At 60.7% G+C, this 57,671-nt stretch carries 49 protein-coding genes (2 of these 49 cut by a window edge); 42 read left to right on the forward strand and 7 right to left on the reverse strand.

What is annotated here, in order from left to right:
• A protein-coding gene (gene mtnA, locus VFB05_RS24190; RefSeq protein ID WP_325017009.1) for an S-methyl-5-thioribose-1-phosphate isomerase crosses the window boundary here: on the forward strand, positions 1-221 show its 3' portion. 862 nt of this gene lie to the left of the window's left edge; the window shows 221 of its 1,083 coding nt (coding positions 863-1,083); the start codon falls outside the window, past its left edge; its stop codon occupies positions 219-221.
• 6 nt (positions 222-227) lie between these two features.
• On the opposite strand, the gene VFB05_RS24195 is transcribed toward mtnA, so the two are convergent.
• The 5 genes from VFB05_RS24195 to VFB05_RS24215 all read right to left on the reverse strand — a co-directional run bounded on the left by VFB05_RS24195 (position 228) and on the right by VFB05_RS24215 (position 6,340).
• Positions 228-1,850 (reverse strand): hypothetical protein, encoded by a 1,623-nt coding sequence (locus VFB05_RS24195; RefSeq protein WP_325017011.1) that lies wholly within the window; start codon positions 1,848-1,850, stop codon positions 228-230.
• A gap of 57 nt (positions 1,851-1,907) precedes the next feature.
• Positions 1,908-2,618 carry a class I SAM-dependent methyltransferase gene (locus VFB05_RS24200; RefSeq protein WP_325017013.1) on the reverse strand — a complete coding sequence of 237 codons (711 nt, stop codon included), beginning with the start codon at positions 2,616-2,618 and terminating at the stop codon, positions 1,908-1,910.
• A gap of 22 nt (positions 2,619-2,640) precedes the next feature.
• Complete coding sequence (locus VFB05_RS24205; protein WP_325017015.1) at positions 2,641-3,642, reverse strand: glycosyltransferase family 2 protein; 1,002 nt, start codon at positions 3,640-3,642, stop codon at positions 2,641-2,643.
• Positions 3,643-3,834: 192 nt separating this feature from the next.
• Positions 3,835-5,025: a CoA transferase gene (locus VFB05_RS24210; RefSeq protein ID WP_325017017.1), complete on the reverse strand. Its 1,191-nt coding sequence runs from the start codon at positions 5,023-5,025 to the stop codon at positions 3,835-3,837.
• A gap of 160 nt (positions 5,026-5,185) precedes the next feature.
• Positions 5,186-6,340, reverse strand: coding sequence for a glycosyltransferase family 4 protein (locus VFB05_RS24215; RefSeq protein ID WP_325017019.1), 1,155 nt, complete (start codon positions 6,338-6,340; stop codon positions 5,186-5,188).
• 435 nt (positions 6,341-6,775) lie between these two features.
• On the opposite strand from VFB05_RS24215, the gene VFB05_RS24220 reads away from it, so the two are divergent.
• Together VFB05_RS24220 and VFB05_RS24225 are read left to right on the forward strand one after the other, a co-directional pair.
• Positions 6,776-10,600 carry an NF038122 family metalloprotease gene (locus tag VFB05_RS24220; RefSeq protein ID WP_325017021.1) on the forward strand — a complete coding sequence of 1,275 codons (3,825 nt, stop codon included), beginning with the start codon at positions 6,776-6,778 and terminating at the stop codon, positions 10,598-10,600.
• 357 nt (positions 10,601-10,957) lie between these two features.
• Positions 10,958-15,703 carry a S8 family serine peptidase gene (locus tag VFB05_RS24225; protein ID WP_325017023.1) on the forward strand — a complete coding sequence of 1,582 codons (4,746 nt, stop codon included), beginning with the start codon at positions 10,958-10,960 and terminating at the stop codon, positions 15,701-15,703.
• Between the two features lie 90 nt (positions 15,704-15,793).
• On the opposite strand, the gene VFB05_RS24230 is transcribed toward VFB05_RS24225, so the two are convergent.
• Positions 15,794-16,690 (reverse strand): class I SAM-dependent methyltransferase, encoded by an 897-nt coding sequence (locus VFB05_RS24230; protein ID WP_325017025.1) that lies wholly within the window; start codon positions 16,688-16,690, stop codon positions 15,794-15,796.
• A 431-nt stretch (positions 16,691-17,121) separates the two neighbouring features.
• Between VFB05_RS24230 and VFB05_RS24235 the strand changes: the two genes are divergently transcribed.
• The 27 genes from VFB05_RS24235 (at position 17,122) to VFB05_RS24365 (ending at position 45,749) form a co-directional block, all read left to right on the forward strand.
• Positions 17,122-17,772, forward strand: a complete 651-nt coding sequence (locus tag VFB05_RS24235) for a winged helix-turn-helix transcriptional regulator (protein WP_325017027.1) — start codon at positions 17,122-17,124, stop codon at positions 17,770-17,772.
• On the forward strand, positions 17,769-18,278 hold the full coding sequence (locus VFB05_RS24240) for a transcriptional activator RfaH (protein WP_325017029.1): 510 nt from the start codon (positions 17,769-17,771) through the stop codon (positions 18,276-18,278). Before VFB05_RS24235 ends, VFB05_RS24240 begins: the two co-directional genes overlap by 4 nt.
• Positions 18,279-18,455: 177 nt before the next feature.
• Positions 18,456-19,298, forward strand: coding sequence for an ABC transporter permease (locus VFB05_RS24245; RefSeq protein WP_325017031.1), 843 nt, complete (start codon positions 18,456-18,458; stop codon positions 19,296-19,298).
• 6 nt (positions 19,299-19,304) lie between these two features.
• On the forward strand, positions 19,305-20,693 hold the full coding sequence (locus VFB05_RS24250; RefSeq protein WP_325017033.1) for a polysaccharide ABC transporter ATP-binding protein: 1,389 nt from the start codon (positions 19,305-19,307) through the stop codon (positions 20,691-20,693).
• 94 nt (positions 20,694-20,787) lie between these two features.
• A complete protein-coding gene (gene asnB / locus VFB05_RS24255) occupies positions 20,788-22,647 on the forward strand; it encodes an asparagine synthase (glutamine-hydrolyzing) (RefSeq protein WP_325017035.1) in 1,860 nt (619 codons plus the stop codon).
• Complete coding sequence (locus tag VFB05_RS24260) at positions 22,631-23,329, forward strand: N-acetylneuraminate synthase family protein (RefSeq protein WP_325017037.1); 699 nt, start codon at positions 22,631-22,633, stop codon at positions 23,327-23,329. Before asnB ends, VFB05_RS24260 begins: the two co-directional genes overlap by 17 nt.
• Before the next feature lie 2 nt (positions 23,330-23,331).
• Positions 23,332-24,693 carry a glycosyltransferase family 2 protein gene (locus VFB05_RS24265; protein WP_325017039.1) on the forward strand — a complete coding sequence of 454 codons (1,362 nt, stop codon included), beginning with the start codon at positions 23,332-23,334 and terminating at the stop codon, positions 24,691-24,693.
• Positions 24,690-25,403: a cytidylyltransferase domain-containing protein gene (locus VFB05_RS24270; protein ID WP_325017041.1), complete on the forward strand. Its 714-nt coding sequence runs from the start codon at positions 24,690-24,692 to the stop codon at positions 25,401-25,403. The genes VFB05_RS24265 and VFB05_RS24270 overlap by 4 nt, the downstream gene beginning before the upstream one ends.
• A gap of 62 nt (positions 25,404-25,465) precedes the next feature.
• Entirely contained in the window at positions 25,466-26,191 is a 726-nt protein-coding gene (locus tag VFB05_RS24275; RefSeq protein ID WP_325017043.1) for a hypothetical protein, read from the forward strand.
• Positions 26,188-28,236, forward strand: a complete 2,049-nt coding sequence (locus VFB05_RS24280) for a hypothetical protein (RefSeq protein WP_325017045.1) — start codon at positions 26,188-26,190, stop codon at positions 28,234-28,236. The genes VFB05_RS24275 and VFB05_RS24280 overlap by 4 nt, the downstream gene beginning before the upstream one ends.
• Positions 28,233-29,054: a class I SAM-dependent methyltransferase gene (locus VFB05_RS24285; RefSeq protein WP_325017047.1), complete on the forward strand. Its 822-nt coding sequence runs from the start codon at positions 28,233-28,235 to the stop codon at positions 29,052-29,054. Before VFB05_RS24280 ends, VFB05_RS24285 begins: the two co-directional genes overlap by 4 nt.
• Complete coding sequence (locus tag VFB05_RS24290) at positions 29,017-30,384, forward strand: hypothetical protein (RefSeq protein WP_325017049.1); 1,368 nt, start codon at positions 29,017-29,019, stop codon at positions 30,382-30,384. Before VFB05_RS24285 ends, VFB05_RS24290 begins: the two co-directional genes overlap by 38 nt.
• Before the next feature lie 39 nt (positions 30,385-30,423).
• A complete protein-coding gene (locus tag VFB05_RS24295; protein ID WP_325017050.1) occupies positions 30,424-31,161 on the forward strand; it encodes a glycosyltransferase family protein in 738 nt (245 codons plus the stop codon).
• A gap of 2 nt (positions 31,162-31,163) precedes the next feature.
• Entirely contained in the window at positions 31,164-32,087 is a 924-nt protein-coding gene (locus VFB05_RS24300) for a Gfo/Idh/MocA family oxidoreductase (RefSeq protein WP_325017052.1), read from the forward strand.
• A complete protein-coding gene (locus tag VFB05_RS24305; RefSeq protein ID WP_325017054.1) occupies positions 32,084-32,980 on the forward strand; it encodes a hypothetical protein in 897 nt (298 codons plus the stop codon). Before VFB05_RS24300 ends, VFB05_RS24305 begins: the two co-directional genes overlap by 4 nt.
• A gap of 13 nt (positions 32,981-32,993) precedes the next feature.
• Positions 32,994-34,304, forward strand: coding sequence for a DUF4910 domain-containing protein (locus VFB05_RS24310; protein ID WP_325017056.1), 1,311 nt, complete (start codon positions 32,994-32,996; stop codon positions 34,302-34,304).
• Positions 34,301-35,119, forward strand: coding sequence for an AAC(3) family N-acetyltransferase (locus VFB05_RS24315; protein ID WP_325017058.1), 819 nt, complete (start codon positions 34,301-34,303; stop codon positions 35,117-35,119). The genes VFB05_RS24310 and VFB05_RS24315 overlap by 4 nt, the downstream gene beginning before the upstream one ends.
• 57 nt (positions 35,120-35,176) lie before the next feature.
• A complete protein-coding gene (locus VFB05_RS24320; protein ID WP_325017060.1) occupies positions 35,177-36,457 on the forward strand; it encodes a DegT/DnrJ/EryC1/StrS family aminotransferase in 1,281 nt (426 codons plus the stop codon).
• A 43-nt stretch (positions 36,458-36,500) separates the two neighbouring features.
• A complete protein-coding gene (locus VFB05_RS24325) occupies positions 36,501-37,574 on the forward strand; it encodes a hypothetical protein (protein WP_325017062.1) in 1,074 nt (357 codons plus the stop codon).
• A 39-nt stretch (positions 37,575-37,613) separates the two neighbouring features.
• Complete coding sequence (locus tag VFB05_RS24330; RefSeq protein ID WP_325017064.1) at positions 37,614-38,492, forward strand: hypothetical protein; 879 nt, start codon at positions 37,614-37,616, stop codon at positions 38,490-38,492.
• Positions 38,489-39,418 carry a sulfate adenylyltransferase subunit CysD gene (gene cysD, locus VFB05_RS24335; protein ID WP_325017357.1) on the forward strand — a complete coding sequence of 310 codons (930 nt, stop codon included), beginning with the start codon at positions 38,489-38,491 and terminating at the stop codon, positions 39,416-39,418. Before VFB05_RS24330 ends, cysD begins: the two co-directional genes overlap by 4 nt.
• Positions 39,418-41,304 carry a sulfate adenylyltransferase subunit CysN gene (gene cysN, locus VFB05_RS24340; protein WP_325017066.1) on the forward strand — a complete coding sequence of 629 codons (1,887 nt, stop codon included), beginning with the start codon at positions 39,418-39,420 and terminating at the stop codon, positions 41,302-41,304. The genes cysD and cysN overlap by 1 nt, the downstream gene beginning before the upstream one ends.
• Positions 41,305-41,321: 17 nt before the next feature.
• Positions 41,322-42,026: an FkbM family methyltransferase gene (locus VFB05_RS24345; protein WP_325017068.1), complete on the forward strand. Its 705-nt coding sequence runs from the start codon at positions 41,322-41,324 to the stop codon at positions 42,024-42,026.
• A 12-nt stretch (positions 42,027-42,038) separates the two neighbouring features.
• Positions 42,039-43,190 carry a glycosyltransferase family protein gene (locus VFB05_RS24350; protein ID WP_325017069.1) on the forward strand — a complete coding sequence of 384 codons (1,152 nt, stop codon included), beginning with the start codon at positions 42,039-42,041 and terminating at the stop codon, positions 43,188-43,190.
• Between the two features lie 33 nt (positions 43,191-43,223).
• Positions 43,224-44,183, forward strand: coding sequence for a hypothetical protein (locus tag VFB05_RS24355; protein WP_325017071.1), 960 nt, complete (start codon positions 43,224-43,226; stop codon positions 44,181-44,183).
• Between the two features lie 37 nt (positions 44,184-44,220).
• The gene (locus VFB05_RS24360) at positions 44,221-44,634 is read left to right on the forward strand and encodes a hypothetical protein (protein ID WP_325017073.1); all 414 of its coding nucleotides are present in this window, start codon (positions 44,221-44,223) and stop codon (positions 44,632-44,634) included.
• Positions 44,631-45,749 (forward strand): DegT/DnrJ/EryC1/StrS family aminotransferase, encoded by a 1,119-nt coding sequence (locus VFB05_RS24365; protein ID WP_325017075.1) that lies wholly within the window; start codon positions 44,631-44,633, stop codon positions 45,747-45,749. The genes VFB05_RS24360 and VFB05_RS24365 overlap by 4 nt, the downstream gene beginning before the upstream one ends.
• On the opposite strand, the gene VFB05_RS24370 is transcribed toward VFB05_RS24365, so the two are convergent.
• Positions 45,746-46,375 carry a hypothetical protein gene (locus VFB05_RS24370; protein ID WP_325017077.1) on the reverse strand — a complete coding sequence of 210 codons (630 nt, stop codon included), beginning with the start codon at positions 46,373-46,375 and terminating at the stop codon, positions 45,746-45,748. The genes VFB05_RS24365 and VFB05_RS24370 overlap by 4 nt on opposite strands.
• On the opposite strand from VFB05_RS24370, the gene VFB05_RS24375 reads away from it, so the two are divergent.
• The 12 genes from VFB05_RS24375 to VFB05_RS24430 form a co-directional block, all read left to right on the forward strand.
• Complete coding sequence (locus VFB05_RS24375) at positions 46,367-46,999, forward strand: glycosyltransferase (protein ID WP_325017079.1); 633 nt, start codon at positions 46,367-46,369, stop codon at positions 46,997-46,999. The two genes, VFB05_RS24370 and VFB05_RS24375, sit on opposite strands and share 9 nt — an antisense overlap.
• Complete coding sequence (locus VFB05_RS24380) at positions 46,999-47,934, forward strand: glycosyltransferase family 2 protein (protein ID WP_325017082.1); 936 nt, start codon at positions 46,999-47,001, stop codon at positions 47,932-47,934. Before VFB05_RS24375 ends, VFB05_RS24380 begins: the two co-directional genes overlap by 1 nt.
• 28 nt (positions 47,935-47,962) lie before the next feature.
• Positions 47,963-49,021: a radical SAM protein gene (locus VFB05_RS24385; protein ID WP_325017084.1), complete on the forward strand. Its 1,059-nt coding sequence runs from the start codon at positions 47,963-47,965 to the stop codon at positions 49,019-49,021.
• Positions 49,022-49,063: 42 nt separating this feature from the next.
• A complete protein-coding gene (locus VFB05_RS24390) occupies positions 49,064-49,936 on the forward strand; it encodes a class I SAM-dependent methyltransferase (protein ID WP_325017086.1) in 873 nt (290 codons plus the stop codon).
• Positions 49,937-49,962: 26 nt separating this feature from the next.
• Entirely contained in the window at positions 49,963-50,865 is a 903-nt protein-coding gene (locus VFB05_RS24395; RefSeq protein ID WP_325017088.1) for a DUF268 domain-containing protein, read from the forward strand.
• Positions 50,866-50,891: 26 nt separating this feature from the next.
• Positions 50,892-51,665, forward strand: coding sequence for a glucose-1-phosphate cytidylyltransferase (rfbF, locus tag VFB05_RS24400; protein WP_325017090.1), 774 nt, complete (start codon positions 50,892-50,894; stop codon positions 51,663-51,665).
• A gap of 45 nt (positions 51,666-51,710) precedes the next feature.
• A complete protein-coding gene (locus VFB05_RS24405; RefSeq protein WP_325017092.1) occupies positions 51,711-52,706 on the forward strand; it encodes a glycosyltransferase family 2 protein in 996 nt (331 codons plus the stop codon).
• The gene (locus VFB05_RS24410; protein WP_325017094.1) at positions 52,703-54,100 is read left to right on the forward strand and encodes a glycosyltransferase family 4 protein; all 1,398 of its coding nucleotides are present in this window, start codon (positions 52,703-52,705) and stop codon (positions 54,098-54,100) included. The genes VFB05_RS24405 and VFB05_RS24410 overlap by 4 nt, the downstream gene beginning before the upstream one ends.
• A 67-nt stretch (positions 54,101-54,167) precedes the next feature.
• Positions 54,168-55,265, forward strand: coding sequence for a CDP-glucose 4,6-dehydratase (gene rfbG, locus VFB05_RS24415; protein WP_325017096.1), 1,098 nt, complete (start codon positions 54,168-54,170; stop codon positions 55,263-55,265).
• Positions 55,252-56,181, forward strand: coding sequence for an NAD(P)-dependent oxidoreductase (locus VFB05_RS24420; protein ID WP_325017098.1), 930 nt, complete (start codon positions 55,252-55,254; stop codon positions 56,179-56,181). Before rfbG ends, VFB05_RS24420 begins: the two co-directional genes overlap by 14 nt.
• Positions 56,182-56,200: 19 nt before the next feature.
• On the forward strand, positions 56,201-57,124 hold the full coding sequence (locus VFB05_RS24425) for an alpha-1,2-fucosyltransferase (protein ID WP_325017100.1): 924 nt from the start codon (positions 56,201-56,203) through the stop codon (positions 57,122-57,124).
• A gap of 187 nt (positions 57,125-57,311) precedes the next feature.
• Positions 57,312-57,671 carry the 5' portion of a class I SAM-dependent methyltransferase gene (locus VFB05_RS24430; RefSeq protein WP_325017102.1) on the forward strand. It continues 222 nt past the right edge of the window, so 360 of the gene's 582 nt are visible here — the first part of the coding sequence; it begins with the start codon at positions 57,312-57,314; its stop codon lies beyond the right edge, outside the window.

The following is a 57,671-nucleotide window of genomic DNA, read 5'->3' on the forward strand; positions in this document are numbered from 1 at the left end:
GCAGGAAGATTCCGATCGAGCAGCGCAGCGCCGATGAAGTCGCGACCATGACCGGCCGCACCAGGGACGGCCGGATCGAGACGGTGCGCATCGTTCCTGACGGCTCAAACGTCGCCAACTACGCCTTCGACGTCACGCCGGCCCGGCTCGTCAGCGGACTGATCACCGAGCGCGGCGTGCTCGCAGCGGAGGGAAGCGCGCTGGCGCGGGCGTTTGCTTAGCTTCGGCTACTGGCAGCCATATTCCCAGGGGCCATCGACCTTGCTGAGGGTGCTCGCCGATGTCTTCCATATCCAGAGCTCCGAGGCTGAAGCGCTGTAGATGACAGTGCCGCTATCGCAAAACCCTTGCTCGAAAAGCTGTCCGTTCCAGCGATTGAACCAGCCGCTAGTCGCCGCGAACCATCGAGGCGCCGTATTACCGCCTTTCCAGAGATCGGACGTCAACGATCGGGTGTTCGTGATCATGTACGATGCCCAGGCGATCGCTCCCGTGATTTCCCAGGGCGCGGCTGCAGCCGCGATGGCAAGGGGCGGACCATCCTCGACGGCGACGTAAACGTGCTGGTCGGCGCCCGCAAGCTTGTCGCCGGACGTAACGGTTGCGGGCAGCCGCGACAGCCTCGCCAATTCGTACGACCAGTTTTCCGCCCATTCGCCGGTTCGCGCCCGCGCCGTCGCTTCGAGCGCAACAAGGCCTGTCGCTGCTGCAAGACAAAAGGCGATGGCTGTCAACGGCGACCGGTCGGCCGTGCTCCACGCGGCTGCCGCAAGCACGCCGGCGGCGATGCAGTAGTAAGTTGCGACCACGATACATGTCCGCGCCATGACCCCTTCGGCTACGAGGCCATAGCCGGCGGAAGCATAGAGCAGGCCTGAGGCAACGATTCCACCTGCCATCAGCAGGAACGTCAGACCCACGCGCGAGGCGCTGACGATTCGGGCTACACAGACGGCACCTGACGGACCCGCGACAAGCACTGTTCCGGCAATGAGGAGCCTGTGTTCGCGTGTGGCGTGACCCAGGGCGGCGAGAATATGCGAGTAGCTGCCGACGAAACTGTGAAAGAAGTCCCAGTGGAAGGACTTCTGGACGCCGCCAGGCGTCAGGCGGTTGAAAGCGAGACAGGCGACGTTGACGAGCAGCGCGCCGACGAGCGTGCGCCAGGGAATTTGCCTGATGGTGTTTCCACGAAGCGCCGCCGCGATCAGCAACAGGGGAATTTCTTGGAAATAGAATGCCTCGTACGACAAGTGAGACAGCAGCGCGAGCAAAAGGCCGAGCAAAAGCCGCCGCCAGCTGCCCTGGGAATGCAAGAGCAGACTCACCGCAAGACAGAACAGCGGTAAAGCGGGGATTACCGTCGAAACGCCGGTTGCCCACGCGAAGGTTCCGACGTTGCTGGGGAAAACGACAAACGTAGCGCCGGCGACGCAGGCAGCCACGAGGGCGCCGCCGCGCAAGCGATCGACGGCCGAGCTCAGAGCCGCGGCAAGCAGTCCCACGCTGGCGGCGCTGACGAGCAGCATTGCCGCGTTGAGGATTTGCGAGCGCGCCGGCGACCAATCGGCAATCGCCTGCGCCAGCCAAATGTAAGGTACCGAAACGGGACGTGTCGCGACCATTCTCAGGATATCGCGGAATGCTTCCGCCGTGCCGACGAAAGGATGCAACATCACGGTCCAGTCATCAGAATAGAAACCGAGCCGCGCTGGCCAATCCCGACATAGCCAGATCCAGAGGACGAGAGGAACGAGCACGATGCAAAGGCGGGCCGCGCGCGCGACGTCAAACGCCGCCTTGCTCATCCCTTCGGCCGGCACGCCAATATCTGAAGTCTTGTCGTGCATTTCAGCAAATCTCAACGTCGGAAAGAGTGACGCAAAGCGTGTTGGCGGTTGCCGCCGTCATCGGACGTGGCCGATGGCGCGATACTGGCTGCCGAACGGCAAGCGCGCGAACAGCCCGTCGAGCCTTTCGATGAACCCACCCATCGGCGGCAGGGTCAGTATCGACCTTGTCGCCACCTCAGCGCAACCCGCGCTCTCCAGCAGCGCGCGCGATTGCGCCATCGTCAGGAGAACGGCGTCGCGGTCGAATTCGCAATCATGGACGACCTTGCGGGTAAGCGGATGCATCGGGTTGTGCTCGTACACAACGATCAGGCCGCCTGCGCGCGTCACGCGACGCATCTCGTTGACGAATTGCTGCCAGCGATCCGGAGGAACGTGGTGAATCACGCAGATGCAAAACGCGACATCGAATTTCCCGTCGGGGTAAGGCAAGCGGTCGCCATCATAGACCGAGTAGGAGACCGCAGGGTTTCGCTCGCCGGCCTTTTCGATGCAGGCGCTTGACACGTCGACCCCGCTGACGGTGCCAACGACAGGCGTCAGGAACGGATGGTAGTTGCCGATGCCGCAGCCGACGTCGAGCACGTTCAGCCGCTTTGCAGAATCGAAGTGCGAGGCAATCGTTCTGAGCAGGTCATCCGCCTTGGCTCTGGTGAACGCTTCGACCTTTTGGCCGGAGAACGCTATCGCCCGGTTGACCGCTTGATCATACGATTCCTTGTAGCGGTCGAACTCTTCGGCAATCGCTCGCTGTTGCGGATCCATTCTATCCTCTGGAGGCCCGGCTTTATGCCTGACTGGCTTCGGTTGCGGATTGCGGACCCGGAGAGTCTTCCTCGTCGCGCGCCCGCAACGGTTCGATCCGCTGGTCGATGATGGGAGCCGGTATATGCCGGGTATTCTTGAAGATACGCCCGATGTACTCGCCGAGCAGGCCGATGAAGGCGGTCTGAACGCTGGTCGAGATCAAAATCAGGATGACCAGGGTTGCGAACCCCTGCGGCTTGCCGACCGCCAGAAGGGACCAGGCGAAGTAAAACAGCGCTCCGAGAAGTGAGAGAACACTAAACGTCGTTCCGAGAAGTGTGATCAGTTCAAGCGGCTTCGTGGATTGGCCACAAACGCCATCCACGCCGAGGCGGATCAGCGAGAGAAGTCGAAATTTGCTCTTTCCGCGCACACGCTCGGCGCGGTCATAGGGAATCCCGGTCTGCTGATATCCCAGATGCGCAATCACGCCTCTGATATACGGCGCCTCATCCTCTACCTTCCGCAGGTCCTCGATCACCGCCCGATCGATCAGACGGAAATCGCCGGCATCGACCGGCAAGTCGACGCTGCTGAGTTTTGCCAGGCCTCGATAGAACAGCTTCCGCGCAACGCTCAGCAGCGGATTTTCCGGCCGGCTTCGGCGGATGCCGTACACGACCTTGTAGCCTTGTTCCCAGGCCGCGAGAAACTCGCCGAAGAGTTCCGGGGGATCCTGGAGGTCCGCGTCGATCTGAATAGCGGCATCGCCTCTGGCATTCAGATAGTTGGTCAGGATCGACAGCTGAAAACCGAAATTCCGCGTGAAACGGATAACGCGGATCCTGTTATCGGCACGGGCTTCGCCGGCGAGCCGCTCAAACGTTGCGTCGGTGCTCGCATTGTCGGTGAATAAGAACTCGAAATCGTAGTGGTGATGGGTTTCGGCGACGGCGCGCAGCCGCTCCATGAGCGGCTTGATGTTGTCTGCTTCATTCAGGACCGGTACCGAAATCGTCACCAGTCGCTTCAAAACAGTCACGCTGCACGCACCCGATCGTTTCATCCAGGCTGACGAGCATCGCCATATCAGGCTTCGACAAGGCCCGGGCACCCCGGACGATGTTGCTCAGTCAGCAAACCGGCTATTCCATACAGGCTGGCGGCAAATGCGGCAAGGATGGCGGGCGCCGGCTACATCCTCAGATCGGGACGATCGCAGGCCAACACTGGCTCACACAATCTTTTTCTGCCGCAGGTTGCCGATCTCATCCTTGGTGAAGCCAAACTCCGTCAAAATCTCCTCGGTCTGTTCGCCGAACTCCGGCGGCCGCGCCGCCATCTTGCTCGGCGTGCGCGACAGCGTGAAGGGCTGGCCAACCAGGCGGATGTGACGGCCTTCCGCGTTTGGAACGTCCTGCGCCATGCCGAGATGCTCCACTTGCGCATCCGCGAACACCTGGTCGATGGAATAGATCGGGCCGCAGGGCACACCGGCGGCGTTGAATTCCTTCACCCAGGTCTCGCTCGATTTCTTTTCGGTGAACTTGCCGATCTCGGCGTTAAGGGCCTTCCGGTTCTTCGAGCGGTCAGGACCGGTGGCGTATTCCGGACGGTTGACGAGATCCGGCGCGCCGAGCGCTTCGCAAAAGCGCACCCAGATCCGACCGCCTGTGGTGGCGATGTTGATATAGCCGTCGGAGGTCTTGAACACGCCGGTCGGAATCGAGGTCGGATGGTCGTTGCCGGCCTGCTTGGCGACGTCCTTGTCCATCAGCCAGCGCGAGGCCTGGAAATCCAGCATGAAGATCTGCGCTTGAAGCAGCGATGTCTTCACCCACTGGCCTTCGCCGGACACGTCACGCTCGAGCAGGGCGGTCAAAATCCCCATAGCGCAGAAGAGACCCGCGGTGAGATCGGCGACGGGAATGCCGACCCGCATCGGGCCTTCGCCGGGCGCTCCGGTAATCGACATCAGCCCGCCCATGCCTTGGGCGATCTGATCGAAGCCGGGACGCTTGTGATAGGGGCCATCCTGCCCGAAGCCGGAAATCGAGCCATAGACGATGCGCGGATTGATCTTGCGCACGCTCTCATAGTCGACGCCGAGCTTGGCCTTCACGTCGGGGCGGAAATTCTCGACGATGACGTCGGCCTTCTCCACCAGCCGCTTGAAGACGGCGAGGCCTTCCGGATTTTTCAGGTTGAGCGCCATCGCGCGCTTGTTGCGGTGCAAATTCTGGAAGTCAGAGCCATGGCGCGGGCCGCCGAGCTGTTCGCCGGCATCCTCCAGAATCGCGTCGATCTTGATGACGTTGGCGCCCCAGTCCGCCAGTTGCCGCACGCAGGTCGGGCCGGCCCGGACGCGGGTGAGATCAAGCACGGTGAAGCGGGCGAGAGCCTGTGAGGCGCGCGGGGACGGCATTTTTGGGCTGCTCCGTCGGGATCAACGGGACGAATGGCCGTCCCTCTTATTGTTATACCGCAGGTATAGGAGACCGCTTCGCGCCCGACAATCCTGTTTGACCACCACTCCCTTGCGGCCACAGCATAACTAGGCTTTCCTGGGGCGGGGCGGCCCAGATTCAGAATTGCCGCGACGTTGCCATGAGGGCGTCGTAAAGTCCGACGATCTCTTCGCCGATGATTTTGGCCGAGAGTTTGCTGACGACCAGTTCCCGTGCGGCCCTCGCATATCTTGCGCGCAGATCGGCTGAGTTTGCGAGTTTCACGATCGCCCGCGCGAGCGCCTCTGGATCTTCAATGGGCACGAGAAGGCCGGTTTGATCGTCGATGACGATCTCCCGGCAGCCGGGCGCGTCGGTCGCGATCAGGGCGCGCGCACAGGCGGCGGCCTCCATCAGGCTTCCCGGCAGACCCTCGCGGTGCGACGGCAGGATCGCGAAATGACATCGCCTCCAAAGTGAAGAGATATCCTTGACCTGTCCGAGCCAGGTGATGCCCGGACGCTTGGTCCATTCGTTCACCTCTTGCAGCGAGACGGACGCGGGATTGGCCGGGTCCGGATTGCCGGCAATCAGCAGGTTGGTTTCAAGGCGCTGCCGCCGCACGATGTCGTGCGCGGCCACCAGCGCGCGGATGCCTTTGTCGGTCAAGAGCCGTCCCGCAAAGCCGTAGGTGATGGGTCCATCGGGTTCGGGCAAAGGCTGCAAGGCATCCGTATCGACGCCCGATCCCGGAATCAACACGATCCTTTTCTCGCCGATCCCGAGAGCTGTGAGTGCCGCGCGATCGTCGGGGTTCTGGACGAGCACGACATCGCCCGCCCGATCCAGCAGCACGGGCAGCAATCGCTTCAGGATGGCTCGCAACGCGCGCGTCCGCCACGTCGACGACGTAAAGACATAACCCATGCCGGTCAGCGCGCTGATATAGGGAAACTTCCTGCCGAAGGCCGCGATCGAGCCGAAGACGCAGCATTGCAGGCCGGAGTGGTGCGCAACATCCGGCTTGATGCCAGCCGTGATGCGACGAAGTGCGAGGATCGCTCGCAGCGCCGACAGCGGCGAGGTGCCGCCGCGTTGCAAGGGAATTGGATGCAGCGTGAATCCTTCCGCCTCGATCGCAGCTGCGCCGCTATCGACACGGGTGGCCACATGCACATCGAAGCCGGCTTTTTTTGCCGCCCGGGCCATCGGCAGGCGATTCAACAGGAAGGCCCAGTCCTCGTTGACGACGTAGAGCAGTCTTCGGGGTGGTGTGGCGCAAGGAATGGTCATATGGCTCAAAGTTTCGGTCAGGCAGAACGGCCCAAGCTCGGCAAGGCCCGGAATGATTAGCCGGGCATATACGCGCTAATCAAATGTTGATTGACCGGATTTCTACGGGTGAACAAGCGGGGCAGGGCGCTGCTATAAGCGGCCCGGCTTGGCAAAATCCCTCGGGCGGGGCTGCCACAAGCGGAAGGCGGTGGAGAAGGATCGCAGATTGGCCGATCGCACGCCTGTCACGGGTCATAACGCCACCAATTGTGCCGGCATACGAAACGTCAAATTAACGTTGGAAGAAGCACTATAGGGTGCAATTTTGCCCTGTGTTGTTGACGAGAGACTGCGATGATTCGTCGGCCTTGTGCGCCAGCCACGGCTGAGAATGCGGATCCAGGGTACAGCCGAAACGTGCTGAAATTCCTATTGAAACTCAAGGACTAAGTGATGAGGTCGCATTTCCTTCTCGACCCGCTGGACCCCAATGGCGACCTCGGCCTTGGGCTGGGCGATAGCGACTTTAATTTTGGTCCGGCTCTCCCCGGCCTTTCCAGTCACGGAACCTCGACAGCGCCTGCGGCGACGATGCCGGTCGCCCCGGTTCTCCCCGACGAATCCGTTGAAGCCATAGCCGCAAACGCAAGTTCCGGCAGTGGGGGTCCCGGTTCGGTCGTGGCCGAAACCTCCAGCAGCGGCTTTACGATCAACCTGATCTTTGATGCTGCAGCGATGGCGGCTCCGGCAAGTTTCCGGGCTGGCATCCAGCAGGCGGCGGCGATCCTGTCCTCGACCATCACCAACAAGATCACCGTCAATATTGACGTCGATTACAATGGGACCGGCGGCGGCGCGGCGGCGGGGCCCACCACGGGTCTGTATGAGAGCTATTCGAGCGTCAGGGCCGATCTGATCGCTGGAGCCGCCCCCGGCGACACCACGTTCAATGCCCTGCCCAACGCCAGTTCGATTGCGGGGCAATCGCAGGTCGCGGTCTGGAATGCACAATTGAAGCTGTTCGGGTTGCTGAGTGCGACCAACAGCGCCGCCGATGGCGCCGCCACCTTTGCCACCGATATCAATTCGAACCTCCTGGTCGGGGTCGCCCTGCATGAACTCACCCACGCGATGGGACGTGTGCCGTATGGTCCCTCGAATACGCAGCCAACGATCACACAGCCGGACATTTTCGATTTTTATCGTTTCACATCCGGCGCCATTCTCATTGACGGCAACAACAGCGCACCTGCCGCCTATTTTTCCCTCGACGGCGGCAATACGAAGCTCGCCGACTTCGGCATGTATTCGGACGCAAGTGATTTTCTCAATCCTGCAAATGGCGCTCTTCCGGGACCCTACAGCAACCTGACCCCGAACGATCCGTTCAACGAACTCTATGGAAGCGGCACGCTTCAGAGCCTGACTTCGGTCGATCTGAAAATGCTTGACGCCCTCGGGTTCAACGTCAATCCGCTCGGCGTTGCCGTCGTCGGCAATGCGGGCCAGGCGGTGCAGGGCGGTGCCAACCTCTTGCTGCTCAGCAGCCAGCCCGCCATCAACGATCCCAACAGTACGACGCTCACGAGCGCGACGATCAAGATTGCGAATGTGAGCGGCAATGCGGTTGCGGGCGACCAGCTCTACGACATCACCACCGGCGGCCTTGTCCAGAACGGCTCGGTCGGCAACGGTGTGACCGCGAGCTGGAATTCGACCACCAACACGCTGACGCTGAGCGGAACCGCCAGTCTTGCCGTCTACGATGCCTTGCTGAGCGAGGTCAGCTACACGGACACCGGCACCGATACGTCCAGCGGCAGCCATCCGGTTCGCACGGTCACATGGACGGTCAACGACGGCACCAATTCCTACAGCGCGGCGTCGCAGATGACGATCGACCGGGCGCCGGTGGGCGCGAACGATGCCGCGACCGATACGGTCGGAACGACGATCAGTGCCGGGGCGGGGGGCGGCGTGCTCTCGAACGATACCGACCTTGATCATGACACGCTGACCGTCACGGCTGTGTCTAACTATGCGAGCGCCGCGGGCACCGTAGGATCGTCCCTTGCGGGCCAATTTGGCCATCTGACCCTCAACGCCAACGGCTCGTACTCCTACGTCGCGGATAACACCACGGTCATCAACGCGGCAGCGAATGGCCTGCTTCACGACAGCTTCACCTACACGGTGAGTGACGGCAAGGGCGCCACATCGACCGCAACATTGAGCGTCGCCGTCGAGCGTGCGCCGGTGGTCACGACGGCGAATGTCACCTTGAATGCAGGTCAGACCGTGGCGGCCTCGAGCCTGTTCACGGCGAGCGATCCGAACAGCACGTTGAATGCTCCGAACGGCAACGCGATCACCGAGTACCAGTTCTGGGATCGCACCAGCGACTCCGCCAGCGGGCATTTCTATTTCAACGGCGTTCAGATCGCCGATCACACCTTGCTCGACGTCACGGCGGCGCAGTTGAGCCAGGTGACATTCGTCGCGGGCATCGATCAGACCGCGCTCGAAGTGCGTGCCTATGACGGCTTCAGCTGGAGCGCGGCGGACAGTGCGCTGTGGGCACCGTTCACCGTCAACGTCAACTTGCCGTCGCCGCCGGTGGTGACGACGGCGAATGTCACCTTGAATGCAGGTCAGTCGGTGCAAGCCTCGACCCTGTTCACGGTCAGCGACCCGAACAACCTCGCAATCACCGAATACCAGTTCTGGGACCGCACCAGCGATTCAGCGAGCGGGCATTTCTATTTCAACGGCGTCAAGGTGGCGGATCACACTCTGCTCGACGTCACGGCGGCGCAGTTGAGCCAGGTGACCTTCGTCAACGGCACCGATTCGACCGCACTCGAAGTGCGGGCCTATGACGGCGTGAGCTGGAGCGCGGCGGACAGTGCGCTGTGGGCGCCGTTCACGGTCAGTGTCGCGGCGGCACCACCGCCGGCATCGCCGGTGGTGACAACGGCGAATGTCACCTTGAATGCAGGTCAGGCGGTGCAGGCCTCGAGCCTGTTCACGGTCAGCGACCCGAACAACCTCGCAATCACCGAATACCAGTTCTGGGACCGCACCAGCGATTCCGCGAGCGGGCACTTCTATTTCAACGGCGTCAAGGTGGCGGATCACACTCTGCTCGACGTCACGGCGGCGCAGCTGAGCGAGGTGACCTTCGTCAACGGCACCGATTCGACCGCCCTCGAAGTGCGGGCCTATGACGGAGTGAGCTGGAGCGCCGCGGACAGTGCGCTGTGGGCGCCGTTCACCGTCAGCGTCACGGCGGCGCCGCCGCCGGCGCTGCCGGTGGTGACGACCGCTAATATCACCGAGAACGCCCATCAGACGGTGGCGGCCTCGAGCCTGTTCACGGTGAGCGACCCGAACAATCTTCCGATCACCGAATACCAGTTCTGGGATCGCACCAGCGATTCCGCGAGCGGGCATTTCTACTTCAACGGCGTTCAGATCGCCGATCATACTCTGCTCGATGTCACGGCGGCGCAGCTGAGCCAGGTGACCTTCGTCAACGGCACTGACCCGACCTCGCTGGAAGTGCGGGCCTATGACGGGGTGAGCTGGAGCGCATCCGATAGCCAGCTATGGGCTCCCTTCACCGTCAGCGTCACGCCGGCTCAGCCGCCGGTGGTGACGACGCAGAATCTCACCGAGCCGGCCAATCAAACCCTGGCGGCGTCGAGCCTGTTCACGGTGAGCGACCCGAACAACCTTCCGATCACCGAGTACCAGTTCTGGGACCGCACCAGCGATTCAGCGAGCGGCCATTTCTACTTCAACGGCGTTCAGATCGCCGATCATACTCTGCTCGATGTCACGGCGGCGCAACTGAGCCAAGTCACGTTCGTCACCGGTACCGATGGAAACGGGCTGGAGGTGAGGGCCTATGACGGGGTGAGCTGGAGCGCATCGGACAGTGCGCTGTGGGCTCCCTTCACCGTGACGATTACGCCGACGGCGCCGGCCACGGCGCCCGCCGAGGCCGTGACGTTATCCAGCGGCGCGACAGTCGCCGATAACTTCGTCTTCGCGCCGAATTTCGGCCAGGCCACCATCGCCAACTTCAACCCATCATCCGGGACGATGCAGATCGATCACACGATGTTTGCCACCGTCAGCGCGCTGCTCTCGGCAACGCATGACGATGTGAACGGCAACGCCGTGATTACGGATGCCCAGCACGACACCATCACCGTCAAAGGTGTCTCGACGGCCCAACTGCTGGCGCATCAGACGGACTTCCATATCGTGTGAATATCGTGTGAGTAGATTTGGGCCAGATTCCGTGACCGCGGCATTTCTCCGGCCATCCTGATATTTCCGGCCAAAATCAATTCCGTGTTACCCGCGCTAGTTGCAGTCTGACCACAGTTCTCCTGAAATTTGCCCGGTTGCCTCGGACTCCTGTTGTCGCAAGGGCGCCCGGCAGGCATCGCAGGCTGTCCACTTTTCGCGACCGCAATGGAGCTTCTGGCCTCCAAATCTGAATGCCGCACCACGTCGGAAGAAGCGTTGCACCGACACACGCTGTTCGCAAGTCTCTGCCATTGACTCAACCAGAGGTCATGGCGACAACGGCTATGCCGCAAAATTCGTAATCAAGGCCAAACGATGAAATCGCGTTTCGTCTCCGACCCGCAGGACACTTCTCCAAGTCTCGACACGAATGTCCTTCCCCCATCGCTCGACCTTGCATTCGATCCGGGCGGCCAGGCTCAGCATCATCAGGAGACGCTGTCGCCCGCGCCCGAAGCGATCTTGCCAGACCTGCCGCTGACGACGAGCGAAGAGGGACCTGCGAACACCGGCGAGACCGCATCTGCGGCTTCCTTCGCTTTGCTTGACATTCAGACAAATGCGGCGAGTCCGGAAACGGACTCCTCGATGGCGTCGACCGTGGACTACAGCTCGGGCGCCGGTAGTATGAATATTATCGGGACGCCAGTTCAGGAAACGAATTCTGGGCCGAACATCGGTCTCCATATCGCCCCGCCCGTCGACACTGATTTCACGACGTCGGCCGACGCCTTGTTCGCTCCGCAACAATCTGCGCTGCCGTCCGCCGTTTCAATAAACTTCGCGAGCCTGATGCCGACGCCCCTCGCAGGCCACGTCGCGGTCACCGTCGCCGATTCGAGTGGCGTCGAAGCAGCTCTTTTGCACCCGGCCTCGCAGGCGACCAGCGCCGACGCTGTCGCGCCGGTGACGGGTATCACCAGCCTCGCATCCCTGGACAACTCCGGCCCCGGCGCTGCTGTCACCAACTCAGCTGTCGGCTCGGGCGGCGCAAACGCAGCCCAGGTGCAGCAGGCGCTGGACGAAAGCGGACTAAGCGTCAACGGCAGTGGCATCAAGGTCGGCGTGTTGTCCGACAGCTTCAACGATCTCGGCGGCGCGGCAGCTGATGAAGCGGACGGCGCGCTGCCATCAGCCTCGAAGGTCCAGGTCCTCAGCGATCTTTCGTCGGGCGGCAGCGATGAAGGCCGCGCGATGATGCAAATCATCCACGATATCGCGCCTGGATCGAATCTTGCCTTCTATACCGCCGACAACAGCGAGCAGAATTTTGCCAACGGCATCCTGTCGCTCGCCGCCTCCGGTTGCAAGGTGATCTGCGACGACGTCACTTATTTCGATGAGCCGTTCTTCCAGAACGGCATTGTCGCGCAAGCCATCGAGAAAGTTGAATCCGAGGGCGTGACCTTTGTCACGTCGGCCGGTAACGATGCAGCAAATGCCTATCAGGCGGCCTGGACACATGGGTCAGGTACATTCGACAACGCATTTTATAACGATGTTGAACTCTTCAACGGCAGCCTCGCCCAGACCATCACGGTCACCGCAGGCTCAGCGCTGCTGCTCCAGTGGAGCGAGCCATACGGGCAGGCAAATCCCTTTACGAGCTTCGACGTCCCCAACATCGAGCTCAATATCTTCCAAAACGGACGCCTGGTCGACATAGAAACAGCCGGTAACCTGAACAATCCCTTCATCGGCGTTGGGTTCAACGTGTCTGGCACCTACCAGATTGTGATCGCCAACAATGGCGGACCCGATCCCGGCACGATCAAGGAAGTGCTATCGGGCGACGGCCTGCCCGATACGATCGACGGCGCGAATACCGGCACGGTTTTCGGCCATCACATGACGCCCGGCGCGATCACTGCGGGCGCCGTCAACGCCGGCGATACACTCCCATTCGGCATCTTTCCGACAAACGAAGTCTTTTCATCGTCGGGCTCCGGGACAGAGCTGTTGTTCGCTGACGACGGCACAACACTCTCATCGCCGGACTTCCTCGAGCCGGTCGCCGTCTCCGGTATCGACAATATCGCCACAACGGTTCCGGGTGGTCTGAAGGATTTCTTCGGCACCTCAGCGGCGTCGGCAAGCCTCGCCGGCGTTGCTGCGCTTATTCTGGCGGCCAACCCGGATCTCACGCCGACCCAGGTCGAGGCGATCATGGAGCAGACCGCGCTGAACATAGGAAACGCGGCAACGGCCGGTGCAGGCCTGGTCCAGGTCGACGCGGCGGTCGCTTTGGCCACGCCGCTGGCGGTGGCTGGCACCGCGTCGGAGGCCATGCAGGGTGGTGCTCCGGCTTTGCTCCTGAGCGGTGCGCCCATTATCCATGATCTTAACAGCACGATGCTCTCCAGTGCGACGATCACGATTGCGGATGCGAGCGGCAACCCGATCGCCGGCGATTTACTGTTCGTCGACACGAGCGAAGGCAACGTGCAGGCAGGTGTGCCAATAGACGGCGTCTCCCTAAGCTGGAATGCGGTGACTCATACGTTGACGCTGAGCGGGACCGCCACGATTTCGACCTACGAAGCGCTGCTCGGCGAAGTTACGTTCCAGGACACGAGCACGGATACGCTGAGCGGCAGCCATCCGGTCCGAACCGTCACGTGGATGATAAACGACGGCACCGATTCCTTTGATGCGGCCTCGCAAATCACTATCGATCGGTCGCCCGTGGTCAACAACAACGCCGCCACCGTTACGACTGGCGAGACCATCACCGCGACCGCGAAGACGGGCGTGCTGTCGAACGCTTCCGATCTCGATGGCGACAAGCTCACCGTGACGGGCGTCAGCGATACGGCGAATGGCGTCGGCACCATAGGATCGTCTTTGGCGGGGCAGTATGGCGTTCTGACGCTCAACGCTGATGGCTCGTACTCCTACGTCGCCAACACCATTTCGTCAGGTCTCCCCCCATCGGGGATTTATTTGTTCAGTGATCTTCAGGATGTCTTCACCTACACAGTGAGCGACGGCCACGGCGGCACCTCGACGGCAACATTGAACATCAAAGTCGACCTCTTGCCGGGGGTGGCGACATCGAACGTCAGCGAGATTCCGAATCAGACGCTACAGGCATCGAGCCTGTTCACGGCGTTCGACCCGAACGGCTTCGCGATCACCGAGTACCAGTTCTGGGACCGCACCAGCGATTCCGCAAGCGGCCATCTCTATTTCAATGGCGTCCAGGTCGCCGATCACACCGTGCTCGACGTCACCGCGGCACAGCTCAGCGAGGTGACCTTCGTCACCGGGACGGATCCGACTGCCCTCGAAGTGCGGGCCTATGACGGTATCAACTGGAGCGCATCGGAGAGCCAGCTGTGGGCGCCGTTCACCGTCAACGTCACGTTGCCTCAGCCGCCGGTGGTGACGACGTCGAATGTCACTTTGAATGCAGGTCAGTCGGTGCAGGCGGCGACCCTGTTCCAGGTGAGCGACCCGGGTAACCTTGCGATCACCGAGTACCAGTTCTGGGACCGCACCAGCGATTCCGCGAGCGGCCATTTCTACTTCAACGGCGTCAAGGTCGCCGATCACACCGTGCTCGACGTCACGGCGGCGCAGCTGAGCGAGGTGACCTTCGTCAGCGGCACCGATCCGACCTCGCTGGAAGTGCGGGCCTATGATGGCGTGAGCTGGAGCGCATCGGAGAATGCGCTGTGGGCGCCGTTCACCGTCAACGTCACGGCGGCGCCGCCGCCGGGGCTGCCCGTCGTGACGACCGCGAACGTCACCCTCAGTGCCGGTCAGTCGGTGCAGGCATCGACCCTGTTCCAGGTGAGCGACCCGAATAATCTGGCGATCACCGAATACCAGTTCTGGGATCGCACCAGCGATTCCGCGAGCGGGCACTTCTATTTCAATGGCGTCAAGGTGGCGGATCACACTCTGCTCGACGTCACGGCGGCGCAACTGAGCGAGGTGACCTTCGTCAGCGGCACCGATCCGACCTCGCTGGAGGTGCGGGCCTATGACGGCGTGAACTGGAGCGCAACGGAGAGCCAGCTGTGGGCGCCCTTCACGGTCAGCGTCGCAGCGGGGCCGGCGCCGGGACTGCCGGTGGTGACGACCGCGAACGTTACCGAGGCCGCAGGTCAGACGGTGCAGGCATCGACCCTGTTCCAGGTGAGCGACCCGAATAATTTTGCGATCACCGAGTACCAGTTCTGGGACCGCACCAGCGATTCGGCGAGCGGTCATTTCTATTACAACGGCGTGCTCGTGCCGGATCACACCGTGCTCGACGTCACGGCGGCGCAGTTAAGCCATGTGACCTTCGTCAACGGCACCGATCCGACCTCGCTGGAGGTGCGGGCCTATGATGGCGTGAACTGGAGCGCATCGGAGAATGCGCTGTGGGCGCCGTTCACCGTCGGCGTCACACCGGCTTCGCCGCCGGTGGTGACGACGCAGAATCTCACCGAGGCTGCCCATCAGACGCTCGCCGCATCAAGCCTGTTCCAGGTGAGCGACCCGAACAATCTGGCGATCACCGAATACCAGTTCTGGGACCGCACCAGCGACCCCGCGAGCGGCCACTTCTTCTTCAATGGCGCCCAGATCGCCGACCACACCGTGCTCGACGTCACGGCAGCGCAGCTCAGCGCGGTGACGTTCGTTACCGGTACGGATTCAAACGCCCTGGAAGTGCGGGCCTATGACGGGGTGAGCTGGAGCGCTTCGGAGAGCCAGCTGTGGGCGCCGTTCAACGTGACGATCTCGTCGACGTCGCCGCTATCGACGGTCGCAGCCAGCACGTCCCCCGCTGAAGCCGTGACGCTCTCCACCGGAGCGACAGTTGCCGACAACTTCGTCTTTGCGCCGAATTTCGGCCAGGCCACCGTCACCAACTTCAACTCCGTATCCGATACGCTCCCGATCGACCACACCATGTTCGCCACCGTCAGCGCGCTTTTGGCGGCAACGCATGACGACGTGAACGGCAACGCCGTCATCACCGATGCCCAGCACGACACCATCACCCTCAAGAACGTCACGACCGCCCAACTGCTGGCGCATCAGTCAGACTTCCATATCGTGTGAGGTGAGCCGTGGAGACTTGCGGCGTTCGCCTGGCGCGTTCGACGACAGGCGGGCGCTCCGTAATCAGTTTGCGCGGTTGGTTCGTCGCCCTCAGGCAAACCGGCTAGCGGGCTTTGAAAGTTCGAAGACCGATATCGCCACAACGCTCTCCGGCGGATCGGGGTCGTGGTGGATGAAGCTGCGGCGCACATGGCCTTCGAACAGTTTGAGGATCTGATCGCAATTCTTGACGTAGGTCGCTTCATTTCGAAAATGACGCTGGCGGCTTTCGCTTATGGCTTTATCCGTTTCGTCCTTATACTCATCGCCGATCGCGACAATTGCCTTGTCTTTCGCAACACGGATCATCTCGCGTGCAGCGAGATCCTGATCTCTGCTGTAGCTCAGTGCAAAGGAGTGGATAACAACGTCGAAGTTGTTATCTGGATATGGCAGTGCGTGCATGTCTCCGACGTCTATGAACGGTGAATAGGAGAACAGATCCAGACCCCGCGTGCTCTCTGGAGAGAAGCCGGCTGCGAACAATCCGAAAATCTCGTTCTCCGACCGAGGTCCAATCACCAGGACCGAAAAACGATGTCGATTGTGTAACAACTTGTCGATCGAGCAAACAGCTGCCACCAGAAGCATCGGTCGCTCCATCACGGCAGCGCTTCCCGGGTTGAACGCGGTCAGGTTGTAGTCCAGCGTATTGTGGGCGATCGCTTCGCCGGCGCCATTGAAGCGTTTCAGGTTCTTCATCAGATTACGGGCGCGATCGTCGGCGATAGCCTGTCGAGCGAAACTCATCTCAAGCAGCATCGAGGGATGATCCGCAAGGCGACGGCGAATGGTGGCGAAAGTCGAGATTTCGGCAAATGCGGTCGGATTCGTCGGATTGGTCCGCTCGCCCGGGCGGCCAACGATCGATAGGACGGCCCTTTTGAGCGGTGCCTTGAGAGAGACCGGCAGTCGGCGAACGATAGAACGGTAGGCCGCGTGCAACATCGACAAGTCCTTGTCTGGCGCGGAACTTTGCCATTCACGCCGCGCCCCGAAACAGGCCAATAGCCACCTTCAGGCGGCTTGGCAATTTCGGCTGAATGGGATTTGCGGAGACGCCGGAAGCCCTGATACTGGTTCTCATTTTCCTGATTGAGTTCGCGGCGTCGAGATTGCCCTCGCTGCTTCCGGCGTTTTTTTGCGCTTACCGGAAGGGACGGGGGTCGCCGGCAGGACATCAGGGTTCGGCCAGGCTTCGCTTTTCGCCTTTTGGATTTGCGGATCCACCGGCGACGGCGGCCACTTTACCTGCCGTGGTCTCGTCATTAAAGTAAAATATAGTAGAATCAATATGTTACAGTTGTTCAACACATGAACATGGTGCTTGACGTTCACAGCTTGAACACGCTATTAGATCGTGGGCCGGAGGGGGTAGCGTGGAACGACTGTTGGACACGGCGCACGAGAATGAGAACGAGCGTATCGTTCTCAGTCTCCTGAGCTCGGTGGAAACCGATGGTGCGCGTTCGCAGCGCCGGATCGCCGCCGAACTTGGCATCGCGCTTGGCCTCGTCAACGCCTACCTCAAACGCTGCGTCAAGAAGGGCCTGGTCAAGGTTGGGGATGCTCCGGCACGGCGCTACGCCTATTACCTGACGCCCCAGGGGTTTGCCGAGAAATCGCGCCTCACGGTGCAATATCTATCTGATTCGTTTTCGTTCTTCCGGCTGGCCAAGAGCGATTGTGCGCGCGTGCTCGAACGGGCCAAGGAAAACGGGTTTCGCCGGCTGGTCCTTGCCGGCAAGTCTGACCTTGCCGAGATCGCCACTCTCTGTGCCGTCGAAGCGGGCGTCGCGATCGTCGCAGTTGTCGATCTTCACAGCGACGTTGCGCACTTCGTCGGGGTCAACGTCTGCAAATCTTATGACGAGGTGCGGGAAGGCTTCGACGCCGTCATCGTCACCGATCTCGCCCGTGCAAGAGAATCGTACGACGCGGCTGCGGTGGCCTGCGGTGCCAACCGCGTCCTGGCGCCGGCGTTGCTCGGCTTGCGGGAGCAAAGCAAGGCGGCGGAGGCGTCGTCATGACCGAAGCTTCCCGCTGGTACGTTGTCCAGACTCAGGTCAATAGCGAACTGAAGGCCGCGCAAAATCTGCTGCGTCAGGGCTACGAGATCTATCTGCCGCGCTACCTGAAGCGCCGTCGTCACGCGCGCAAGGTCGATCTCGTCGCCAAGCCGCTGTTCCCGCGCTACCTGTTCGTCGCCGTCGACATCGCGGCGCAGCGCTGGCGCTCCATCCAGTCCACCTTCGGTGTCTCGCGTCTTGTCACCAACGGCAACGATCCGGCCCTAGTGCCGCAGGGCGTGGTCTCGGCGCTAAGAGCGCGCGAGGACGCGAAGGGTTTTGTCACGATGGATTCGAGGCCCAAATTCGCGCCCGGCGACAAGGTGCGAGTGCTCGCGGGCGTGTTCATGGATGCTGCCGGGTTGTTCGATGGAATAGGCGACCACGACCGGGTCGCCATTTTGCTCGACATGCTCGGCGGAAAGATTCGCGTCCATCTCGACGCAGATCTGGTGGCTGCCGCCTGAGGGCGGCGTATCGCGTGGCGTCGTAAGCCGCCGCGTTCAGTTGCGGCTCCTGATTCAGGAGCGTTCGGGTGAAGCGTTTTTCACCCGGACTGCGGTAGCATGGAAACTTTTGACAGATGATTGTCCGGGTCACAACCGCGCGGGCCGTACCGCCAGGCGCCTGGTGAGAGGCTGAAGATGACGATGGTCTTGGCGCCGGTTGAGCAAGTGGACACCGGCCTCCGCTCTCAGGCGGAGACTGCAGCCGGTGATTTGTGGCATGGCCTTCAGAGAAGAGAACTTTGGGGCCGTCTCGGCTGGCTTGACGTCAGGCGACGCTACAAGCGGACGACGATCGGCCCATTCTGGAATTCGATCACGCTCGCCGTCTACGTGCTCTCGGTTGGTACTGTCGGCGCGGCCATCTGGCACCAGAACCTCTATGACTACTTGCCATTTCTGGTCAGCGGCATGATCGTCTGGACGCTGGTGTCGACGATCATCGTCGAGTCTTGCAATGTGTTCATTGCGGGCCAATCGCTGTTCCGCAATATCCGGTTCGAATATTCGATTCTCGCTTATGCGCTGGTCTGGCGAAACTTCCTTATCCTTCTGCACAACTTCGTGATCTATTTCCTGGTCGTTCTGGTGCTGAAGCCGTCGCTGCTCAGCGTGACGGCGCTTCTGGCGTTGCCGGGTCTCGCACTCGTCCTGCTGAACGGTGTCTGGCTCTCTCTGCTGTTCGGAATCATCTGTCTGCGGTTTCGCGATGTGCCGCCGGTGGTCTCCAGCGCCCTGCAGATCGCGATGTTGATCACGCCGTTGTTCTGGCCGGCCGAAACACTGACTGGGCTCAAGCGGCTCGTATTCGTGGAGGTCAATCCGCTTTATCACGTCCTGGACGTGGTCCGCGCTCCGTTGATCGGCCAGGTGCCGGACGCGGTCAGCTACAGCGTCGTGCTCGCGATGACGATCGTGGGATGGACGTTGGCCTATGCGATTTTCAGGCGCTTCCGCAAGCGCATCGCCTATTGGAGCTGAGAGACCGTGGCCGCAGTCATCCTTGAAAATGTGAATGCGCATTTCCCGATCTACGGGGCGCAGCAACGCAGCCTGCGCAGGGCGCTCCTTCAGCGCGCCACCGGTGGGTCGATTGAGCGCGAGGGGAGGCACAGCGAACGCGTTGTCGTCAAAGCACTGAACGATATCTCGCTGACATTGCATGACGGCGACCGCGTCGGTCTGATCGGCCATAATGGCGCGGGCAAATCGACGTTGCTGAAGTTGATTGCGGGCATCTACGAACCGGTCTCGGGGACGATCAGGGTCGAGGGCAGGGTTACGCCGCTGTTCGATGCTTTGCCTGGGCTCGACGGCGAAGATACCGGGTACGAGAACATCATCACATCCGGAATGCTGATCGGGATGACGCGCGAGCAGATCGAAGCGAAGATTCCGGAAATCGAGGAATTCTGCGAGCTCGGCGAATATCTCAACCTGCCGGTACGAACCTATTCGACCGGCATGACGATGCGTCTCGGTTTTGCGCTGGTAACGGCGCTCGACCCTGGCGTGCTGCTGATGGACGAAGGGTTTGGCACGGGTGACCTCCGCTTCGCTGAGCGCGCGCGGGCGCGCATGAAGGATTTTATCGGACGAAGCCCGATCATGGTGCTGGCGAGTCACTCGGACAGCACCATCAGAGCCATGTGCAACAAGGCGATCATGATGGAGGCGGGGAGAATCGTCGCCTCGGGGCCCGTCGACGAGGTCTGCGATCGGTACTACGAATCTGTGCACGAGGCGGCGCATGCGGCAAGAGCTGCGAAAGTTGCGCGGAATGCGTCCCGTGGAGCCTTTCCGACAGATACCGGAGAGATCCTGGTTCGCGACGCCAATCTGGCGGATCGCCTCAAACGCACCACCGGTTCAATAAGATTTACCGCTGTTGCAGCGAGGGATAATTCTGGACGTCCGAGGTGGGAATACGTTCACGGGGAAACCGCGAATTTCCGGTTTGAATACGAGGTCTTCGAGGAAGTACCACGTGTCGCATTCCTCTTCCGGTTGCTGCTGTCGGATGACCACGCATCGGCAAGCGGCCTTCAGTGCATTACCGATATCCTCGAGACCATCAGCACGACAAAGCTTGAGGTCGGGCATCGCGGCGCCATTGACCTGACCCTGCCTGAATTGAAGCTTCTGCCGAACGATTTCCGGCTATATGTCTGCCTTATCTCTCCGGAACGGACGAGAAATCACGACGTGCTCGATAGCAACGTTGGACTACCTGCACTCGCGGTAAGATCGGGCGCGATCAATGATCGCAGGTTTGGTGCGGTGAGTCTGGACTACCAGTTCCGCGCCACGGAAGCGCAGGAACCGGTCGCGACGCCTAGCGTGGCACCTTCAATCGTCGCTGCTGGCGAGTCCTGATGTTCAGGTCCGAATTCGTCGCAGTTATTCGGCGTGTCGCTTCGATGCGAGTCTCTGGAGCGCGCGTACGAATGGCATTCGCGATCGTCTCAAGATGTGCGGAATAGCCGGCTTTAAGGTGTCAAGACGCGTCGATGAGCGCGTCCTCGATCGGATGGTGACGGCGCTCGTGCACCGCGGGCCCGATTCCGAGGGTTATTATCGGGACGGCGACTACCAGGGCGGCATGCGGCGGCTGTCGATCGTCGACATCGCCCATGGCGACCAGCCGCTCTACGGCGCCGACGGGCACGTGGTGCTGCTCTACAACGGGGAGATCTACAATTACCCGGAGCTTCGCCGCGAGCTGGAGGCGAAGGGACATGTGTTCCGCACCAACTCGGACGGCGAGGTGATCTGTCACCTCTACGAACATCACGGCGAAGATCTGTTCGAGCGGCTCGACGGCATGTTTTCGGCCGCGCTGTGGATCGCGCCCGAGCGCAAGCTCATCCTTGCTCGGGATCTGCCGGGTGAAAAGCCGCTTTATTATAGTGAGCCGTCGCCTGGCGAAGTGGTGTTTGCGTCCGAAATCGCAGCGCTCAAGTTTTTTCCCGGCCTCGATTTCGCGATCGACCGGCAGGCGCTCTGGGATTATCCAACCTTCTTGTGGATCCCCGAGCCCGCAACTGTCTACCGCTCGGTCAAGGCGCTGCCGCGCGGTCACATCCTCTCTGTCAGTGACGGCAAATCGCGTCTGCGCGCCTACAGGAACCGCTTTGAACCGAGGTCGCTGCCGGCGAAAGATACCGTCGCCGAAACGCGTCGCGTCGTCGAAGCTGCGATCAAGAGCAGGCTGTTGTCAGACGTGCCGGTCGGCAGTTTCCTGAGCGGCGGCCTCGACAGCTCGATCGTTGCAACGATTGCCGCGCGTGAGCTCGACCGGTTGGACACGTTCAGCGTCGGCTTCGAGGATGTCGACGACCCCTATCACGGCCGGGCGGATGAGACGGCGGCTGCTGCCAGAACGGCCGCGATCATCGGATCGCGGCATCATGCCATTCATGTTACGGCGCAGAGCTTTCGTGACGAACTCGACATCTTCTGCCGCCATGGCGATCAGCCGTTCGCGGTATCGTCCGGTTTCGGCATTCTCGCGGTGGCCAAGGCCGCCCGCGAAGCTGGAATCAAGGTGCTGCTCTCCGGCGACGGCGCGGATGAGTGCTTCGGCGGCTATTCCTGGTACGCTTATCTCGACCGCCGGGCGCGCAACGGCGTCCCGCATCGCAATGGTGTCGTTTCGTTCCAGAACATCGGGCTGCCGATCGCCGACCGTCTCGCCGCGATCGACATTATGCCGGCGCCCGGCCGCGCCTGGGCCTGGCACTACTACGCGCACGAAGAAGAGAAAAAGGCGCTGTTCTCAGAGGACTTCCGCAGCGGTCTCAACGCGTCGACCCGTCACTTCGGGCCTCGCCAGCACGGCAGTGACTGGAGCCCTATCGATTTCGTGGCGCAGGATCGCGAGTTCTATTTCCCCAATGAAATGCTGCGCAAGGTCGACCGGATGACGATGGCGTATAGCGTCGAGGGCCGCGTTCCGTTTGCCGCGCCGTCAGTGCTCGCCTTTGCCGAAACTCTGAAATTCCCCGAACTCGTCGGCGCCGACGGCACGTTGAAAACGTCGCTGCGCCGTGCCTTCGCCGACGTGCTTCCCGAAGAGGTGGTTGCCCGCCCAAAGCACGGATTCAACGTGCCGATCGACCATTGGCTCAAGGGCGAATGGTCCGATCTCGTGGACGAGACCTTCGCGCCCGGCTCGGCGCTGCGGCGTAACGGTATCGTCGCCGCCGATGCGGGTGACGTGGCGCGCGTCATGCTGGCCGACGCCGGCCGCCTCAACGGGCACACCATCTTTTGCATGATCATGCTCAACCGCTGGCTCGAGAAAGAAGCGCATGGAAATCATCGCTGAAATTGGACAGAACCATAATGGCGACATGGAACTCGCCCGGCGGCTCATTACCGAAGCCAAGGCTGCGGGCGCAGGCGTCGCCAAGTTCCAGGTCTATTCGGCCCGCGATCTCTTTCCCAAGGAAGGAAATGAGTGGTTCGAGTACAACTGCAAGACCGAGCTTAGCCGCGCCGATCTCGAGACGCTGGCGCGCGAATGCCACGATCACGGAATCGAATTCATGGCGTCGGTGTTCGACGTCGAGCGCGTCGGCTGGCTCGAGGCGGTCGGCGCCCGCCGCTACAAGATTGCCTCGCGCTCGGTGCGTGACCGCGCGCTGATCGAGGCGGTCGCAGCGACGGGAAAGCCGGTGATCGTCTCGCTCGGCATGTGGAATGAGCCGTCCTTTCCGAAGTTCGATGCGCCGGGGGGAGTGGGTTATCTCTACTGCGTTTCGAAATATCCGACCGATCTTGCCGATCTCAACTTCGCAGCGGTCGATTTCGAACGCTATCTCGGCTTCAGCGATCACACGGTCGGCGTCGATGCCGCCATGATCGCGCTCTCGCGCGGCGCGCGGGTGATCGAGAAGCATTTTACGCTGGATAAGCAGATGTACGGGCCGGATCATTCGGGCAGCATGACGCCGTCGGAACTTGCGGCGCTGAGCCGCTTCCGCGACAAGCTGAGAGCTGCGCTCTGACCATGTCGCGTTTGCGTTTCACCGTTTACATTCCGTCGCACAATTACGGCCGCTTCCTTGGTGAGGCGATCGAAAGCGTACTGCGGCAGTCCGCCGACGACTGGGAACTGATCGTGATCGACGACGGGTCTACCGACGAAACGCCGGAGGTGATGAGCCTTTACCGCGGTCATCCCAGGATATCGCTGCACCGGAAAGAGGGGATCGGGCTTACGGCGGTGTGCAACTTCGCGCTCGGATTGGCGAAAGGCGACTATGTCATCCGGCTCGATGGCGACGACGTATTCGACGAGAATATCCTGCTGGTGCTGGGCAACTATCTGGACCGCGATCCCGACCTCGCTCTCGCGTTCCCTGACTATTATCTGGTCGACAAGTTCGGCGAGGTCTTCGGCCAGGAGCGCCGGCAGCGGCTCTACTCGCAGAACCATTCGTTTGACCTTCCGCCGAACGGCGCGTGTACGCTGGTGCGTGCATCCGTGCTGAAGGAAATCGGCGGCTACAGGGAAGATCTCGGCGCCCAGGACGGTTTCGACCTGTGGACCAAGGTCGTGACGCGATACAAATGCGCCAATGTCAACCTACCACTGTTCTACTATCGCAAGCACGGCACCAATCTGACGACGGATACGCAGCGCATCATCAATGCGCGCCGCCAGATCAAGAAGGATGCCGTCAGGGCGCGGCTGGCAACGGCGCATCCGGTGATCGCCGTGATCCCGTGCCGGCGGGACTTCGACTTCACGACCGACCTCTGGAAGCAGGAAATCGGCGGGCTTTCGCTCCTGGAGCGGGACATTCGCGTGACCTCCTCCTCAGACATGTTCGACCACATCGTGGTGACTTGCGACAATCCGGAGACCGCGGAATGGGTCGCGCGATCCCGCGACCCCCGGCTGCGCTTCGTGCTTCGCGATCCGCAGAGCACGATCCGTTCCGCCAGTATCGTGCCGACACTGGAAAAGATCGCACGCGAGCTCGATCCCGAACTGACGGGTATTACTGTCGTGCGTTACATACAGTCTCCGTTCGTCAACGTCGATACGCTGGAAGAGGCTGTGTCGACGCTTGCCATGAGCGATGCGGATTCCGCCAATGGAGTTGAGGAGATTACCAGCAGGGTCTTCCGCCGGACCGCGCATGGCATCGAGATGCTCAATCGGCGCGGCGAGTTGCGTTCCGACTTCGATACAATCTATCGCGATGTGCAGACTTGCGTGGCAGTCCGTAACCGGAATTTCCCGACGGGCTCGCTAATGGGCCGATCGACAGTCAGCTATGTCGTGTCGGCGGCAGAATGCTTCTTTATCGATTCCGAACACAAGATGAAGATCGCGCGGCTGATGACCGGAATAGGCGGATGAAGCTCGGTAAAGTCGGCATCCTCGTCGCCGCACGAACGTCGTCGACCCGGCTCCCGGGCAAGGCCCTGCTGCCGCTGCAGGGTCTGCCCATGCTTACGTTCCTGTTGCGGAGATTGCAGGGTTTACAGTCTGGCGTGGTTATTCTTGCGACGACCGATCTGCCCGTCGATGACGAGCTCGCGACGATCGCTGCGCGGGAAGGGATCGGCACCTTTCGCGGATCGGAATCCGACCTAGTGGCGCGTTACGTTGGTGCCGCGAAACACTTTGGGCTCGATGCCGTGGCACGGGTGACCGCGGATTGTCCGTTCGTCGACGCCGAACTCGTGGACTGGTGCGTAATGAAAACCGAAGAGTTCGATCGTTTCGACCTTGCGACCACCAAGGGACGATTTCCGGTCGGCCTCGACGTCGAGATCTATCGCGCCGAGACAATGGTGATGCTCGATGCCAAGGCTCCGCTTTCACGTGACCATCGTGAGCACCTGACACTTTATTTCTACGATCACCGCGACAGCTTTGCGGTCCAGTCAATCGCGCCGCCGCCGGGTTGGCGTCCGGCGTCGCGCAGTTTTACGGTCGATACGGCGAGCGATTACAGCTTTGCGAGGTCGCTAGCGGATCAATTCGATCGCGCAAATTTTGGGATTTCTGCGTTGCTCGCCGCAGCAAGTTCGTCGGACTTCGCCGATCGTTCGGTTCGCGCCTAGTCCATTTGGCGGTGCGCAGGGCCGAAGTCGATATCGAGATCATGATGACGCATGGAGCCAAGGTGACAAGTCGTAGCGATACAGGCCTCAGGGAAATCGCGCTGGTGACGCAGATGCGCGCAGGCACACACTATCTTTGTCTGGCGCTTCGCCTCGCGCTTGAGGCGACCATCTACCGGCCCAATCGCGAGCAGAGATATGTTCTGATGGAGGACGACTACGTCCTCAGGGGTCTGCACGCGGACAGTCAGACCAGATTGCCGGAGCCTAATCCAAATCTCAAAATCTATTTCAACCACTACTACCACCCGCAGCGTCATACCTTGCCGGGTGTCCCGCGCATCAATCTCATCGGCTATCCGTTCGACAGTTTCTATTCGGACGGCGTGCTTTACAGCAAGTCGGCCTATGACGTCGGACCCAGCGGACCACGCGCCCACGAATATGTCTTCCGCGCCGGGAGCAAGGAGTGGAATTTCCTCGAAGAGTATATTGGGGAGAATGCGAAGTGGCTCGAGGAGCTGAAGGAAGGGGATGAGGACATCATCATCCGCTACGAAGATCTGTTCCTCGACTTCGACGGCTGCGTGCGGCGTCTCTCCGAATTCGTCGGTGGGTTTGCCAATCCCGTCCCTCCGCCGATCAAGAATTCGAAGCGCATGTACTGGACGGACGATTACGCGTCGGCGCTCGACCGGCCCGCGCTGACGTCGCTGTGGCAGCGCTTTGAGCCGGGTATTCGTCGCTTCTATCCCGAGAAGGTCGAAGCATTGTTGGGCGCACTATGAGCTCGGATGTCGCAGGCAGCGGCCAGTCGACGCTGATGCGCTCAGTGACACGCCTGCCGCGTGCGATCCTGCGGCGGGGGCGGAATGTCGCGCGCCGTGGCGCCGGCGCGGTCTTGCGGGTGTTCAGGCCGCCGGTGGTGGCGGGACCGCCGCCGGAACCCACGCGCATCACTGTGGAACAGCTTGCTGGCTTCGGCGACCAGAAAGCGGTCGTCTTCTTTGCGCCCGAGGCCGGTATCGTTCCGCACTACGTCGCGCACAGCCTGGTGGCGAAGACGCTTAAGGAGCGCGGCCATCGCGTTCTGATCATTCGTTGCTTCGATGTCTATCCGCGTTGCATCGTCATGGACGCCGCCGCCATCGCAATGGAGCCAACCGAGCAGGAGCGGCTGGCGGTCTGCGCTTCGTGCCGCCAGGCGGCGAACAGCATGACCGGTGCTTACGGACTTGATGTGCTCGACCTTCAGGACCTGATCGATGACGACGTACGCAAGACGGTTGACCGGCTGATGACCGATCTGCCGGAAGATCTTTCGACGTTCGAGTTCGAAGGGGCCCGGCTCGGCCAGTTCTGCGGGGCGATGGCAGCCGTCACTTTCAAGGTGACCGACTTTACGGGCGCCGATCCCGCCGTTCGTTCATTGCTGCTGAAATATCTGAAAGGGTCGCTGTTCAGTTATCTGGCGATGCAACGGCTAGTGCGCCTGACAGGAATCGCACGCGTCATCTACTTCAATCAATACGCAATCCTGATGGGGGCGGCCCTTGCCGCCCGGCAGGCCGGAATAGCGACGACCAATCTGTCGCACGCGACCATCCGCGCAGTAGATCGGCGCCGACTCCTGTTCATGACCCAGCCGCTGTCGATCGCAACCTTTCGACAGCTATTGAAGGAGTGGCCTGACTGGAGGAGTCTGGCTCTGTCGCGGGAGATTGTCAAAGAGGTCTGTGATGACCTGATCTACCGGATGTCGAGCAACTCGATGCTGATCTATTCGCCGGTACGTTCCGGAACGGCGAACGATCTGTTTGACCGGCTTGAGCTTGACCCCAATCGTCGCGTTCTGGTCGCGTTTACCAGCAGCCTGGACGAGATCGGAGCAAACAACCGCTACCTTGAAGCCATGGGCATGGAGCCGTTTCCGGAAAAGCAGCCGTTCCGCGACCAGATTGAGTGGTTGGAGGCGTTGGTCGCCAAGGTGGAGGCGAGCCCGGATCTTCAACTCGTCATTCGCACTCATCCTCGTGAGGGGGCGAACCGGCGCGACGCCGTTATTGCGGGGCATCTTGGACTGCTGAAAGAGAGGTTCTCTGGACCGTTCAAGCATGTTCGCGTCGTCTGGGCCGAAGACAAAATATCGAGCTACGATCTGATGGAGCTGGCGGACGTTGGACTGAGCGCCTGGAGCTTTACGGCACTCGAGATGGCGCGGCTGGGTGTTCCGACTGTCGTGGCATTCGACCTACACACCCCATACCCGATCGGTGACGTGGTTCTCTGGGCGGAGAGCGCCGAAGGCTATTTCGCCTGTCTGGAGCAGGCGCTTCAGCGAGGACCGTCAATCGATCCGATCCGATTTGCTTATCGTTGGACACATCTGCGAATTCTTGGTTGCTCGATCGATGTTGGCGACGTCGTCCCGAACTCTGATGCGAGTGAGCTTCCGCCCTACCGGACGCCGAAAGCCGCAGCGGCCATCGAGGAGGTTGTCGTTGGTGGCCGCAGCGCGCTTGATCTCAACCGGGATAAGCTCCTTGCCATTCAGGGTGGCGAGGCAAAGGCTTTGGAACGGGAGGAGTTGAATCGCCAGATTAGGCGTTGCGTCCGCTTCCTCTGCACGGGCGAGGATCGCAGCGATGATTTCCGTCTGTTTTACGCCAGCAAGCCCGGCATTAGCGTTCCGGAGGGTTATGACGCGGTGGTGGTCGACGATGGAGCACTGATTGAATGGCGCATGGGTGGCCATAGCGCGCGCCGGCGTTCGCGGATGGCAAAGCACTTGTCTATGTTCGGGGCGCAAAATATCGGCATATCTGTTCAATGACGAACGAAGATACCCCGTCGATCTTTGAGCATTTTTCCCGAGAAAGTCGGGTCGCCGACTATTCGGATACAGCGTTGCCGTTGAATGAAGCGCGGCGCGGTCTCGTAAGACGTGCGGTTCTGGGCCACCTGAGTCCCGGCAGGCCGGTTCTGGAGATCGGATGCGGGATCGGGACCTTAACGTCAGAGTTAGCCGCTGCTGGGATGACGTGCACAGCAATCGACTTCTCGGCCGAGATGGTCAAACGGGCTAAAGCGCTGATCGGCACTGCCGCCAAAGTCGAACAGACCGACCTGTTCGACTATAAGCCGGAGCTGCGGTTTGCCGCCGTCATCGCCAATGGGGTCGCTTGCTATTACCGCGACAAGCCGAGGTTCATGCGCCACGTTGCCGAGTTGACGGAGCCGGGCGGCCTTGCCGCCATTGTGCACCGAAATGCGCTTTTCAATCTTTTTGCGCTCAATCAAGGTACCGTCGACTTCGTGGCCGGAGAGCTACTGAAGGACTTGCCCGAGCTCGCGCGGCGACGAATTTCTCAAGAATTGAACGCGATATCCGGGCTCGCCGTTCCGGTCCTGCGCGACCAGAGCGCCGAGTTGTACCGGAGCGCCGAAAATCCTCTCAACGTGGCCGAACTCTATGCTGACGCTGGATTTTCGGTCAACGAGATTCGCTACTGTTTCATTCACGGGTCGCCGCCTCGATTGTCCTCGGTTGAGGGAATTCCGGGTACGGCCGAGCTCCAGCGCCAGTATGAAGACCGATGGGAAGGAATGTTCCTTGGTTCGCAGTTCCTCGTCCTTGCTAAGCGTCGTTGACGAGCTTCTTGCCGTTGTCGAGGAGCACTCGGGTGATGGAACGGCGCAACAGTTTCTTGAGCATTTCAGATTGACGGGGTACTTCGACGAATTGCAAAAGCCGATGCTCAGAAGCGTCGGTGAATGGTCCCCGGCCATGCTCGACCGGGTTGACCAGGACCGGGTCGCTGGTGTCCGTCTTGAAAATCCATCGCACAATCCGATCGAGGTTGTGTTCGCGGTCGAGTTCCCAAGGGCGAGCGCGGAGGATGTTTTCTGCCGATTTGTGGCGAACACGTCGCATTCCAATGCGCTCGGCGACTTTCGCAGCTACCCGGCACGTTACGCGCCGATTCTGCTCGGACCGCGCTATTTCCTTTTTCACGGCGATGGCCACTGTTTTGCGCTTGCCAACCTGCTCGCATCCCTGTTGGGCCGTGTATCTACGGCGGACCTTGCTGTGCGCTATACTTCGACGAGAGATCGCTCGTTCATCCATACCTTTGTCAGCACTCACGAAGGGGGGCGGACGACAATTTTCGATCCCGACCAAAAGGCAGTCATCGGACAAGACGATACAGGCGCACCTTACGGCATGATCTACCAATTACTGGGCTGGGCCGGCGCGCTGATTTTTGAGGATGCTTCGAAACGAGGCTGGCAATGGATGTTTGCCGAGCCAACCAGGCGTTTTTTTGCTGAAACTTACTCCGAGCAGGCGACGGCTCCGCGGATCTACCGGCCACGTCCGACACCCGAGGCCATCTCGAGTCTATTTTCGAAGGCGGTTGCCGACCATGTCGAGGCGGTCTCTCTCGAAGCTGATGATTATGAGTGGAAGGCGCCGTTCCGCGTCGCCTGCGGCAGAGAGGCCTTGCTTTCGCACATTGACAGGCCGGTGCGGCTGGTCTTGCCTCCTGGCGGCTCGATAACGGTCGGGATCGACGCAGAGGAACTGCCGATTGAAAGCCGCGTATTGCCGCTCATTTTCTTTGGCAGGGTGCCGGCGACAATCTCGGCTCAGATCTCGCGCGATGAGAGGGTCACGTTCGAATTGCCGGAACGCCCGTGGTTGATCTGCCTTCCGGGCTCGATGAAGCAGGTTCTGCTGAATGGCCGCACCGTCGATACGCGTCAAAGTGGCGAACTCGCCGTCGTCGGCCCAAACGATCTCGACGCCGTCATGGGCGAACCCGGAGTGTCTGGGGCGGCGCAGCTCGTGGTCGGTGGACCGGAGGGTGCGACTGTTCGCATTGTACTGCCGTTCAACGCGCTTGCGTTCAACAGCGGTTCCACAAAGATCCAGTGCGATGCGGTCGCATGGACCGCAGGTCCCCGGGTATTGCAGTGATCGCAGTCATTGTTGGCTTCAGAATCGCTGGTGAGATACATGCGCGTCATTGCAACCATTGAAGCGCGGATGTCGGCCACAAGGCTGCCGGGCAAGGTGATGTTTCCGCTCGCCGGAGCGCCGATGCTACAACGGCTGGTGGAACGCGTACGTCGCGCCAGGCTCGTCGATGAGGTCGTCGTGGCAAGCACGGTCAGCATGCCGGATGAGGCCATTGCGGATCTTTGCCGGCGGATCGATTGCCGCGTCTATCGCGGTCCGGTCGAGGACATCACGCAGCGCCTGCTCAACGCCGCAAAGGGCGCCGACCTGATCGTGCAGCTGACCGGCGATTGCCCCCTGATCGATCCGGAACATGTCGACGAAACCGTTCGCAGGATAACCGATGCGAAGGCGGACTATGCGAGCAACAGCCTGAACGGCTGCACGTTCCCGATCGGCTTCGATGTGCGCGCCTTCACGATGGAAGCGCTGCAGCGCTCGGCCGACCTGAGTGACGATCCGGTCGATCGCGTTCACGGCAGTTACTTCATCTATCGCAATCCGCAGCTGTTTCGGTTGGTCGGCTGGGAGCCGCCCGCCGAATTGCGCTGGCCCGAGCTTCGCCTGACTGTCGACGAACCCGCCGATTACGAACTCGTGCGGCGCGTGTTCGAGCATCTCTACCCCGAGCGGCTCGATTTTAGCGCCAGGGATGTCGTGACTTTGTTGCGCAAGACCCCGGACTGGGTGGCGATCAACAGCGCCGTGCGTCAGAAGACGCTGGCCGAGGGTTGAACATGAACGCTTCGCTGCGCGCAGCGGTGATCGGAGCAGGTTCGATCGGCGCGCAACTCGATGAAGTGGGCACGCCAGAGCCGCTGACCCACGCGGGCGGGTACAAGGCCACTGGCTTCGACCTCGTTGCGATTGCCGACAGCGCAGAGGCCGCGAGAGAGCGGGCGAAGTGTTGGGAGTGCGCCGTTTGCGCCGATCTTGATGAAGCGATGCGATGCAAACCGGACATCGTGAGCCTGGCGGTTCCGACGGAGCAGCGCGCAGGCCTGTTGGAACGGGCGCTGGCCTATCGGCCGCGTGCCGTCATCGCGGAGAAGCCTCTCGCCTTGTCGAGCGCCGAGGGCGAGCGGATTATCCGCCTGTACCGGGACGCCGGCGTTCCGCTGATCGTCAATTACACGCGCCGCTTTGTGCCGGCCTGGCAGCGGTTGCGGGGCCGGGATGCAATGACCGCGACCATTCGGTACGCCAAGGGCGTGCGCCATAACGGCACGCATGCCATCGATCTTTGCCGCATGCTGTTCGGTGAGTGCACGCAGTACCAACCGCTCGCCAGCAAATACGATCACTGGCGCGACGATCCGACGGTGTCCGCATTTCTCGGATTCGAGCGTTGTCCTGAAGTGTTCCTGCAGGCGCTCGATGAGCGCTGCTTTACGCTGTTCGAGGTGGACATCGTCTATCAAACGGCGCGGATCGTCGTGGACTCTGACGGCCGGCGGCTTCGGCCGTTCCAGCTGCGCGAGGGCGCCGGCATTCCGCCCGGCCGCCGTCTCGTCGAGACGGCCGCGCAGGAGACCGGCGCGGCTTCTGCCATGATCAATCTCATGCGGCATGCCCGCGACGTGATCGATGGCGCCGAGCCGCTGTGCACCGGCGAGGATGCCGTCGCGGCACAGAAGATCGCCGAGCGGTTGAGCGCATGAGGCCGAATAGCGCCCGCCTGTGGCAGGACTTCATCGCGAATTACGATCGCGTTCATGTCTATACGATTCATCCGGGCGCCCACGCGATCGCGCGCGAGCTTGTTCCGCTGTTGCGCAGCATGGGCCGGCTGGGTACCTGGTACGCTGCCGCATGGTCGGCGGCGCAACAGGAGGGAACGACTTCCGCCGACGAGATGGCGCATGTGCTCCAGCCGGGCGATGCGCTTGTTGTCGGTCAATCGACGGTCTTTGCCGACACCCAGGCCGTGCTGAAACAAGCGGCGGCCGCAGGAGCGACAAGCATCTTCGTGTTCGACCACTGGAAGAACTACGCCGCCCATTTTGGCGATGGCCCGTTGCCCGACGTGATCGTCGTGCCCGACGCGATTGCCGCCGCTTCCATTGTCGACCTCTTCGGCAACGAGACGCGGTCAAGGATAAGAGTTTTGCCGCATCTTGCCATTGAGGCTGCCGCGGATCGGATTTTGACGAGCGGCATCGTCGAGGAGACGGGCATGGTTGCATTGCTGCTCGATCCGACCGAAGCCGCCGATGGGCTCGGCTATGACTGGCGGAGCGTACTCGCGGCGGTTCTGCGCAAGAAACATTCAGCGTCGGTCCGCCGAGTCCTGGTCAAGCCTCACCCCCGGCAGGATGTCGGCGTGGTGGCGCGCGAATTGAGCCTGATCCACCCGGATCATCTTGAGGCCGAGATGTTCAGCGGCGATACCGAGCATCTGATCGCCCGGGCATCGGAGGTCTGGGGAATGACGACGATCGCGCTCAACATAGCGCTGGCCGCCAACAAGCCGATCCGCAGCTTTCAATTCGGTCGCAACGAGGTCGGCTTGCGAGCTTCGAACCCACATCTTGAACCCTACGTAATCCATTAGGTGTAAGGACAAGATGCTGGACACGACGAAACAAATCGAAACGTTGTTCGATGAGCTGTTTCCAATCCCGCGGAGCATCACTGGGGAGGGATATCGCGATTCGCTCAAAATTCTGTCACGCCATGTTCCCTTTGAAATCCACAAGACGGCCAGCGGGGAGCAGGCGTTTGACTGGACCGTTCCGGACGAATGGGTGATCGAGGATGCCTATCTGCTTGATCCCGATGGACGCAAGATTCTTGACTTCCAGAAAAACAATCTCGCTGTTGTGAATTACTCGACGCCAGTTAATCGGTTGATCGAGCTTGAGGAGCTTCAGCAGCATCTGCACTCGATCCCGAGCCAGCCGGATTGGACGCCCTATGTGACGTCCTACTACGCTAGAAACTGGGGCTTCTGTCTTCCGCACGCGCGCCGCGTCGCCCTGAAGCCGGGTAAATATCGCGCGGTCATCAAATCGTCCTTCAAAGCCGGCTCGGTCGATTGTGGCTATAGCTACCTTAGGGGTGGCAGCGCGGGGAGGCTGGTTCTGATCTCGAGCTATCTTTGCCATCCGAGTATGGCGAACAATGAATTGAGCGGACCAATCGTCCTCGCAGCCCTTTACGAACGATTGTCACGGTGGGAGCGGCGCCGCTTCGACTACCTTTTCGTCATCAATCCCGAGACGATTGGCTCGATCTGTTTCCTCAACGGGCATGGCAAAGTGCTCGCAAGCTCGATGCAGGCAGGCCTGGTGCTGACATGCCTCGGCGGGCCGGGCGCCAGACTTTCCTACAAGCGCTCGCGGATGGGGCGATCGTCGCTCGACAAGGTGTTTGAAAGACTGGCGAATCAAGGGACGTGCGAGATCAGGCCGTTCGATCCTTCCGAGGGAAGCGATGAGCGCCAGTATTGTGCCGCCGGTTTCAATCTTCCGGTCGGGCAAGTCGCGAGAACCGTCTACGGCAAGTTTCCCGAGTATCACACATCGGCCGACAACAAGGAGTTTGTGCGGCTTGAATCCTTTGCGCAGACGGTGGACCAGCTGGAAGCCATTCTCAAAGAGCATGAAAGCTGGCGGCCGTTGCAAAGAAACCAGCCGTACTGCGAATACCAGTTGGGTAAGCGAGGGCTTTATCCGAACGTCAACTCGCCGCTAACCTGGGGTTACAGCAGCGACTCGCGCCTCGACAGCCGCGAGCAGTTGCGGGCCATCAACTATATCTTGTCCTACGCCGACGGCGAGCACGATCTCAATGACGTATCGCGCATGACGGGTATTGAGTTGGGCTATTTGTCGGAGCTGGCCGACAAACTCGTGAAGTCTGGATTGCTGAAATGAAGGCGGCCGAAATCGCGCCTGGGACGCAGGCGGTCCCTGCCGTCTACTCCGAAACGGAATTGGCGGCCAGCCTCGGCGCTCTGGGAGTCGTGGAAGGCGACTGCCTGTTTATTCACTCCAGTCTGAAGAGCTTGGGAAAGTTCGTATCACGACAGGGACAGAACGGTCCGGAGGGCCTCTTCAACGCATTGATCGAAATCATCGGGGAGTCCGGGACCCTCGTTGTGCCGACTTTCAATTTCGGGTTCTGCCAGGGCAAGCCGTTTGATCGGCAGAACACGCCGTCAGAGAAGATGGGTGCCTTTTCCGAGTTCGTGCGGCGTCATCCGTCAGCGCAAAGGTCGCGCCACCCGTTCCAGCCGGTTGCGGCGGTCGGACGCCAAGCGGCGGAGATCGCCGACGCGCGAGCACGCAGCGCGTTTTCGGAGGGCAGCGCCTTCGAGGTCATGTTGACGCGCAAGTGCAAGATCCTGTTTTTTGGGGTCGATTTCGTCGAGACGTTTGTTCATGTCGCGGAAGAGCGAGCGAACGTTCCGTATCGGTTCTGGAAGACGTTCAATGGCGAGTTCATTGATCGCGGGGTCTCCGAACGCGTCTCCGTCGACTTCTTTGCCCGGAAACTCGAACTGGTTCCGGAGCCGCGCATCGACAATGACAAGCTTGGCCGTGATTTGCGCGCAAGAAAGATCATCGCATCGGCGCGGCTCGGCGGCGGGGAGATCGCGGTTTGCAATGCCGGCGATCTCGTCAATGGACTGATCGAAAGATTTCGTGAAAACCCCTGCTATGCCTTGAAGCATGAGCATCAGCACTAATCGGTGCCGCGACAGGTTGTGGAAGACAGGGGCATCTTTTTCAAGGGCAATTTGGCAATGACTGACTCTCTCGCAGTTTTCGGCGGCCGGCCCGCGGTTCGCCGGCCGTTGCAGCCGTTCAACGGCATTGGAGCTCACGAGCGCGGTGCAGTGCTGCGCTTTCTCGATAGCGGCTCGGTGCTGTCGGGTTTCCACGGCAGTCCTCGCCCGACTTTCTTTGGCGGGTCCGAGGTGCGCGCTTTTGAGGACGCCTGGTGCAAGCGTTTCGGCGTCGGCCACGCCGTGACGGTCAACTCTGCGACCTCTGCGCTGATTGCTGCCATGGGAGCGATCGGCATCGGCCCGGGCGACGAAGTCATCACATCACCCTACACGATGTCGGCGACGGCGATGGCCCCGCTGTTCTATGGCGGCATTCCGGTGTTTGCGGATATCGAGCCCGAACACTTCTGCCTGGATGTCGCCTCGGTGGAGCGAGCGATCACATCAAAGACGCGAGCCATCATCGCTGTGAATATTTTCGGTCATCCGGCCGAGCTTACGAAGTTGCGGCAGCTTGCCGACGCCCGAGGCATCTACCTGGTCGAGGACAATGCCCAAGCCGCGCTCGCCGAGGAGAGCGGACACCTTTCCGGCACGATCGGGCATATCGGCATCTTCAGCCTTAACATCCACAAGCACATCCAGACCGGCGAGGGCGGGGTGTTGGTGACAGAGGACGCCGACCTCGCGCGCCGTCTTCAGCTGATCCGCAATCACGGCGAAAACGTCATTGACTGGCTGAAGGTCGAAGACATTACCAATCTTGTCGGCATGAACGTTCGAATGCCGGAACTGGCGGCGGCGGTGGGCCGCGCGCAGCTTGAGCGAATTGACGAGCTCGTCGATCGCGCCGAATCGATCTCCAAACGATTGAGCGATGGCGTCGGGAACCTCCGGGGGATCACACCGCCCTCGGTTCGGCAGGGCTGCCGCCACGTCTACTTCATGTGGAGTTGCAAGCTCGATCCTGGTGCGCTTGGAATTTCGAGGTCAGCTTTCGCCAAAGCGCTCAGTGCCGAGGGGGTCCCCAACGCCGAGGGTTATGTGGCTCCGATCTACACGCTCCCGCTGTTCCAGAAGCGGATCGCCATTGGCCGTGACGGGTTTCCGTTCAATCTCGGAAATCGGACGTATGCGCTCGGCGATTGCCCGGTGGTCGAGGCCATGTATGAGAGATCTCTGCTGCAATTCCAGCCGGTTTCATGGGACGCCGACGACGAGCAGGTGGATATGCTGATCGAGGCCTTTCATAAAGTTCATCGCCACGCAAGCGTGCTGGCCGAAGCAGCCGAATAACGTCGTCGATCAAGCGTCGAGTTTAACGGAAAGGAGCATTCTCATGAGCGCTATCGCCAAGGCAGAACCTCTCTCGCTCCTGGGAAAATATCGCAGCCTGCGCGCGCTATTCAGGAACGAATACCAGCACATCCGCAACGTCGCGCTCGGATTCATTGCCTTTTGGCGGACCCGCAAGACGCCAATGGACGCTTATCAAAGCATGATCCGTCTGTTCTGCGTTACCGGCGGCAAGTCGAACGATTTCATTTCGCGGTGCCTGAGCTTTCTCCATCCGCCCTATCGGATCGACAAACCGGCTGGTATCCTGAACATTGAGAGCGAGAGCGCGCGTTCAGAAGCTATCGAGACGCTGAGGGAAACCGGGCTTTATGTCTTCCCGACACGAGTTCCGGACGAGGTCTGCGATGAATTGCTTCAAATCGCGCTGACTCAACAATGTACGATTTTTCTGCCGTCTGGCGAAAAGGCGACGGGCCTCTACGATCGCGCCAATCCCAAGGCAGTCAGATACGCCATACAGCCGGACACGTTGCTAAACCAGCCGGCGGCACAAAGGCTGATTTCGGACAAGTCGCTGATCTGGTTTGCCCAGACCTACCTCGGTGCCAAGCCGGTGCTAGATCATGCGATCATGTGGTGGATCACCAACATCAACGAGACGCCGGACTCAGACGCCGCGCAGTTCTATCATTTCGATATGGACAAGGTGAAGTTCCTGAAGTTCTTCCTCTACCTCACAGACGTCGGCGCCGACAGCGGTCCACATTGCTTCGTCAAGGGCTCGCAGAAAACTGGTGGAATTCCGGCGGCATTGCTGGACCGCGGTTACGCCCGGCTGCCGGACGAGGACGTCGAGCAGTTCTACCGTTCCGAAGACATGGTCGAGATCGGCGGTCCAAAGGGCACCATCTTTGCCGAAGACACCCGTGGACTGCACAAGGGCAAGCATCTCCTCAAAGGTGACCGCCTCCTTTTCCAGCTTGAATTCTCGAACAGCCTTTTTGGCGCCACGCGAAACGGTCCGGTCCTCTCAAAGATCCGCGCCCCGGAATTTGCCGATGCGCTCTCGCGCTATCCGCGAGTTTATTCTCACATTGATGTCCGCGCCAGGTAGCCGGCGCGGACAGGAAATACGTCTGGTTCAGTTTACGCGATGACATCTGCAATACACTGCGACTTGGCGCCGATCGTGCTCGACGATCTGGCGAAACACTCGGCTTGGCCGAAGCGGCTCCTGGGATTGGAGCAGTTCGGCGTCAGGGAGAAGACCGAGCAGGAGGTCTTGCGGGAATTCCAGCTCGAGCGCTGGGGGCGGCTGCTCGACCATGCGCGAACTCTTGATCACCCCACGCTTGCTGAAATCCAGCGGATATCGAGCGGTCCCAGTGTCGAGACGCCTTGTTATGTCGACGGGTCCTTTTATCTGGCGAACCAGGCGCAGATGCTGGCTGCGCATCTCGATCTCTATGCGGAGGTTCTCAGACCTCATATGGAAGGCGCGACCTGCCTTGCCGAACTCGGGGCCGGCTTCGGCTCGAAGCTCCTCGCGCTTTCCATGCGCGAGCCTTTTGCCGGCATGCCGCTGGCTGCGGGCGAATACACCGAAAGTGGCTGCGCGCTGATCTCGCTTCTCGCGAGGCAACTCAACAAGGTCGCGCATGTCGGCCGGTGCGATTTTAGGCTGCTGACAACCAGCGGCCTCGACATTCCGGACGGAGCCGTCATCTTCACTTCATATGCGGTGCTTTACGTCCAGGAAATGTCGCGGGATTTTGTCGGCTTTCTGCGCCGCTTCAAGCCCAAGGCGGTCATCCATTTCGAGCCCTGTTACGAATATCTCGATCCGCAGTCACTGCACGGTCTGATGTGCCGCCGCTACATCGAACTCAACGATTATACGCGCAACTTCGCGACCATCGTCGAACAGGCGCAACGTGAGGGCACCATCTCGCTGCGTCTTCGCAAGAATGTGTTGGGGAATAATCCGTTTCTCCCACTCTCGATTCTTGAATGGTCGCCGATTCCTTCATGACGCAAGTCATCAGCCAGCGAACGGCACACCTTCCAAGGCAGCTTGAGCGGCTCGAGGCGGAAGCCATCGAGATCATGCGCGACGTCGTGGCGGAGCTCAAAAGGCCGATCATGCTCTACTCGATCGGCAAGGATTCGAGCGCCATGTTGCATCTGGCAATCAAGGCGTTTTATCCGGCTCCGCCACCGTTTCCGCTGCTGCACGTCGACACCACCTGGAAATTCCGCGAGATGATTGCCTTTCGGGATGAGACGGCTCAGCGTCTTGGTCTCGAACTCCTCGTTTATACCAACGAACGTGGGCGCGAGGCCGGAGTCGATCCATTTGCGTCGGGTTCTGCCGTCTATACGGGCGTCATGAAGACCGAGGCGCTGAAGCAGGCTCTCGATAAGTATGGTTGCGACGCGGCGCTCGGCGGCGCCAGGCGTGACGAAGAGAAAAGCCGCGCCAAGGAGCGCATATTTTCTTTCCGCTCGGCGGGCCATGTGTGGGATCCCCGAACGCAGCGGCCCGAACTGTGGAATCTGTTCAACACCCGCATCCGCCAGGGTGAGTCCATCCGCGTATTTCCGCTGTCGAACTGGACCGAGCTCGATGTCTGGCGATATATCCAGTACGAGAAAATTCCGGTCGTGCCGCTTTATTTCGCAAAACAGCGGCCGGTGGTGCGACGCGGCGATACCCTGATCATGGTCGATGACGACCGCTTTCCACTTCAGCCAGGCGAAACGCCCGAACTCAAACGCGTGCGCTTCCGCACGCTCGGCTGCTATCCACTGACCGGCGCCATCGAATCGGACGCGGAGTCGGTTGAAGACATCGTGGCAGAGGTGGAGAAATCCCGCATCTCGGAACGGCAAGGCCGGCTGATCGACAGCGATGAAACCGCGTCCATGGAGCGAAAGAAGCGGGAGGGCTATTTCTGATGGACGCCGCCGCCGGCTTCGTTCATCGGGGCGAGGAGGAGAAGGACCTCCTTCGCTTCATGACCTGCGGATCCGTCGATGACGGAAAATCCACTCTCATCGGCCGGTTGCTCAACGATACCACGCATATCCTCGAGGATCAGTTGGTCAGTCTGCGGGCGGATTCGGAACGGCATGGCACGGTTGGCAAAGACGTCGATTTCGCCCTTCTGGTCGATGGTCTTGAGGCCGAGCGTGAACAGGGCATCACGATCGACGTCGCTTACCGCTTTTTCTCGACGCAACGGCGCTCGTTCATCGTGCTGGATACGCCCGGGCATGCGCAATACACGCGCAACATGGCGACCGGCGCTTCGAATGCGCAACTGGCCGTCATATTGATCGATGCCCGCAAGGGTGTACTGATGCAGACGAGGCGTCATTCCCTGATTTGCTCGCTGCTCGGCATCCGTCACGTGGTCCTGGCCGTGAACAAGATCGATCTCGTGGGTTATCAAGCCGAAACATTCGAGCGCATTGTGGCCGAATATCTCGGCTTTGCAGCCGCGCTCAATTTCAAATCCATCGTGCCGATTCCGATCTCGGCGCGCTTTGGCGACAATGTCGTGGAAAGTTCGGTGAAGACGCCCTGGTATTCCGGCGCAACACTCCTGCAGTCTCTTGAGACGGCTGATGTGACGGGAGAAGCATCCGAACTTGGATTCCGCTTCCCCGTGCAATGGGTCAATCGGCCGAGTTCCGAATTCCGCGGTTATGCCGGCACAGTCGCCTCGGGGCGGATCGCGGCAGGCGATTCGATCGTTGTGGCTGCCACCGGGCAGACCACGCGCATCAAGGAGATCATTACATACGACGCGCGTCAGACGTTCGCCGAAGCGGGCGATGCCGTGACCTTCACGCTGACGGATGAAATCGACGTCGCGCGCGGCGATGTGCTCGTTGGTACCATGTCGCGGCCGGAAGTATCGGATCAGTTTGCCGCTCATCTCATCTGGATGGCGGAAGAGCCGCTTGTTCCCGGCCGTTCATATCTGGCTCGTATCGGCACCAGGACGCTGCCGATTACGGTGACCGGGCTGAAATACAAGATCGATCCGAACAACGGCGATCATCTGGCTGCCAAGTCGCTGGCTTTGAACGACATCGCGTTCTGTAATCTGGCGACAGGGACACCCGTTGCTTTCGATGCTTATGACAAAAACCGCTACACCGGTTCGTTCATTGTCATCGAGCGCTTTACCAATCAGACGGTTGGTGCGGGGATGATTGCCTTTGGCTTGCGGCGCGGCACTAATCTGCACTGGCAACCGCTGCTGGTGGGAAAGGCCGAGCGTGCGGCAATCAAGCGCCAGAAGCCGGCCATCCTCTGGTTCACTGGACTTTCCGGTGCGGGAAAATCGACGGTTGCGAACATCGTCGAGCAGCGCCTACATTCGGCCGGTTACCATACGATGTTGCTTGACGGCGACAACGTTCGCCATGGTCTCTGCCGCGATCTTGGATTTACTGAGGCCGACCGCGTCGAAAATATTCGCCGCGCCGGCGAGGTCGCCAAGCTCATGACCGAGTGCGGTCTTATCGTCCTCTGTTCATTCATTTCTCCCTATCGCGCGGAGCGGGACGCGGTGCGAAGCCTCGTTCCTGACGGCGAGTTCATTGAGATCTTCGTCGATACGCCGATCGAGGAATGCATTCGCCGCGATCCGAAAGGTCTCTACGCCAAGGCTCAAGCCGGTCAGATCAAGAACTTTACCGGCTTCGACGCGCCCTATGAGCCGCCGCAGTTGCCGGAAATCCATCTTCAGACCGTTGATCACGATGCCGCAGAGTTGGCCGAGCAGGTGCTGCTGGCCTTGGCGGATCGCGCGATCGTCACGGCGTTCTGACTAGAGAGCGCGCCACATTGACCGGAAATGCGATCCGCAAGTTTCTGGGCCGCCTCCAAGCAGGAGCGCGGCTGGCTAGGCGCGCGCCGCCCGAAAAGCACTACTATGGGCTCAATGAACTCGACAGAAAACTCGAGCGCTATATCGATTTTGACGGCGGCATTTTTGTCGAAGCCGGAGCAAATGACGGCCAGAACCAGAGCAATACCGCCTATTTCGCGCGGCACCGTGGATGGCGCGGCGTTCTCGTCGAGCCGATCCCGGAGCTTGCGGAGCGATGCCGAGTCGCGCGGCCCGAGAGCATTGTCGAGAACTGCGCGCTGGTGGCGTCCGATGCCGACGGCGAGAGCGTCCCGATGACTTTTTGCGGCTTGATGTCGGTCGTCGATGGCGGCTGGAGCGATGCCGAGGCGGAACGAGCCCATGTCGAAACCGGCCGGCAAATCCAGTCGCTGACGACATATCATGTCGATGTGCCCGGGAGGTCGCTGTCGCATCTCCTGGACAAGCACAGGCTGAACCGAGTCGACTTGCTCAGCCTCGATGTCGAAGGGTTTGAACGGCAAGCGCTCGAAGGGCTTGACCTTCTGCGGCATCGGCCGAGCTTCATTCTGGTGGAGGCCCGCTTTCGCGAGGAGATCGACGAATTGTTGTTGCCCCGTTACGATGTCTTGGCGCAGCTGTCGCATCACGATGTGCTTTATCGGGCAAAGGCTGTCTGAAGGTCTTTGTCAGTGCGCGTGCTCATCCTCAATACCGACTACGAGGCGTTTCTCGACGATCTTTATGCCGAGAATCCTGGCTTGGCGGAGAGTAGTTACGACCGGCAGATGGCGGTGCGAAACGCATCGCTGTTTGGTGCCGCGGACTTCTATTCGCGAGGTCTCAGGGCTAACGGTGTCGAGGCGGCCGACGTCCACCTCAACAACAAGGCCATGCAATTGCGGTGGGCTGCCGAGCACGGCCTGAGGATTGACCCGTCCGACAAGCCCGAGCCGCAGGGTTTTTCAGCCAAGATGCGCCGCCTGTTCGGGCGAGGTCAAAATCGCACGCCGCAGCTCATGGCGATGCCGGGCTGGACGCGAGACGTCATGATTGCGCAGATTGAGGACTTCCGTCCAGACGTGATCCTCAATCAAGTCATGCATTTCGTCAGTGCCGAGTCGCTCCGCTCGCTGGTCGGCGAGCGCTGCTTGCTGGTCGGACAGATCGCCGCGCCGTGGCACGAGCCGGAGGATGACCTCGGCTACGATCTGATAGCAACGTCACTGCCGAATTACGTGCAGAAATTCGAACGGCGCGGGATTCGAACGTTCTACAACCAGTTGGGATTTGCACCGAGCGTCCTGGCGAGTCTGCCCGAAGGGGAGAGGGATCTCGCGGTGACCTTCGTGGGGACGTTGTCGTCCCACCATGCCGATCGTATTCGTCTGCTCGAGTTTCTCGCGGAACGGACCAGCCTGAACATCTGGGGAATGGGAATCGAGCAAGTGTCGAAGGATTCGCCGATCCACGGCTGCTATCGTGGGCAGGCCTGGGGACGCGAAATGTTCGAAATCTTCCGCCGCTCGCAAATTGTCATCAATCAGCATATTGGAATCGCCGGGGCTTATGCCAACAATATGCGCCTCTATGAGGCGACAGGATGCGGCGCCGCGCTTCTGACCGATCGCAAGACCAATTTACGGGAGTTGTTTGATGTTGGCTCGGAGGTTGTCGATTACGGCGATCCCGAGGAATGCCTGGCGGGGATCGATGCGTTGATCGGCGATCCAACTCGGTCTGCCGAGATCGGGAACAAGGGCCAGATGCGAACCTGCCGAGATCATACCTATGAGCAGCGAACCGCCGAACTCAAGGCGAAGTTCGCCGAGATGCTCAATTGAACCATCGATGCTGCCCCCGGAGGAAGGATAGTCTTGGGATCACTGTGGAATTGGATGCGCGATGCCTGGAGCGGGGGGCAAGGCGCCGGCACAGCCGTCGATCGCGCAGGCCTGACGAAGATGCAGCCTGAGACCATCGACGAACTGAAGCTGCTGACCGGTCGGCTGCTCGCCAACCAGGTGCGCGCGACCGCGAAGAGCCTTCGCGAGGCGGAATTCAAGGTATTCTCGCAATTCGGCGATGACGGCATCATTCAGTATTTGATCGCGCGCCTCGGCATTCCGCCCGAGCTTTCCACCTTTGTCGAATTCGGCGTGCAGGATTATTCCGAGTCCAATACACGTTTCCTGCTGCTGAACGACAACTGGCGCGGGTTGGTCATGGATGGTGACAAGGGCAACATGGAAAGCCTCCGGGCCCGCGACATGTACTGGCGCCATGACCTGACGGCGCTGTGCCGCTGGGTCGATCGCGACAATATCAATGCGATTCTCGAAGAGAGCGGCTTTGCAGGGCCGCTTGGTATTCTCAGCATTGACATCGACGGCAACGATTACTGGGTGTGGCAGCGAGTTACCGCGGTCCAGCCGGTCATCGTCATCGCCGAGTATAACAGCGTGTTCGGAGCCCGGCAGGCGATCACGGTGCCGTATGATCCGGCCTTCGATCGAACCATGGCGCACTACTCGAATCTGTATTGGGGTGCCTCGCTGGCGGCGCTGGCGAGCGTGGCCCGCAGCAAGGGGTACGCGCTGGTCGGCTCGAACCTGGCGGGAAATAACGCCTACTTCGTGCACGAGAGCTATGTCGGCAAGGGCGGCGTCGTCGCCGTTTCGCCAGAGCAAGGCTACGTCGAGTCCCGATTTCGGGAATCCCGCGATCGCAACGGCAAGTTGACCTATCTCGGTGGCGCCGCGCGCCGGCAGATGATAGCCGGGATGCCGGTCTATGATGTTGAACGAGATGCCGTCGTGGCACTTGGAGGAGATTGACGATGTGGCGCTTCGTAGGGCCGCAGCAGGAGGATCAATGGGACCGGAAGTAATAACGCACGGCGGGATCCGTTATGCGGAAATCATCCGCGCCGACGTCAAGGTCGAGAAGACGACCTTCTTCTCGCCTGCCGAATCGTCCTTTCAATTCGGGCTGTTGGCGCATGAAGCGGGATTCGTCGAGCCGCCGCATTACCACCGCGAGTTCGAACGCTCGATCAAGGACCTTCAGCAGATGTTCGTCGTGCAGCGCGGTATCGTCGGTGTGCAGCTTTTCAGCGACGACGGCGAGCTGTTGCGCGAAGTCGAGTTGAAGGCGGGAGACGCGATTGTTCTCATCCATGGCGTGCACGCCATTCGCGTCATCGAGGACATGCAGTGCATCAGCGTGAAACAGGGGCCGTTCCTCGGCGATCAGTACGACAAGGTATTCGTGAGTGCGAAGTCATGATCCCGGTTTTCGAGCCTGATTTCGGCGAGGAAGAGATCGCAGCCGTGGTTGCGGCGCTGCGCCGGGGGGAGATTTCGGGGTCCTTCGGCACCGCGATTACCGATTTCGAGGAGGGCTTTGCCGCCTTCGCCGACTGCAAGTACGGCGTCGCCGTAACCAGCGGCACGACCGCGCTGCATCTCGCCGTCGCGGCGCTCGACCTGAAGCCGGGAGACGAGGTGCTGCTCTCATCGAGCACCAATATCGCCACCGCGCTCGCGATCATCTACGCCAACGCCGTGCCGGTGCCGGTCGATTCCGAGCGCGAGACCTGGAATCTCGATCTCGACCTGATCGAAGGTCTGATCACGCCGCGCACGCGCGCTATCATTCCGGTGCACTTGTTCGGGCATCCCGTCGACATGGACCGGCTGAACCAGATTGCGAAGAAGCACAACCTCGTCGTCATCGAGGATTGCGCCGAAGCGCATGGCGCGAAGTGCCGCGGCCGAGTCGTGGGAAGTTTCGGCGACATGAACTGCTTCAGCTTCTACGCCAACAAGGTCATTACGACCGGCGAGGGCGGCATGGTCACCACCAACGATGCGGCGCTGGCGGAGCGCTTGCGGCTATTGCGCAACCTTGCCTTCACCCAACCGCGTTATTGGCACGAACGCGCGGGCTTCAATTTCCGCATGACCGGTTTTCAGGCCGCTTTCGGCGTCGCCCAGCTCAAGAAGATCGACACGATCATCGAGAAAAAGCGGAGCGTCGCGCGCAAGTACTCGCGGGCGCTCGCCGGAGTGCTGGGGCTGCAGTTGCCGGCCGAGAAGGACTGGGCGTTCAACGTCTACTGGATGTACGCACTCATCGTCGGCCGCGATTATCCGCTATCGCGCAATCAGCTTGCCGCCCACCTGAAGGCGCGCGGCGTCGATACGCGCACGTTCTTCTGCCCGATGAATCAGCAACCGTGTCTCAAGGAACGGCCGGGATACCGCGCGGTAGCGTGCCCTGTCGCCGACGAGATCTGGGAAACAGGCCTCTATCTTCCTTCAAGCACGACGCTGACGGACGATCAGATTTCGACCGTGTGCGACGAGATTGCGCGTGCGGCGTCGGTGGCGAAGGTCTAGCTGGAAACGTCCCGGGACGTAGCGAAGAACGACGCTGACATGGATATGCCGCGTTTGGCGTTGATTGATTGCCGGGAAGGATAAGGTTGCGCGTCGGTATATTGCTGGCGGATTTCGACCCCGAGGCGGGGGGCGGCTTCACGTTTCAGAAAGAGGTTTTCGAGGCGTTGCTGACGGTCGGCGCGCAGTCGCTGCATACGTTCGTTTTTCTGTGTCCGCCTGGCACGGCGAAGAAGCTTCCGCGACAACCGCTGCCGAACGCCGAGGTTATTGCGCTCGACTTGGATTCGCCCGCGCCGCGCCGAGCCCTGTTTCGCAGAAGCAGACCGAGGGGGCGATCTCTGGATGATCAGCTTCACGCGGCTGGCATCGAATTCGTTTGGCAGCTCAGTGCTCCCGGCCAGGTCTTGGAAGTGCCCTACATGGTCGTGGTCTGGGACCTCCAGCATCGCCTGCAGCCCTGGTTTCCTGAAATGTCCGGGAATGGCAACTGGCAGCACCGCGACACGCTTTATTCCGCGGTCCTGGGTCGGGCTTCCGCGGTCATTGTCGGAACCGAAGCGGGTAAACAGGAAGTCGAGCGTTTCTTCCGGGTTGACCCGTCGCGGATCCTGATCATGCCGCATCCGACGCCGCGGTTTGGCGATGCAGCTGAAGCCGCCCGCCCGGTCCAAGAGAGGTACGGAATTGCGGGGGAATACCTGTTCTATCCCGCGCAGTTCTGGGCGCACAAGAATCACGTCAATCTTCTGCTGGCGCTCAAATTACTTCGGACCCGGTTTGAAAAGCCGCTGAGCGTCGTCCTTGTCGGCGCCGATCACGGTAACCTCGCGCACGTGAAGGCAACTACCGAGCGGCTCGGTCTTGTTGACCGCGTTCACTTTCTCGGCTTCATCCCGCGAGAAGATCTGGTCGATCTTTATCGAGAGGCTTTCGCGCTGTCCTATATCACCTTGTGTGGGCCTGAGAATTTGCCGCCCTTGGAGGCGTTCGCGCTGGGCTGCCCGGTCATTGCGTCCGAGGTGTCCGGAGCCCGCGAGCAGCTCGGCGATGCCGTGCTGTTCGCCGATCCAACCTCGCCTGAACAGATCGCTGACGCCGTGATGCGCCTCGCAAGTGAAAATGGTCTTCGCGGAAAACTGATCGATGCCGGCAAAAGGATCGCACGAGAGCGAACGCCGCAAGGTTTTGTCGCAAGCGCGCTGGTGTTCCTTGATCGATTTGAAGCGGTTCGCCGCTGCTGGGCTTGATGATGAAGACCATCTCCGCGCAGGTTTCAATCGTATTGGGCACCTACAACCGCCTGTCGTTTCTGAAAGCGACCATTGCCAGCGTGCGCGCCAGCCGGATCGACGTTCCTTACGAGATCATCGTCGTCGACGGTGGCTCGACCGATGGCACGATAGATTGGCTCACAGAGCAGCGTGATATCATCGCAATCGTCCAGCATAATCGAGAGGTTTCAGAAGGGAAGGCCCGGCGCAAGCGCAGTTGGGGCTACTTCATGAATCTTGCCTTCAAGTGCGCCGAGGGGCGTTACGTCTGCCTCATTAGCGACGATTCCGTCGTTCATCCCGACACGATTGCCAACGGTGTGCGCCATTTCGATCGCGGGATCGCCGACGGCCATCGTCTCGGGGCTGTGGCTTTCTATTGGCGCTCTTGGCCGGAAGAGAAGCAGTATCGAGTCGGCTTCACGCTGGGAGGCAAGATCTTTGTCAATCATGGACTGTTTCTACGCGAAGCGCTCGAACGGGTTGGCTGGATCGACGACAAGAACTACGACTTCTACTGCGCCGATGGCGATCTCGCGCTCAGGATCTGGCATGCTGGTTATGAGATCGATGCATGCGAGAGCGCGCTGCTGGAGCACTTTGAGCGCGCCGATCCGAGTGTCCGCCAACAGAATCTGGCTGGACTCGGGGGTGATTGGGACGCATATGTCAGCCGCTGGACAGGGATCTATTACGATCCGGCGCAACCGATTGCCGGCGGCTGGACCTATCTTGAAGGCGTTTCGGTGCGGGACGCTGGTCATTTGTTTCCGCGGGAAGTCAATGTCCAGCCTCCGGAGCCAAGGCCTTCGCTGGCTTCCACAGTGAAGCGCATCGGTAAGCGATCCGCGCGATTGCTCATCGGTACGATCCGTAGCAGAAACCAGTCTACCCCTTCGTCGCAGGCTTGAGGCTGGGCGAGTTGACAAAGAGGCCCTGATGTCCCCCGCAACTGACCTGTTCACAATTCCGGGGCGCGCTGTCCGAAAGGCGGTGCGGCTCGCAAAGAAGGCCGTGGGTATCCAGTCCACGGCTGCGCCCCAGCCGCCGGTTATTCTCGCGCCGTCGATGAGGGCCTTCCGACGCGGATCGCCTGCAGTCGAATCCCTGCCGGACTTGATTTATGTCGAGATGGCAATGGCCTGCAATTTCGGCTGCAAGATGTGTCCGGTTCCGGAAAGCCGGAAGCTGATGGACGGGCGCGTTCCATCGATCATGAAGCCGGACACTTTCTCGCTGGTTTTGCAATCCATCCGCGACCGGCCGCGTCATCTCTGGCTGACGCAATTGGGCGAGCCGATGCTCAACAAGCATCTGACCGATTATGTGAAGGCAGCGAAATCGAGCGGACATCACGTCGGCTTCACGACCAACGGCAGTATGATGACGGAAACGAAGGCGCGCGATCTGCTCTTGGCCGGCGTCGATCACGTCGTGTTCTCCTTTGATGGTGCGACCAAGAAAACTTTCGAGAAGATCAGGATCGGTGGCAATTTCGATGAGGTCGTCGCCAATATCAAAGGATTTGCCGCGATAAACCAGCGGCTTCGGCCGCCGGAAAACAGGTGCATGGTTCAGGTTGACATGATCGTTTCCGATATCACGGAGCCCGAGGTCGATGATTTTCACGCGATGTGGAAGGGCATCGCGGGGCTCACCCAGGCAATACCGATCGACGATTGGGCCGGACAGCTCGATCTTCCCAGCGATTTTGGCAAGCCGCGTACTTCACGCGACGAGATCAAGCGCTATGCCTGCGATCTGTTGTGGAACACCGCTTACGTGTCCGCCGAAGGCAACGCCATGATGTGCTGCCACGATTACAAGCAGCGATCGAAGTTGCCAAACGTGCATGACAAGCTGTTGGAACAGATCTGGCGGAGCGACATCGAATTCGAAAGAGCCAAACAGGTTGCTGGCGATTTTTCTTCCGTGTCGTGCACCGCATGCACGGCCTGGAAAACGAGGCCCAGCCCCAACACAGTTGTCAGCGTGTGAGCAGCGGGCAAGCATCGGCGAAAAGGCGGCTCGATCAGCGCTATGTATCAGGTCATCAAGGGGGCGGCGCGCGCATCGGCCAGGACGCGCGCGGGAGCCATGGTCGTGCAGCGATTGCGGGACTGGCTCCGTACTAGGCGGTTGGTTACCAATTATCTGGCTCTGCCAAGGTCCGAACGCACCAGGATTTTGTCCGCTGACCAGGGGCAATATGTCGTCGGCACCAGAAACGCTGCGACGCGCGACGCGTGGGTGGCCAGCGCACTGGCCGCGCTGCCGGCGGGCGCGCGCCTGCTCGATGCCGGTGCCGGCGAATGTCAGTACAAGAAACACTGCGGGCATTTGAAATACGTCGCGCAGGACAATGCCGTCTATGACGGCAAGGGCGACTCAGGCTTGCAGACGGGCAGTTGGGACTTCTCCCAGATCGATATAGTCTCGGATATTCTTGATATCCCAGAACCGGACGCCTCATTCGACGCGGTGCTCTGCACGGAAGTGCTGGAGCATCTGCCCGACCCCGTGCGGGCGCTCGACGAAATGGCACGCCTGCTGCGGCCGGGCGGCATGTTCATTATTACAGCACCGTTCTGGAGTCTTACGCATTTCGCGCCATACCACTACGCCACTGGATTCAACCGCTATTTCTACGAATTTCACCTCGATCGGCTCGGCTTCGACATTGTCGAGATGACGCCGAACGGCAATTTCTTCGAATGCGTAGGGCAGGAACTGCGTCGCGTTTCCGATATGGCACAACGCTTTGCCGGAGGCGAGAAGCCGACGCCGCTTGAGTTCAATGCCATGCAGGTCGTGCTTGCAATGGTTGAGCGCATGTCGGCGAGCGATACAGGTAGCCCGGACATGCTGCACTTCGACTGCCAGGTGCGCGCCGTGAAACGCGCCGGGGCGTGATCGCCGGGTGCGGATGTAAAGCTGTGATGGATCTGCCCGCTCAGTCCAACGACGCTTCCCTCGGCAAGGGGCCGAGCGACCTTCGTCTGCTGGTGGATGTGTTCCGCCGCAGGCGATACCTGAGGCGTGTGCTCGCCGACCGCCATTGGCTCGAATGGGCTCTGGAGCACAAGGACGAGGTCGTGTCCTTCCTGACGAGCCAGCAACGCAAGGATGCGCTTCGCGTCTTTCACCATGAGTTCGAGCAGTTTGCCGCAATGGCCGGCAGCGCGCCGCGGCTCTCCGTGAATTCAGCCGATATCAACCCTCAGCTGTCCGACCGCGCCACCGTCACCCCGATCGACCGGCATTATACCTATCATCCGGCCTGGGCGGCCCGAGTGCTCGCGAAAACGCGGCCGGTCAAGCATGTCGACATTTCTTCCATCGTCAATTTCTGCGCCGTCGTTTCCGCATTCATACCGGTCGAGTTCTATGATTTTCGTCCCGCCCCGCTCGTTCTGAACGGGCTTTACACCGGCGCTGCAGACCTGACGCAATTGCCGTTCGCAGACGGCGGCATCGTGTCGTTGTCGTGCATGCATGTGATCGAACATATCGGTCTTGGCCGTTACGGTGATCCGCTCGACCCTGACGGCGACCTGAAAGCAATCAAGGAACTCGTCCGCGTTCTCGCGCCCGGAGGAAATCTTCTGGTGGCGACGCCGGTCGGACGGCCGCGGGTAGCGTTCAACGCCCACCGAATTTACGATCACGAGGCGTTCGCAAGCTACTTCGGGCCGCTCGAGCTCGTGGAGTTCGCACTTATCGAGGAACGCGGAGAGAGTGGGCTGATCGTGGCGCCGCCACCCGCGCGCGTTCAGGCGGAATCCTATGGTTGCGGCTGCTTCTGGTTTCGCAAGAGGCCAGCGGAGCAGGCGAATGCTTAACCCCTTGAACAAGTGCAGGTGAGGTCGTGAAGGTCGTTATTCTTGCCGGAGGCATGGGTACTCGCATCTCTGAGGAGAGTGTCGTGCGACCGAAGCCGATGATCGAAATCGGAGGGCGCCCGATTCTCTGGCACATCATGAAGATCTACGCGCATCACGGTTTGAAGGATTTCGTGATCTGCCTTGGCTACAAGGGCTACATGATCAAAGAATACTTCATGAATTTCGTGCTGCACCATTCCGACGTCACGATCGATGCCGCCAAGAACAGCATCACCTATCACCAAAGTTATGCCGAGCCGTGGACCATTACATTGGTCGATACCGGCGAAGCGACGCTGACCGGCGGCCGGCTCAAACGCGTGCGCAACTATCTCGATCCTAGCGAACCATTTTGCTTTACCTATGGCGACGGACTATCGGACATCGACATCACGGCCTCAATCGCGTTTCATCGCAGCCACGGCAAGCTCGCCACGGTCGCGGCGGTCCGCCCGCCCGGACGCTACGGTGCCCTGGAGCTCGATGGCGCCATCGTGCGGTCGTTTGTCGAAAAGCCGCCCGGCGACAATGCGCTTATCAACGGCGGATTTTTTGTGCTCAATCCACCGGCCATTGATCACATCGAAGGCGACCAGACTTCCTGGGAAGCTGCACCGCTCGAAGCGCTGGCGCATGAGTCCGAGCTCGCCGCCTATCGCCATTCCGGTTTCTGGCAGCCGATGGATACACTGCGCGACAAGATGCATCTTGAGAATCTCTGGCAGTCGGGCCGGGCGCCATGGCGCGTCTGGGCGTGAGCCGTCATTGACCAGTTGCCGTCAGCGTAGAGGCTGGGCTTCGCGATGAGTTCGAGTCCAACCGTCAGCGTCGTGCTCTCCGTGCGCAACGGTGGCTCAGACCTGCCCGTGGCGCTTGACACGATCCTGAAGCAGTCGTTTGCCGATTTCGAACTAATAGCCATCAATAACGGCTCGACGGATGGTACGCGCGCGTTTCTCGACGGGATCGCGGACCCGCGGGTCCGCGTCTTTCACCAGGAGGACAAAGGTCTGGCGGCGGCGCTCAACCGCGGCATTTCGCTGGCACGAGGGCGCTATGTCGCAAGGCAGGATCATGATGATCTCGCCGATCTGACCCGCATCGCAAAGCAGGTTGAATTTCTCGACGCCAACCCCGAACACGGTCTGGTCGGCACGCGCGCCGAGATATGGATCGGCGATACGCCGAGCGGCCGGTTTCACGACCATCCGACCGAAAATGAAATCCTGCAGTTCGACCTTCTCTTCAACAATCCGTTCGTGCATTCATCGGTGATGATCAGAAAGTCCGCGCTCGACCGCGTCGGAGGCTATGCCACCGATCCGGCGCGACATCCGCCCGAAGATTATGAACTGTGGTCGCGCATTTCCCGGCACCATCGGGTGGCCAATCTTCCAGAGCGATTGACGGTCTACCGGGAGGTTCCCTCCAGCATGTCGCGTGAGGGTCTTCAGCCATTTCTGGAAAAGCTCGTCACCATCTCATCCGAAAACCTCGCCTATCAGGCCGGAGCGCCGGCGCCGCAGCAGGTCCACATGGACATTGCCGCGCTCATTCATGGTGCGAAGACGCGCGTTTCGCAACGGCCGGATCGCGAAGCCATGCTGGCCGTGATCGCCGAGGCGGGGCGCAGAATCGGCGGCGGCAGGCCCGGTCCCGAACTGGAGCAAAGGATCGTGCAGGCGCAGCGCCGCTTGATGCTTCGTCAACCCGCTTACGAGTGGGTGTGGCGCACGGCGCGGGCCATTCGCGGACGTATGCATCGCCTGAAGCCGGCCGCGTCAAGGGACCATCGATGAAGCTTCTCTTCTGTTGCGAGAGCTATTGGCCGCATAGGGGAGGCGTGCAGGAAGTCGTGCGCCAGATCGCCGAACGGATGGCGGCCGCCGGTCATGATGTCAGTGTGGCGGCGCGTAGTCACCCCGATCGCAGGACCGACGTTCACAACGGCGTCCGTATTCACTCATTCGACATCAGCGGAAATCTGGTGACGGGCATTCGCGGCGAGGTTGATCGCTACCGCAAGTTCATCACCGAATTTGACGGCGATGCGATCCTGATCAAGGCTGCGCAGCAATGGAGCTTCGATGCGGTCTGGCCGGTGCTCGATCAGATCAAGGCGCGGAAGGTTTTCGTGCCGTGCGGCTTTTCAAGCTTTTACGAACCTTCGTTCAAGGACTATTTCCGTCAGCTGCCGAATATCTTGCGCAAGTTCGATCATCTCATCTTTTACGCCGAGAATTACCGCGACATCGATTTTGCAAAGGCCAACGGCATCACTGCGTTCTCGATCGTCCCCAATGGCGCCAGCGAGGTCGAGTTTGGACGCAACAGACAGAGGGAAGGGCGCCTTCGAAACGAATTCGGCATTCCCGTGGACGATCTGATCTTCCTGACTGTGGGTTCGCCGATCAACGCCAAGGGTCACGAAACTGTTGAGCAGGCTTTTAGGCAGGTTGATTTTGGAGCCCAAGGCGCGACGCTGATCCTCAACGGCAACTGGCCGCCGAAAAGGCTCTCGGTCGCATATTTCCACCACATCTTGCAGCGGCTTGCGAACTTGAATTCCCGGCGGGCCATTGAGTTATTCCGTGAGCTTGGCGTCAGAGGAATCATAAGCCGCCTATTTCCGAAGCCGCCGGACGAACGGACCCGATTGGCAAAGCCTTCGAGCGTCGCCACCGCTGCCACGCAAGGTGCCGCCGTCGTGGCTTCCGCTTCGAGAGTCTCAGTTCCGGCTCCGTCGGCTCCAAAGACCGTGCTTCGTCTTGATCTGCCGCGCGAGAAGGTCGTGGACGCCTTCTTCGAGGCGGATTTGTTTGTCTTCGCCTCCAAGGTCGAATACTCGCCGCTCGTGTTGTTTGAGGCGGCGGCTGCCGGAACCCCGTTTCTCACGGTACCCGTCGGCAACTCTCGGGAGATCGTGCGCTGGACCGGCGGCGGCTGGATATGTCCTGCAGAGGTTGACGAACGCGGCTACACAAAGGTAGCGCCGGCGGTGCTCGCGCGGGAGATGGAGAAGGCCGTTCACTCTAAGGACTATTTGCACAAGCTTGGCGAGGCAGGCCGCCGCGCCTGGCAAGAACGTTTCACCTGGGCCGAGATCGCCCGGTCCTATGAACGCGTTCTGCGGGGAGAAACGGTGATGTCGCCCATGATTTCAGAACCGGCAGAAGTCACGGCCGGAGGATGACAATGTTCGTCCATGGATCGATAAAGGCTGCGAGTCTTCCCGATTGTATGATGAGGCTTTACGCCTGATGACGACAGATTCTCACCTGCTCGACTTCGAGGCGCCGCTGAAAAGCGAGCGCATCTTCGTGACCGGACATACGGGTTTCACCGGCGGCTGGCTCGTCAGCTGGCTCAAGCGAATCGGTTGCGACGTTGCGGGCCTTGCGCTGGCGCCTGGCACCGAGCCCAGCCTGTTCGCCGCCGCCGATATTGCCGACGGCATTGCATCCACCATTGGAGATATCAGGGATTTTACGACCGTCCGCCGTGCGATCGAGCGGCATCGTCCGTCCGTCATCATTCACCTTGCCGCGCAGCCGCTGGTCTCGAAATCCTTTGACGATCCGCTTCAAACCTTCGCCACCAATGCGCTCGGCACCGCTCACGTGCTCGAGGCGGCGCGGCTCACGCCCGGCGTGAAGGCGGTCGTCTGTATCACTACCGACAAGGTGTATCGCGATCAGGATTGGGTGTGGGGCTATCGCGAGCAGGATCCGCTCGGTGGCAAGGATCCCTACAGCGCCTCCAAAGCCTGCGCCGAAATGGTCGCAGCCTCCTATCGCGCGACGCTGGCCGAGCGCGGCAACGGCGTGCTGATTGCGAATGCGCGCGGCGGCAACATCATCGGCGGCGGCGACTGGTCCGCCGACCGGATCGTGCCGGATTTCGTTCGTGCGGTGACGGCCGGCCTGCCGCTCAACTTGCGCAATCCAGCCGCCGTCCGCCCCTGGCAGCATGTGATGGCGCTTGTCCATGGTTATCTGGTGCTGGCGGCGCGCCTGCTCGGTGGAGATCGCGCTGCGGCCGACAACTGGAATTTCGGTCCCGGCGACGAGGCTGCCCGCACCGTCGGCGATCTGGTCGAGCGGCTTTCCGCGGTCTGGACCAGGCCGGACATTACCTACGCCGCAGGAAGTTTCCCCGAGACGCGCTTTCTGCATCTCGATAGTACAAAGGCCAGAACACTGCTCGGCTGGGCGCCGCCATTGTCATTTGCGGGCACCGTCGAACTGACGGCAAACTGGTATCGGGAATTTGCCGCAAGTCCTGAGGCGGCGGCGCAGATCACCGCCGAGCAAATCGAGCAATACCGGCAAGCCATCCGCAATCATGTCGCCCGCTAACGCGCTGGTCACCGGTGCCTCCGGATTCATCGGTACCCGTCTCGTCGCCCGTCTGCTGTCCGAGGGCAGGCGTGTATCCGCGCTGGTGCGACCCTCAAGTGTGCTTCCGGCGGAGTGGGGCCCTCGCGTTCGCGTTATCGCATGCGATGATTTCAGCGACGGCAATTTGCGGCGGCTCGTGGATACGCCGTTCGATGCCGTCTTTCATCTGGCGGCCTATGGCGTGAAACCCGATCACCGTGACGTCGGCGCGACGCTGCGGATCAATGTCGAACTGCCGGCGGTCCTCGCGCAGCTCTGCAGCGAATGGCGCGCGCGCATGGTGATGGCGGGTACCTTCTCGGAATATCGAAGCCCAACGTCGCAAAACCTGGTCACGGAAGAGTCTGCGCTGGAGATGCGCAAGCTCTACGGTTCGTCCAAGGCGGCCGGCGGCTTGATGGCGAGCGCTACTGCCCACAACAGCGGCGCCAGCTTTCGCCTGCTGCGCCTCTTCAAGGTCTATGGCGCCGGCGAGGCGCCGCACCGGCTTCTGCCGGCGCTGGTGACCGGCTTGAGCAAGCGCGAGCGTGTGGCGATCTCGTCAGGCACGCAGGTGCTCGACTTCGTCCATGTCGATGATGTGATCGAGGCGATGTTGCGTGCCGATGCGCACGCCCGCGAGAAGGGCGGGATCGCGACCTGGAACGTCGCCACGGGCGAGGGCCACTCGGTGCGCGAATTTGCAGAGGCTGTTGCACGAGCGATGGGTGCGGATGCCGCTCTGCTCGGTTTCGGCGCGCTCGGCATGCGCAAGGATGACGAGCCGTGGCTGGTCGGATCGCCCGATCTGCTTCGATCCGAGCTCGGTTGGCAGCCTTCGACTGGACTGGACGCCGGGGTCCGGGCCGCGGTCGCGGAGCTTCGACGGGCCTGATGTCCGGGCAGGTTCTGCAGTGATCACGGTATCGCTGATGGGCGGTCTGGGAAACCAGATGTTCCAGTATGCGGCCGGCAAAGCGCTGGCCGAGCGTCATGGCGTCCCCCTCGTGCTTGATCTCAGTGGTTTCAGAGCCAGTGATCCTCGAAATACGCCGCGGCCGTTCCTGCTCGATCGCTTAGCTGTCCCGGAAGCCGTCGCTTCGGCACAGTGCCACGGCGTCGAGAGGCCAAAAGAAAATTTTTCGCGCGCCAGATGGAAGACGCGGTTCGACCGGTTGCTTGGGAAAGCCGGTCTGCCGAAGCTTGCAACCTCACGAAGCGAATATCGAGAGCCGCATTTCCACTATGATCCGGCGTTCGAAGCGCTGGGATCGCAAATGGCATTGTTTGGCTATTTCCAGAGCGAGCGCTACTTCTCTTCGATCGCCGGACGTCTGCGCGACTGGCTTGCTGTTCGTGAGCCGTTGAGCGGCGCTGCCGCGGACATGCTCCGGCAGATCGAAGCGAGTCGCCTGCCGGTCTCGATCCACATCCGTCGTGGTGACTATCTCAAGTCAGGCACCCACGAAGTCCATGGAATTCTCGGTGAGCCGTATTATCGGCAGGGGCTCGAACGCCTCGAAAGCGTTACCGGCCGCGACGCCGAGCTGTTGATCTTTTCTGACGATGCCGAGGCCGCCGAGCAGGTGCTGAATTTCGTGCCGAAAGAGCGTCTCACCCATGTTCGCGGTGATCCGGAGCGGCCCTGGGAAGACATGGCGCTGATGACGCGATGCAAGCATCACGTCATTGCCAACAGTTCCTTCAGCTGGTGGGGGGCCTGGCTCAATTCGTCGTCTGAGAAGATTGTCATCGCGCCGCGAGCATGGTTCGCGCCGGTTGAATTGAAGAAGACCAACACGGCCGACCTTTATCCTCCCGGCTGGGTTTTGGTTTGATCGTCGCCCGCAACGCGGCGAAAGAAGTTTCAACAGGAGCAACACTGTGCCGCTAGCAACAGTTCGATCGATCGCTCGTAAAATCCGAGGCAGGACACAGCAGTTCGCGGGAGGGTGGCCCGATCCGGTTCGCAATCCCGCGGCGTCCGAGTTCGAGGTTGATCTTTGGATCCTTTCGCGCTTCTTGATGGAAAAGATCGTGCCCGTGGTGGGCACGCATCCCTATCCATTGAACGAGCTCTTGCTGATGACAGCCGCAGCGTGCCGGCTCAAGCCTTCGATAGTGTTCGACTGGGGCACGCATATCGGCGCATCTGCTCGGATCTTTTACGAATGCAGCAGGGCATTCAAGCTGGGTTACACCATTCATTCGGTTGACCTGCCGCCGGATGCCGATCATGTCGAGCACCCCGGCGAGGAGCATGGCCGGTTGGTGAAGGGGCTCACCGGGGTCCATCTACACCGCGGCAACGGTGTTGAGGTCGCGTTAGCGCAGTGGCAGAAGCTCGGGCGTCCCAAGCGGCCGCTGTTCTTTGTCGACGGCGAC

The sequence above is a fragment of the Bradyrhizobium sp. genome, assembly GCF_035652035.1.
GTDB lineage: Bacteria > Pseudomonadota > Alphaproteobacteria > Rhizobiales > Xanthobacteraceae > Bradyrhizobium.

Excerpts from the sequence above, each read along its gene's own strand:
- VFB05_RS24365 (WP_325017075.1), top strand. The coding sequence starts at position 44,631 with ATGATCCCGGTTTTCGAGCCTGATTTCGGCGAGGAAGAGATCGCAGCC.
- VFB05_RS24215 (WP_325017019.1), bottom strand. The coding sequence starts at position 6,340 with ATGACCATTCCTTGCGCCACACCACCCCGAAGACTGCTCTACGTCGTC.
- cysD (WP_325017357.1), top strand. The coding sequence starts at position 38,489 with ATGACGCAAGTCATCAGCCAGCGAACGGCACACCTTCCAAGGCAGCTT.
- VFB05_RS24270 (WP_325017041.1), top strand. The coding sequence starts at position 24,690 with ATGAAGCTCGGTAAAGTCGGCATCCTCGTCGCCGCACGAACGTCGTCG.
- VFB05_RS24245 (WP_325017031.1), top strand. The coding sequence starts at position 18,456 with ATGACGATGGTCTTGGCGCCGGTTGAGCAAGTGGACACCGGCCTCCGC.
- VFB05_RS24330 (WP_325017064.1), top strand. The coding sequence starts at position 37,614 with ATGACATCTGCAATACACTGCGACTTGGCGCCGATCGTGCTCGACGAT.
- VFB05_RS24240 (WP_325017029.1), top strand. The coding sequence starts at position 17,769 with ATGACCGAAGCTTCCCGCTGGTACGTTGTCCAGACTCAGGTCAATAGC.
- VFB05_RS24210 (WP_325017017.1), bottom strand. The coding sequence starts at position 5,025 with ATGCCGTCCCCGCGCGCCTCACAGGCTCTCGCCCGCTTCACCGTGCTT.
- VFB05_RS24225 (WP_325017023.1), top strand. The coding sequence starts at position 10,958 with ATGAAATCGCGTTTCGTCTCCGACCCGCAGGACACTTCTCCAAGTCTC.
- VFB05_RS24230 (WP_325017025.1), bottom strand. The coding sequence starts at position 16,690 with ATGTTGCACGCGGCCTACCGTTCTATCGTTCGCCGACTGCCGGTCTCT.
- VFB05_RS24195 (WP_325017011.1), bottom strand. The coding sequence starts at position 1,850 with ATGCACGACAAGACTTCAGATATTGGCGTGCCGGCCGAAGGGATGAGC.
- VFB05_RS24295 (WP_325017050.1), top strand. The coding sequence starts at position 30,424 with ATGCGCGTCATTGCAACCATTGAAGCGCGGATGTCGGCCACAAGGCTG.
- VFB05_RS24260 (WP_325017037.1), top strand. The coding sequence starts at position 22,631 with ATGGAAATCATCGCTGAAATTGGACAGAACCATAATGGCGACATGGAA.
- VFB05_RS24395 (WP_325017088.1), top strand. The coding sequence starts at position 49,963 with ATGGATCTGCCCGCTCAGTCCAACGACGCTTCCCTCGGCAAGGGGCCG.
- VFB05_RS24360 (WP_325017073.1), top strand. The coding sequence starts at position 44,221 with ATGGGACCGGAAGTAATAACGCACGGCGGGATCCGTTATGCGGAAATC.
- VFB05_RS24410 (WP_325017094.1), top strand. The coding sequence starts at position 52,703 with ATGAAGCTTCTCTTCTGTTGCGAGAGCTATTGGCCGCATAGGGGAGGC.
- VFB05_RS24310 (WP_325017056.1), top strand. The coding sequence starts at position 32,994 with ATGCTGGACACGACGAAACAAATCGAAACGTTGTTCGATGAGCTGTTT.
- VFB05_RS24390 (WP_325017086.1), top strand. The coding sequence starts at position 49,064 with ATGTATCAGGTCATCAAGGGGGCGGCGCGCGCATCGGCCAGGACGCGC.
- VFB05_RS24285 (WP_325017047.1), top strand. The coding sequence starts at position 28,233 with ATGACGAACGAAGATACCCCGTCGATCTTTGAGCATTTTTCCCGAGAA.
- VFB05_RS24280 (WP_325017045.1), top strand. The coding sequence starts at position 26,188 with ATGAGCTCGGATGTCGCAGGCAGCGGCCAGTCGACGCTGATGCGCTCA.
- asnB (WP_325017035.1), top strand. The coding sequence starts at position 20,788 with ATGTGCGGAATAGCCGGCTTTAAGGTGTCAAGACGCGTCGATGAGCGC.
- rfbG (WP_325017096.1), top strand. The coding sequence starts at position 54,168 with ATGACGACAGATTCTCACCTGCTCGACTTCGAGGCGCCGCTGAAAAGC.
- VFB05_RS24385 (WP_325017084.1), top strand. The coding sequence starts at position 47,963 with ATGTCCCCCGCAACTGACCTGTTCACAATTCCGGGGCGCGCTGTCCGA.
- VFB05_RS24300 (WP_325017052.1), top strand. The coding sequence starts at position 31,164 with ATGAACGCTTCGCTGCGCGCAGCGGTGATCGGAGCAGGTTCGATCGGC.
- VFB05_RS24220 (WP_325017021.1), top strand. The coding sequence starts at position 6,776 with ATGAGGTCGCATTTCCTTCTCGACCCGCTGGACCCCAATGGCGACCTC.
- VFB05_RS24200 (WP_325017013.1), bottom strand. The coding sequence starts at position 2,618 with ATGGATCCGCAACAGCGAGCGATTGCCGAAGAGTTCGACCGCTACAAG.
- VFB05_RS24370 (WP_325017077.1), bottom strand. The coding sequence starts at position 46,375 with ATGCGGCATGATCAGGATCCGCGACGGGTCAACCCGGAAGAAACGCTC.
- VFB05_RS24420 (WP_325017098.1), top strand. The coding sequence starts at position 55,252 with ATGTCGCCCGCTAACGCGCTGGTCACCGGTGCCTCCGGATTCATCGGT.
- VFB05_RS24305 (WP_325017054.1), top strand. The coding sequence starts at position 32,084 with ATGAGGCCGAATAGCGCCCGCCTGTGGCAGGACTTCATCGCGAATTAC.
- VFB05_RS24325 (WP_325017062.1), top strand. The coding sequence starts at position 36,501 with ATGAGCGCTATCGCCAAGGCAGAACCTCTCTCGCTCCTGGGAAAATAT.
- VFB05_RS24380 (WP_325017082.1), top strand. The coding sequence starts at position 46,999 with ATGATGAAGACCATCTCCGCGCAGGTTTCAATCGTATTGGGCACCTAC.
- VFB05_RS24315 (WP_325017058.1), top strand. The coding sequence starts at position 34,301 with ATGAAGGCGGCCGAAATCGCGCCTGGGACGCAGGCGGTCCCTGCCGTC.
- VFB05_RS24320 (WP_325017060.1), top strand. The coding sequence starts at position 35,177 with ATGACTGACTCTCTCGCAGTTTTCGGCGGCCGGCCCGCGGTTCGCCGG.
- cysN (WP_325017066.1), top strand. The coding sequence starts at position 39,418 with ATGGACGCCGCCGCCGGCTTCGTTCATCGGGGCGAGGAGGAGAAGGAC.
- VFB05_RS24265 (WP_325017039.1), top strand. The coding sequence starts at position 23,332 with ATGTCGCGTTTGCGTTTCACCGTTTACATTCCGTCGCACAATTACGGC.
- VFB05_RS24375 (WP_325017079.1), top strand. The coding sequence starts at position 46,367 with ATGCCGCATCCGACGCCGCGGTTTGGCGATGCAGCTGAAGCCGCCCGC.
- VFB05_RS24405 (WP_325017092.1), top strand. The coding sequence starts at position 51,711 with ATGAGTTCGAGTCCAACCGTCAGCGTCGTGCTCTCCGTGCGCAACGGT.